At 53.2% G+C, this 56,270-nt stretch carries 58 protein-coding genes and 5 tRNA genes (2 of these 63 cut by a window edge); 22 read left to right on the forward strand and 41 right to left on the reverse strand.

From position 1 onward, the window contains the following. Together FQK12_RS04915 and FQK12_RS04920 are read right to left on the reverse strand one after the other, a co-directional pair. Positions 1–195, reverse strand: partial view of a glycoside hydrolase family 105 protein gene (locus FQK12_RS04915; protein WP_014229860.1) — the beginning only. The gene continues 945 nt to the left of window position 1, outside the view; only the first 195 of its 1,140 coding nucleotides appear in the window; it begins with the start codon at positions 193–195; its stop codon lies off the left edge, out of view. Positions 196–199: 4 nt separating this feature from the next. Then, a complete protein-coding gene (locus tag FQK12_RS04920) occupies positions 200–1,783 on the reverse strand; it encodes an MFS transporter (RefSeq protein ID WP_009652039.1) in 1,584 nt (527 codons plus the stop codon). Between the two features lie 76 nt (positions 1,784–1,859). Between FQK12_RS04920 and FQK12_RS27235 the strand changes: the two genes are divergently transcribed. Both FQK12_RS27235 and uspC read left to right on the forward strand, forming a co-directional pair. Beyond that, on the forward strand, positions 1,860–2,045 hold the full coding sequence (locus tag FQK12_RS27235) for a hypothetical protein (RefSeq protein ID WP_157870119.1): 186 nt from the start codon (positions 1,860–1,862) through the stop codon (positions 2,043–2,045). Positions 2,046–2,147: 102 nt separating this feature from the next. Next, a complete protein-coding gene (gene uspC, locus FQK12_RS04930; RefSeq protein ID WP_004852164.1) occupies positions 2,148–2,576 on the forward strand; it encodes a universal stress protein UspC in 429 nt (142 codons plus the stop codon). A gap of 26 nt (positions 2,577–2,602) precedes the next feature. Here uspC and otsA read toward each other — a convergent pair whose 3' ends face one another. From otsA to FQK12_RS04960, 6 genes are all read right to left on the reverse strand, one after another. Beyond that, the gene (otsA, locus tag FQK12_RS04935) at positions 2,603–4,027 is read right to left on the reverse strand and encodes an alpha,alpha-trehalose-phosphate synthase (protein ID WP_014229861.1); all 1,425 of its coding nucleotides are present in this window, start codon (positions 4,025–4,027) and stop codon (positions 2,603–2,605) included. Continuing rightward, positions 4,002–4,805: a trehalose-phosphatase gene (gene otsB / locus FQK12_RS04940; RefSeq protein ID WP_014229862.1), complete on the reverse strand. Its 804-nt coding sequence runs from the start codon at positions 4,803–4,805 to the stop codon at positions 4,002–4,004. The genes otsA and otsB overlap by 26 nt, the downstream gene beginning before the upstream one ends. A 158-nt stretch (positions 4,806–4,963) precedes the next feature. Continuing rightward, the gene (araH, locus tag FQK12_RS04945; protein WP_004852169.1) at positions 4,964–5,944 is read right to left on the reverse strand and encodes an L-arabinose ABC transporter permease AraH; all 981 of its coding nucleotides are present in this window, start codon (positions 5,942–5,944) and stop codon (positions 4,964–4,966) included. Between the two features lie 14 nt (positions 5,945–5,958). After that, positions 5,959–7,473 (reverse strand): L-arabinose ABC transporter ATP-binding protein AraG, encoded by a 1,515-nt coding sequence (gene araG / locus FQK12_RS04950; RefSeq protein WP_014229863.1) that lies wholly within the window; start codon positions 7,471–7,473, stop codon positions 5,959–5,961. 61 nt (positions 7,474–7,534) lie between these two features. Next, the gene (locus tag FQK12_RS04955; protein ID WP_014229864.1) at positions 7,535–8,515 is read right to left on the reverse strand and encodes an arabinose ABC transporter substrate-binding protein; all 981 of its coding nucleotides are present in this window, start codon (positions 8,513–8,515) and stop codon (positions 7,535–7,537) included. Between the two features lie 288 nt (positions 8,516–8,803). Continuing rightward, entirely contained in the window at positions 8,804–9,361 is a 558-nt protein-coding gene (locus tag FQK12_RS04960; RefSeq protein WP_014229865.1) for a DJ-1/PfpI family protein, read from the reverse strand. A gap of 500 nt (positions 9,362–9,861) precedes the next feature. Between FQK12_RS04960 and FQK12_RS04965 the strand changes: the two genes are divergently transcribed. Continuing rightward, positions 9,862–10,365 (forward strand): non-heme ferritin-like protein, encoded by a 504-nt coding sequence (locus FQK12_RS04965; RefSeq protein WP_014229866.1) that lies wholly within the window; start codon positions 9,862–9,864, stop codon positions 10,363–10,365. A 324-nt stretch (positions 10,366–10,689) separates the two neighbouring features. Then, positions 10,690–12,201, forward strand: a complete 1,512-nt coding sequence (locus FQK12_RS04970; protein WP_014229867.1) for an MFS transporter — start codon at positions 10,690–10,692, stop codon at positions 12,199–12,201. 46 nt (positions 12,202–12,247) lie between these two features. On the opposite strand, the gene FQK12_RS04975 is transcribed toward FQK12_RS04970, so the two are convergent. Both FQK12_RS04975 and azuC read right to left on the reverse strand, forming a co-directional pair. After that, positions 12,248–12,499: a DUF2766 family protein gene (locus tag FQK12_RS04975; protein ID WP_014229868.1), complete on the reverse strand. Its 252-nt coding sequence runs from the start codon at positions 12,497–12,499 to the stop codon at positions 12,248–12,250. Between the two features lie 79 nt (positions 12,500–12,578). Further along, positions 12,579–12,662, reverse strand: a complete 84-nt coding sequence (azuC, locus tag FQK12_RS04980) for a stress response protein AzuC (protein ID WP_014229869.1) — start codon at positions 12,660–12,662, stop codon at positions 12,579–12,581. Between the two features lie 207 nt (positions 12,663–12,869). Between azuC and FQK12_RS04985 the strand changes: the two genes are divergently transcribed. Further along, a complete protein-coding gene (locus tag FQK12_RS04985; RefSeq protein WP_014229870.1) occupies positions 12,870–14,291 on the forward strand; it encodes an MFS transporter in 1,422 nt (473 codons plus the stop codon). 52 nt (positions 14,292–14,343) lie between these two features. On the opposite strand, the gene FQK12_RS04990 is transcribed toward FQK12_RS04985, so the two are convergent. Next, on the reverse strand, positions 14,344–14,982 hold the full coding sequence (locus tag FQK12_RS04990; RefSeq protein ID WP_014229871.1) for an RpiB/LacA/LacB family sugar-phosphate isomerase: 639 nt from the start codon (positions 14,980–14,982) through the stop codon (positions 14,344–14,346). Positions 14,983–15,405: 423 nt separating this feature from the next. Here FQK12_RS04990 and ftnA point away from each other — a divergent pair, with 423 nt between their 5' ends. Beyond that, entirely contained in the window at positions 15,406–15,903 is a 498-nt protein-coding gene (gene ftnA / locus FQK12_RS04995) for a non-heme ferritin (protein WP_004852185.1), read from the forward strand. Positions 15,904–15,945: 42 nt separating this feature from the next. On the opposite strand, the gene FQK12_RS05000 is transcribed toward ftnA, so the two are convergent. Beyond that, a complete protein-coding gene (locus FQK12_RS05000; protein ID WP_004852186.1) occupies positions 15,946–16,185 on the reverse strand; it encodes a YecH family metal-binding protein in 240 nt (79 codons plus the stop codon). A gap of 194 nt (positions 16,186–16,379) precedes the next feature. On the opposite strand from FQK12_RS05000, the gene tyrP reads away from it, so the two are divergent. Next, positions 16,380–17,591, forward strand: coding sequence for a tyrosine transporter TyrP (gene tyrP / locus FQK12_RS05005; protein ID WP_032693587.1), 1,212 nt, complete (start codon positions 16,380–16,382; stop codon positions 17,589–17,591). A 29-nt stretch (positions 17,592–17,620) separates the two neighbouring features. Here tyrP and FQK12_RS05010 read toward each other — a convergent pair whose 3' ends face one another. The 8 genes from FQK12_RS05010 to uvrY all read right to left on the reverse strand — a co-directional run bounded on the left by FQK12_RS05010 (position 17,621) and on the right by uvrY (position 22,970). After that, positions 17,621–18,301, reverse strand: coding sequence for a YecA family protein (locus tag FQK12_RS05010; protein WP_014838846.1), 681 nt, complete (start codon positions 18,299–18,301; stop codon positions 17,621–17,623). A 54-nt stretch (positions 18,302–18,355) separates the two neighbouring features. Beyond that, entirely contained in the window at positions 18,356–19,243 is an 888-nt protein-coding gene (locus FQK12_RS05015) for a dihydrodipicolinate synthase family protein (RefSeq protein WP_014229874.1), read from the reverse strand. Between the two features lie 196 nt (positions 19,244–19,439). Then, a tRNA-Leu gene (locus FQK12_RS05020) sits at positions 19,440–19,526 on the reverse strand. Positions 19,527–19,539: 13 nt separating this feature from the next. Beyond that, a tRNA-Cys gene (locus FQK12_RS05025) sits at positions 19,540–19,613 on the reverse strand. Between the two features lie 38 nt (positions 19,614–19,651). Then, a tRNA-Gly gene (locus FQK12_RS05030) sits at positions 19,652–19,727 on the reverse strand. Positions 19,728–19,878: 151 nt separating this feature from the next. Beyond that, entirely contained in the window at positions 19,879–20,427 is a 549-nt protein-coding gene (gene pgsA, locus FQK12_RS05035) for a CDP-diacylglycerol--glycerol-3-phosphate 3-phosphatidyltransferase (RefSeq protein WP_004122100.1), read from the reverse strand. A gap of 57 nt (positions 20,428–20,484) precedes the next feature. Next, a complete protein-coding gene (uvrC, locus tag FQK12_RS05040) occupies positions 20,485–22,317 on the reverse strand; it encodes an excinuclease ABC subunit UvrC (protein WP_004852196.1) in 1,833 nt (610 codons plus the stop codon). Then, a complete protein-coding gene (gene uvrY, locus FQK12_RS05045) occupies positions 22,314–22,970 on the reverse strand; it encodes a UvrY/SirA/GacA family response regulator transcription factor (protein WP_004122102.1) in 657 nt (218 codons plus the stop codon). Before uvrY ends, uvrC begins: the two co-directional genes overlap by 4 nt. A gap of 463 nt (positions 22,971–23,433) precedes the next feature. Between uvrY and FQK12_RS05050 the strand changes: the two genes are divergently transcribed. Further along, complete coding sequence (locus FQK12_RS05050) at positions 23,434–23,658, forward strand: DUF2594 family protein (RefSeq protein ID WP_004122104.1); 225 nt, start codon at positions 23,434–23,436, stop codon at positions 23,656–23,658. A gap of 67 nt (positions 23,659–23,725) precedes the next feature. Here FQK12_RS05050 and sdiA read toward each other — a convergent pair whose 3' ends face one another. The 5 genes from sdiA to tcyJ form a co-directional block, all read right to left on the reverse strand. Beyond that, positions 23,726–24,448, reverse strand: a complete 723-nt coding sequence (gene sdiA, locus FQK12_RS05055) for a transcriptional regulator SdiA (protein ID WP_014229875.1) — start codon at positions 24,446–24,448, stop codon at positions 23,726–23,728. 299 nt (positions 24,449–24,747) lie between these two features. Beyond that, positions 24,748–25,500, reverse strand: a complete 753-nt coding sequence (tcyN, locus tag FQK12_RS05060) for an L-cystine ABC transporter ATP-binding protein TcyN (protein ID WP_004852203.1) — start codon at positions 25,498–25,500, stop codon at positions 24,748–24,750. Beyond that, complete coding sequence (tcyL, locus tag FQK12_RS05065; RefSeq protein WP_004103458.1) at positions 25,497–26,165, reverse strand: cystine ABC transporter permease; 669 nt, start codon at positions 26,163–26,165, stop codon at positions 25,497–25,499. Before tcyL ends, tcyN begins: the two co-directional genes overlap by 4 nt. Before the next feature lie 15 nt (positions 26,166–26,180). Next, positions 26,181–27,167, reverse strand: a complete 987-nt coding sequence (gene dcyD / locus FQK12_RS05070; protein ID WP_014229876.1) for a D-cysteine desulfhydrase — start codon at positions 27,165–27,167, stop codon at positions 26,181–26,183. A gap of 95 nt (positions 27,168–27,262) precedes the next feature. Continuing rightward, complete coding sequence (tcyJ, locus tag FQK12_RS05075) at positions 27,263–28,063, reverse strand: cystine ABC transporter substrate-binding protein (RefSeq protein WP_014229877.1); 801 nt, start codon at positions 28,061–28,063, stop codon at positions 27,263–27,265. 201 nt (positions 28,064–28,264) lie between these two features. Here tcyJ and amyA point away from each other — a divergent pair, with 201 nt between their 5' ends. Further along, complete coding sequence (amyA, locus tag FQK12_RS05080) at positions 28,265–29,752, forward strand: alpha-amylase (RefSeq protein ID WP_014229878.1); 1,488 nt, start codon at positions 28,265–28,267, stop codon at positions 29,750–29,752. Between the two features lie 49 nt (positions 29,753–29,801). On the opposite strand, the gene yedD is transcribed toward amyA, so the two are convergent. After that, the gene (yedD, locus tag FQK12_RS05085; protein ID WP_162097175.1) at positions 29,802–30,218 is read right to left on the reverse strand and encodes a lipoprotein YedD; all 417 of its coding nucleotides are present in this window, start codon (positions 30,216–30,218) and stop codon (positions 29,802–29,804) included. Positions 30,219–30,674: 456 nt separating this feature from the next. Between yedD and rcsA the strand changes: the two genes are divergently transcribed. After that, the gene (gene rcsA / locus FQK12_RS05090) at positions 30,675–31,298 is read left to right on the forward strand and encodes a transcriptional regulator RcsA (RefSeq protein ID WP_014229880.1); all 624 of its coding nucleotides are present in this window, start codon (positions 30,675–30,677) and stop codon (positions 31,296–31,298) included. Between the two features lie 41 nt (positions 31,299–31,339). On the opposite strand, the gene dsrB is transcribed toward rcsA, so the two are convergent. After that, on the reverse strand, positions 31,340–31,528 hold the full coding sequence (dsrB, locus tag FQK12_RS05095; RefSeq protein ID WP_004136599.1) for a protein DsrB: 189 nt from the start codon (positions 31,526–31,528) through the stop codon (positions 31,340–31,342). Positions 31,529–31,660: 132 nt separating this feature from the next. Between dsrB and yodD the strand changes: the two genes are divergently transcribed. Continuing rightward, positions 31,661–31,876 carry a YodD family peroxide/acid resistance protein gene (yodD, locus tag FQK12_RS05100; RefSeq protein ID WP_014229881.1) on the forward strand — a complete coding sequence of 72 codons (216 nt, stop codon included), beginning with the start codon at positions 31,661–31,663 and terminating at the stop codon, positions 31,874–31,876. A gap of 329 nt (positions 31,877–32,205) precedes the next feature. On the opposite strand, the gene dgcQ is transcribed toward yodD, so the two are convergent. The 3 genes from dgcQ to FQK12_RS05115 form a co-directional block, all read right to left on the reverse strand. After that, positions 32,206–33,873 carry a cellulose biosynthesis regulator diguanylate cyclase DgcQ gene (gene dgcQ / locus FQK12_RS05105; protein ID WP_014229882.1) on the reverse strand — a complete coding sequence of 556 codons (1,668 nt, stop codon included), beginning with the start codon at positions 33,871–33,873 and terminating at the stop codon, positions 32,206–32,208. A gap of 107 nt (positions 33,874–33,980) precedes the next feature. Continuing rightward, positions 33,981–34,160: a YodC family protein gene (locus tag FQK12_RS05110; protein WP_025106102.1), complete on the reverse strand. Its 180-nt coding sequence runs from the start codon at positions 34,158–34,160 to the stop codon at positions 33,981–33,983. A 75-nt stretch (positions 34,161–34,235) separates the two neighbouring features. Next, positions 34,236–35,147, reverse strand: a complete 912-nt coding sequence (locus FQK12_RS05115) for a DUF808 domain-containing protein (protein WP_014229884.1) — start codon at positions 35,145–35,147, stop codon at positions 34,236–34,238. 183 nt (positions 35,148–35,330) lie between these two features. Between FQK12_RS05115 and yedA the strand changes: the two genes are divergently transcribed. Continuing rightward, positions 35,331–36,242: a drug/metabolite exporter YedA gene (yedA, locus tag FQK12_RS05120; RefSeq protein WP_014229885.1), complete on the forward strand. Its 912-nt coding sequence runs from the start codon at positions 35,331–35,333 to the stop codon at positions 36,240–36,242. Here the strand turns inward: yedA and FQK12_RS05125 are convergent. Genes FQK12_RS05125 through drpB form a run of 4 tightly spaced genes read right to left on the reverse strand, consistent with a single transcriptional unit; the run spans position 36,217 to position 39,201 of the window. Further along, positions 36,217–36,711 (reverse strand): very short patch repair endonuclease, encoded by a 495-nt coding sequence (locus FQK12_RS05125; RefSeq protein WP_014229886.1) that lies wholly within the window; start codon positions 36,709–36,711, stop codon positions 36,217–36,219. The genes yedA and FQK12_RS05125 overlap by 26 nt on opposite strands. Further along, positions 36,692–38,125, reverse strand: a complete 1,434-nt coding sequence (locus FQK12_RS05130; protein ID WP_014229887.1) for a DNA cytosine methyltransferase — start codon at positions 38,123–38,125, stop codon at positions 36,692–36,694. The genes FQK12_RS05125 and FQK12_RS05130 overlap by 20 nt, the downstream gene beginning before the upstream one ends. Positions 38,126–38,181: 56 nt before the next feature. Beyond that, positions 38,182–38,877, reverse strand: a complete 696-nt coding sequence (locus tag FQK12_RS05135; protein ID WP_014229888.1) for a phosphohydrolase — start codon at positions 38,875–38,877, stop codon at positions 38,182–38,184. Positions 38,878–38,919: 42 nt separating this feature from the next. Beyond that, a complete protein-coding gene (gene drpB / locus FQK12_RS05140; RefSeq protein WP_004852229.1) occupies positions 38,920–39,201 on the reverse strand; it encodes a cell division protein DrpB in 282 nt (93 codons plus the stop codon). 627 nt (positions 39,202–39,828) lie between these two features. On the opposite strand from drpB, the gene FQK12_RS05145 reads away from it, so the two are divergent. The 4 genes from FQK12_RS05145 (at position 39,829) to FQK12_RS05160 (ending at position 44,376) form a co-directional block, all read left to right on the forward strand. Next, positions 39,829–40,899 carry a porin gene (locus FQK12_RS05145; protein ID WP_014229889.1) on the forward strand — a complete coding sequence of 357 codons (1,071 nt, stop codon included), beginning with the start codon at positions 39,829–39,831 and terminating at the stop codon, positions 40,897–40,899. A 644-nt stretch (positions 40,900–41,543) separates the two neighbouring features. Further along, positions 41,544–41,933 (forward strand): GtrA family protein, encoded by a 390-nt coding sequence (locus tag FQK12_RS05150; protein ID WP_014229890.1) that lies wholly within the window; start codon positions 41,544–41,546, stop codon positions 41,931–41,933. Beyond that, entirely contained in the window at positions 41,930–42,922 is a 993-nt protein-coding gene (locus FQK12_RS05155; protein WP_014229891.1) for a glycosyltransferase family 2 protein, read from the forward strand. The genes FQK12_RS05150 and FQK12_RS05155 overlap by 4 nt, the downstream gene beginning before the upstream one ends. Continuing rightward, a complete protein-coding gene (locus FQK12_RS05160; RefSeq protein ID WP_014229892.1) occupies positions 42,919–44,376 on the forward strand; it encodes a glucosyltransferase domain-containing protein in 1,458 nt (485 codons plus the stop codon). Before FQK12_RS05155 ends, FQK12_RS05160 begins: the two co-directional genes overlap by 4 nt. Before the next feature lie 441 nt (positions 44,377–44,817). Here FQK12_RS05160 and FQK12_RS05165 read toward each other — a convergent pair. Continuing rightward, positions 44,818–44,907 (reverse strand) — tRNA-Ser (locus tag FQK12_RS05165). 90 nt (positions 44,908–44,997) lie between these two features. On the opposite strand from FQK12_RS05165, the gene mtfA reads away from it, so the two are divergent. After that, positions 44,998–45,798 carry a DgsA anti-repressor MtfA gene (gene mtfA / locus FQK12_RS05170; RefSeq protein ID WP_161505340.1) on the forward strand — a complete coding sequence of 267 codons (801 nt, stop codon included), beginning with the start codon at positions 44,998–45,000 and terminating at the stop codon, positions 45,796–45,798. A gap of 100 nt (positions 45,799–45,898) precedes the next feature. Next, a tRNA-Asn gene (locus FQK12_RS05175) sits at positions 45,899–45,974 on the forward strand. A 200-nt stretch (positions 45,975–46,174) separates the two neighbouring features. On the opposite strand, the gene FQK12_RS05180 is transcribed toward FQK12_RS05175, so the two are convergent. Both FQK12_RS05180 and FQK12_RS05185 read right to left on the reverse strand, forming a co-directional pair. After that, complete coding sequence (locus FQK12_RS05180; RefSeq protein ID WP_014229894.1) at positions 46,175–47,134, reverse strand: zinc-binding alcohol dehydrogenase family protein; 960 nt, start codon at positions 47,132–47,134, stop codon at positions 46,175–46,177. A 42-nt stretch (positions 47,135–47,176) separates the two neighbouring features. Further along, positions 47,177–47,572, reverse strand: coding sequence for a RidA family protein (locus FQK12_RS05185; protein WP_014229895.1), 396 nt, complete (start codon positions 47,570–47,572; stop codon positions 47,177–47,179). A 141-nt stretch (positions 47,573–47,713) separates the two neighbouring features. Here FQK12_RS05185 and FQK12_RS05190 point away from each other — a divergent pair, with 141 nt between their 5' ends. Then, the gene (locus FQK12_RS05190) at positions 47,714–48,634 is read left to right on the forward strand and encodes a LysR family transcriptional regulator (protein WP_014229896.1); all 921 of its coding nucleotides are present in this window, start codon (positions 47,714–47,716) and stop codon (positions 48,632–48,634) included. A gap of 59 nt (positions 48,635–48,693) precedes the next feature. On the opposite strand, the gene FQK12_RS05195 is transcribed toward FQK12_RS05190, so the two are convergent. Continuing rightward, on the reverse strand, positions 48,694–49,596 hold the full coding sequence (locus tag FQK12_RS05195) for a LysR family transcriptional regulator (protein WP_014229897.1): 903 nt from the start codon (positions 49,594–49,596) through the stop codon (positions 48,694–48,696). Between the two features lie 127 nt (positions 49,597–49,723). Between FQK12_RS05195 and FQK12_RS05200 the strand changes: the two genes are divergently transcribed. Beyond that, positions 49,724–50,131 (forward strand): cupin domain-containing protein, encoded by a 408-nt coding sequence (locus tag FQK12_RS05200; RefSeq protein WP_014229898.1) that lies wholly within the window; start codon positions 49,724–49,726, stop codon positions 50,129–50,131. Between the two features lie 73 nt (positions 50,132–50,204). Here the strand turns inward: FQK12_RS05200 and FQK12_RS05205 are convergent, their stop codons facing one another. The 3 genes from FQK12_RS05205 to FQK12_RS05215 form a co-directional block, all read right to left on the reverse strand. Further along, positions 50,205–51,134, reverse strand: a complete 930-nt coding sequence (locus FQK12_RS05205; protein ID WP_014229899.1) for an alpha/beta hydrolase — start codon at positions 51,132–51,134, stop codon at positions 50,205–50,207. A 188-nt stretch (positions 51,135–51,322) separates the two neighbouring features. Beyond that, complete coding sequence (locus FQK12_RS05210) at positions 51,323–54,010, reverse strand: cation-transporting P-type ATPase (RefSeq protein WP_014229900.1); 2,688 nt, start codon at positions 54,008–54,010, stop codon at positions 51,323–51,325. A gap of 50 nt (positions 54,011–54,060) precedes the next feature. Then, on the reverse strand, positions 54,061–54,492 hold the full coding sequence (locus FQK12_RS05215; protein ID WP_014229901.1) for a universal stress protein: 432 nt from the start codon (positions 54,490–54,492) through the stop codon (positions 54,061–54,063). A gap of 533 nt (positions 54,493–55,025) precedes the next feature. Between FQK12_RS05215 and FQK12_RS05220 the strand changes: the two genes are divergently transcribed. Beyond that, positions 55,026–56,111, forward strand: a complete 1,086-nt coding sequence (locus tag FQK12_RS05220) for an efflux RND transporter periplasmic adaptor subunit (protein ID WP_014229902.1) — start codon at positions 55,026–55,028, stop codon at positions 56,109–56,111. Then, positions 56,111–56,270, forward strand: the beginning of a protein-coding gene (locus FQK12_RS05225) for an efflux RND transporter permease subunit (protein WP_146295660.1). Its footprint extends 2,903 nt past the window's final position; the window shows 160 of its 3,063 coding nt (coding positions 1–160); the start codon lies at positions 56,111–56,113; its stop codon lies beyond the right edge, outside the window. Before FQK12_RS05220 ends, FQK12_RS05225 begins: the two co-directional genes overlap by 1 nt.

Raw genomic sequence — 56,270 nt, forward strand, 5'->3', positions numbered from 1 at the left:
CCACTCCCAGCCGTTCCACCCTTTGGTGTCGATAACGCGTCCGTCGTCCAGCCGCAGTAAAAATTGCCCGCTTTCGTCCTTAATGTTGACCAGATTGTGCGTCACCTTCTGAATCAGCGCCTGCAGTTCATTGCGGGCGATAAAACGCTCCGGCTGGCGCAGTAGTGGGCTATGTTTGACAGGCCAAACTTTCATATCCTTAACCTCTGTTATATGTCGAATTCATGGCTGAACGCGGCTTCAGCGCTGGCGCGGCGGGTTTATTCCGATTCAGATAACCAATATTGTTGTTTCCCCACAGGGCGTCGTACGGCATCCCGGCCAGCATCTCCACCACCTCACGATCCCCGGCGCTGGCCAGTTCTGGCTGAGCGCGGCCGGATTCACGCATTTTCAGCGTTTCCGCGCGCAGGACGCTGTGGGTTTGCAGATTGAGCTTAAAGCGCAGGGAAACGAGGAAACCGCAGGCCAGCACCAGTAAGGTGCCCACGCTGAGGATCAGCAGAATGGTATGGCTCACTTCATAGGGCTGCGTTTTCTGTCCGGAGACAAAGCCCGACATCTGCATGATGATCCCCACCAGCATCACCGCTCCGGCCTGGGAAGCTTTACGCGTCAGGGTCATGATCCCGGCAAAGATGCCTTCGCGGCGCTGGCCGGTGATCACTTCGTCCACGTCGGCAATATAGGTGTAGGTGTTCCACGGAACGTAGTTGATGCCGCCGCGGCCCAGGCCCGCCACCGCGGATATCAGCAGCAGCAGCGAATAGACATCGCTGAGGCCAGCGTAGTACAGCACCGCGTAAGAGAGCGAACTCAGGCCGAACAGCACCACCACCATGCGGTACGATGGCGCCGGCCCGAAGCGAATACACAGCGGGATCATGGCGATAACCGCAATAAACTGGAAGATCGCCATGGTTCCGAGCAGGTTAGAAGCCATTGAGGCTTCCTGCATCAGGACAAACACCACATAGTAGGTAAAGACCGCATTGAAGACGTCCTGGGCGATATAGCCCCCCAGATACATACCCAGATGCTGACGGAAAATTTTAATGCGCAGGGTCGAACTTAACTCAATGAACAGGCGGTTAAGACTCTGCGACAGGCTCAGGTTCTGTTTCTCCTCTTCGGCGCGCAGCGCGGCCTCCGTCCACTCTTCACGCGGGCGTTCCCAGGTAAAGAACCAGACGAAGGTCAGCATCATGGCGCACAGCACCGAGAACACCAGGCTGGCATAGAAGAAAGAAACGGCGTTGTCCTTACCAAAGATAGTCAGCAGAACGCCCGGCAGGAAGGAAGCCAGAATCGCCGACATCTGCGCCATAGAAATACGCGCGCCGGAGAATTTGGTTTTCTGTTTAAAATCATCGGTCATTTCCGGTACCAGCGTTTCATACGGCACCAGAATCATGGTGTAGACAATATCAAAAAGAAGATAGGTCAGCAGGTAGTACCAGAACCCCATATCCCCTACCCACATGATGGAGTAGCTAAACACGCAGGGGATGCCGAGCAGGATGAAGAACTTACGCCTGCCAAAACGTTTCCCCAGCCAGGTTGAGCCAAAGTTATCCGTCAGAAAGCCCATCAGCGGACTGATTACCGCATCCAGAACCCTGGCGGTGGCAAAAATAAGCGTCGCCTCGATAGGGGAAAGGCCGCAAAAGGTGGTGTAGAAGTAGAGCAGCCATGCTGCTGTGAGTGCGGTCGTTCCCGCACCAAGGAAATCGCCCGATCCATAGGCAAGGTAGTTAACCAAACCGATTTTACGTGTTTTCATCGCCGTAAATCCTGTGTCTTTTTTTAGAGAACTCCGAACCGCGTTTTGGCCCATTCAGCCAAAAGGGGGTTGATACATGGCTACATTAAGAACATGGGAACGGCGTTACCTTTTCATTTTTGCCAGCCAAAAGCGTTCAATGGCAAAAACACAAAGAGTCGATGAACGCGCCTCACTGATTTATAAAACAGCGTTTCTTTTAATACAAAAGATCGGACCAAAAGTTGCGAAGCGACCACAAAAATGGCGCAGGGCGGAGTGAAATCTGGGCGCGTTATTTCGCTGCGGATAAACCTTGCGAAAGCTAAGGAATGGGAGTAAAGACAATAGAAAAGGGTTGTTTCGCGTATCTCAAGGAGGCTTGATGCCCTACTCACATCTGCTGGTCGCCGTGGCGCCAACCCCGGAAAGCCGGGTCCTCATTCAGAAAGCCGTCTCCATCGCCCGTCCGGTCAATGCGAAGGTCAGCCTGATTACCCTGGCAACGGACCCGGAGCTGTATAACCAGTTTGCGGCGCCAATGATGGAAAATTTACGCGAAGTGATGCAGGAGGAGACGCGCGGCTTTCTGGCCGAGCTCGCCCGCCACGCCGACTACCCGATAGAGAAAATGACTATCGCCAGCGGCGGGATTGCCCACCATGTGAAGGATTTTTGCCAGCGGCATCGCGTTGACCTGGTGATTTGCGGCAACCACAACCAGAGCCTGTTCTCTCGCGCCACCTGTTCGGCGAAAGATATCGTGGGCAGCAGCGGCGTTGACGTGCTGCTGGTGTGTCTGGAAAAAGGTTAGCGCCGAAAGCGCTAACCGCGATCGTCTCAGGCGAGCTTGGGGAAGGTCGCGACCTTGCGCGCTAAGTGGCTCTCCTCACTTCCTGGCTCAATCTCCTTTAGATCGGCAATAAACCGCTCCTGCCAGCGATGAATATCGTTATCTTTAATCACCGCCAGCATGGCCGAATGGCGGGCAATACGCTCGGCCAGCGGCATGGTTAACGCCTGGTCCAGCGCAGCCGCGACCTCGTCGCGATCGTAAGGATTGACGATTAAGGCCGTCGGCAGCTCGTTCGCCGCGCCGGCAAACTGCGACAGCACCAGCACGCCCGGATTTTGCGGGTCCTGCGCGGCCACATACTCTTTCGCTACCAGATTCATCCCATCGCGCAGCGGCGTAACCAGACCGACGTCCGAGTAGCGGAAGATTTTCATCAGCAGCTTGCGTTCAAAGTGCTGGTTCAGGTAATAAAGCGGCGTCCAGCCCAGCTGGCCATATCGGCCATTAATGCGGCCGGCCGCGGTTTCAAGCTGATGACGAATATCCTGGTAGGCCTGAACATCGCCGCGCGACGTCGGCGCAATCTGGGTATAGCGAATCTTGCCGTGATGCTGCGGATAGTTCTCCAGCAGCGCCTCGTAGGCCAGAAAACGCTCCGGCAGCCCCTTGGAATAGTCCAGCCGCTCAACGGAAAAGATATTCTGCACGCTTTTCAGTTCGCTCTTCAGCTGCGCCAGCTTCGGCGGCAGCGGCCCTTTTGCGCTCCGCGCAATCTCTTCCGGATCGATACCGATCGGATAGACTTCGGTGTGGAAAGGTTTCCCCCAGGCCACATGCTTTTTGCCGTCGCGCGTCGTCAGGCGAGTCTGCATCGATACGCAATCGAGAAACGCCAGGCGATCGCTCTCGGTCTGGAAACCCAGTAAATCGTAATCGCACAGCTGTTCAAGCAGCTCCGCGTGCGGCGGGAGCGCGTTAAAGACTTCCGGCGTCGGGAACGGAATATGTAAAAAGAAGCCGATGCGATTATTGACCCCGCGCTGGCGTAGTTCGCTGGCCAGCGGCAGCAGGTGGTAATCGTGGATCCAGACGATATCGTCAGGTTCGATCAGCGGCAGCAGTTTATCCGCCAGCGTTGCGTTGACGCGCTGATAGCCTTCCCAGGCTTCACGCTGAAAATCAACCAGATCGAGACGATAGTGGAAGGCGGGCCATAAAACGGCATTGGAAAAGCGGTTGTAATATTCGTCGTGATCCTGCTCGCTAAGGTTAAAGGAAGCCCAGGTGATATTCCCCTGCTTCACTTTTTTTAACGGCTGCTGGTCGTCACCGATTTCCCCACTCCAGCCGAACCACAGTCCTCCGGCTGCTTTTAATGCCCCCATAATCCCCACGGCAAGGCCACCGGCGCTGGCCTTTTTGTCATCCGGCGGGGCAATACGATTAGATACTACGACTAAGCGACTCATAGCCATCTCTCCTGTCGGTTAGCGCATCTGGTTGTTGCCCATGATTCGCGATGTTACTAATCCAAAGATGAACAGCGGCGACATCCGGCAGGCGCCAGTGCGCCTGGGTCTCACCGCCGCCCACTTTGACCGATACACCACTCAGTTGATTGACGACGCTAAAACCCGCTTCATCGGTTAAGTCATCACCGACAAACACCGGCCTGCGCCCGCTGAATGGAGCTTCCTGCATAAAAGCGGCTATCGCTTCACCTTTATTCACTCCGCGCGGTTTGATCTCCACCACGCACTTACCCGGCTGTAATGCCAGAATGGGATGGCGCTGCACGACGGCCTGCGCCAGCGCCAGCACTGCGTGCTGATGCTCCGGCGCCTGTCGGTAGTGCAGAGCAAAGGCCATCCCCTTACTTTCCAGTTCGCATCCCGGCAAGTCATCCAGCGCCGCGGTCAGTTCCGCAGAGAGCGCCTTCTGGAGAGAATCCGGTAAAGAGACAATATGCGTTTTACCATTGATATCACGGCGTTCAGCCCCGTGGACACCGGCAAGCGGCAGCCGGTAAGGACGGGTAAGCTCATCCAGCTCAACCATTGAGCGCCCTGAAATCAATGCCACCGCGCCGTTGTGCTGCTGCACGAGCTGGCGCAGCGACTGCAAAACATCGGCAGGAATGACCACCTGATCGGGATGGGGTTTGATACCGGCAAGGGTACCGTCGAGGTCAAAGAAAAAAGCGCAGTTTCCGGTTAACGCAGGCGGTACATAAATCTGGTCAGCCACCCTGTTTCCTCCTTATCATGGCCAGCAACATGCTGGGTGTTAAATAATTGTAGCCATGTAAGTATAGACAGTGTGACCAGCCTCGCCATTTTTGATAGTCATTGCCAGCGCAACGAGCGCTGGCAATGGATTAGGATTAAACTGAAAAGTTGGACGAATCAAACGGCTCGTTTCGCTTTCTGTTTGTAGCGGTCAAAGATCACCGCCGCCAGTAAAATCACGCCGCGTACGACATACTGCGAGAATGGCGAGATATTGAGCAGGTTCATCGCATTCTCTACCGTTCCCAGGATCAGGATCCCGGCCACCACGTAGGAGATCTTACCGATCCCGCCTTTCAACGATACGCCCCCCAGCACGCAGGCCGAGATGACAATCAGCTCATAGCCAATTGAGGTCATCGGCTGTCCGCTGGTCATTCGTGAAGCCAGGATAATGCCTGCCGCTGCGGAAACCAGGCCGGAAAGGACGAAAATGATGATCTTGGTCCGCACTACCGGCACGCCCGCCAGACGCGCCGCTTCTTCGTTACCGCCAATCGCCAGGGTATTGCGGCCAAAGGTGGTTTTATTCAACAACAGGCCGAAGACAATCAGGCAGGCAATGGTCAGCCAGATAGGCGCTGGCAGGCCAAACCAGTTGGCGTAGCCGAGGGTAAAGAAACGCTCGTCTTCAATCCCAACCGCTTTACCGTCAGAGATGATATAGGCCAGACCGCGGACGATCTGCATGGTGGCCAGGGTGGTGATCAGGGCGTTAATCTTCAGGCGGGCAATCACAAAACCATTGACCAGGCCACTCAGCGCGCCGAGCAGCAGACCGGCGCCGATCCCCACCCACATGCTCTCCGTCAGGTTAATCACCACCGCCGTGGTCACACCGGCACAGGCGATAACCGAGGCGACCGACAGATCGAAATCCCCCGATGCCAGGCAAAACAGCATTCCGCAGGCCACCATTCCGGACATAGAAATAGCCAGCCCCAGGCCTTTCATATTAATAAACGAGGCAAAATTAGGCACAAAAATCACGCAGCCAATAAACAGCACCGCGAAAACAACCAGCATGCCGAACTGATCCCAAATGCGGGAGAAGCTAAAAGCCGACCGGGTAGTACCTGAAGTGGTAACTGATGACATCATAGACTCCTTACTCAGGCGACCGCCTGGCTCACTTTTGGCATGGCAAGGCTCAATGCCTGCTGTTCATTCGCATGTTCATGCAGCAGCTCTCCGGCGATCTCCCCCTCGCGCATCACAACAATGCGATCGGCGACGCCGAGAACTTCCGGTAAATCGCTGGAGGCAAAGACCACCGCGACGCCCGATGCCGCTAATGCGTAGATAACGTTGTAGATTTCATGTTTAGCGCCCACGTCAATACCGCGCGTTGGCTCGTCAAGCAGGATGACTTTCATCTCTTCCGACAGCCAGCGGCCGAGGATCGCCTTCTGCTGATTGCCGCCGGAGAGGTTCATAATCAGCTGCTCGGCGCCGGGCGTTTTGATATTCAGCGATTTGATATGCTGGTCGGCGTTCTGCGCTTCCCAGGCATTGTTGATAACGCAGCCGGCGAGAATATGCTTGCGACGAGCGCTGATATTGATGTTGTCGCGCACCGAGTGGACCGGAATAATCCCCTCCGCTTTGCGGTCTTCCGGGCAGAGCATCATCCCGGCCTGAATCGCCTGAGCCGGCTTGCGAATATCAATGGCCTCCCCGTCGATATAAACCTGGCCGCCGGTTATTCTGCTGCCGCCGAATAAGCCTTTCATGAGCTCGCTGCGCCCGGCGCCAACCAGCCCAAACAGGCCGACGATTTCTCCGCTGCGCACCGAAAGGCTGACGGGCTGCCGCACGCCTGGCGCCTTCACCTGTTCAAGACGCAAACGCTCTTTGCCATATTCACGCGGCTGCCAGCCGTAGATATCGCCCAGCTCGCGCCCCACCATCGCCTGTACCAGCGCGTCGTGGTTAACCTCTTGCATATTGTCGAAGGTACGCACGTAGCGACCATCTTTGAACACCGTAATCGCGTCGCTTAACGCGAAGATCTCTTCCATGCGGTGGGAAACGTAAATAATGACCCGTCCTTCCTGGCGCAGCTCGCGGATAACCCGAAACAGGTTTTCGATTTCCCGCGCAGACAGGGAGCTGGTCGGCTCATCAAAGGCGATAATTTTTGCGTTACGCGCCAGCGCCTTGGCGATCTCCACCATCTGCCACTGGCCGATAGAGAGATACTTGAGCGGCGTTTCCGGATCGATATCCAGCCCCAGATGCTTCAGCTGCAGGCCGGCTTCATAATTCAGCAGCGACCGGTTCACAATCCCGCCTTTATGCGGCAGCTGCCCGAGGTAGATATTTTCCGCCACGGTCATTTCCGGGATCAGATGCAGCTCCTGATAGATAATGGCCACCCCGGCGTTCAGCGCCTCGGTGGTGTGGGTAAACGTCATCTGCTGGCCGCGGATTTGCAGGCTGCCGGCGGTGGGTATGTAGTTGCCGCTGAGAATTTTCAGCAGCGTGGATTTCCCGGCGCCGTTTTCTCCCATCAGGGCGTGCACCTGTCCGGCATAGCAGCCAAAGCTAATATCGGACAGCGCTTTAACGCCCGGGAATGTCATGGTGATGCCGTGGAATGAGAGATAAGGGGTAGACTGTTGCATAACGACTCCGCTTTTCTGTACAGAGCCTCTCGCGCAAGGCAAGAGGCCCGGTCAACTGGCCTTACAGCCCTTTTTTCGCCAGCTCTTCTTTAAAGTTGTCGCGGGTAATCAGCACCACGTCGGTTACCGCGGTGAATTTCGGCGGTTCAACGTCTTTTGTCACCCAGTTGTAAAGCATTTCGCTGGTTTTATAGCCGTGAATATCCGGGCTTGGCAGCAAAGAGCCATAGAAACCGGTGGCCTGCGCTTTAGAAAGTTCGTTCACCGCATCGACGCCGTTGATACCGATCCCGATAACGTCGGGCGCTTTAAAGCCCTGGCCTTCGGTGGCGCGCACGCCGCCCAGCACGGTGTTGTCGTTCATGCCGACGATCAGCCAGTGCTTAACATCAGGATGTTGAACCAGCATGGAGTTACCGGCGTCAAACGCGCCGGGGATGTCGTTAGATTTGGTTGGCACGCGATAGATTTGTTGCTCCGGGAAACCGGCGGCTTTCAGAGCGTCCATTGAGCCGGTAGTGCGGCGGCGGGCGGTATCCAGCTCGTCGGAAGTAATGGCCATAACCGCGGTATCCTTCACGTCCCAACCGCGTTTCTGCATCTCTTTATAGAGCTCCTGCCCCTGGCGCGCGCCGATTTCGCTGGCCGCCATCATCACCAGCGGTACGCTGTCCATCGGTTTGCCTTTGGCGTTGACGAACTGGTCATCAACGGTAATCACTTTCATATCATAGCCGCGCGCTTTGGCGACAATGGCCGCCCCGAGCTTCGGATCCGGGGTGCAAATGACGAAGCCTTTGGCTCCGCTGGCCGCCAGGCTATCTATCGCGTTCAGGGTTTTCTCGCCGTCGGGCACAGCAATTTTAATGACATCGAAACCTAAATCTTTACCGGCCTTATCGGCAAATTTCCACTCGGTTTGAAACCAAGGCTCTTCAGGCTGTTTCACCAGAAAACCCAGCTTAAGCGTCTCAGCCATAGCTGATTGTGACATAACCGCGGCAAGACCGATTGCCGCCAGCGCTTTAGTAAATTTGTGCATGGTAAACTCCAGCTTTAATTCGCTTTTATGTAGGGAATAATAAGTCTTAAATTTTTAATCGGACGAAAAACAAGGCATTAGAAAAATCTCAACGCTGAGTGCCGTTGTTTAAATAGTATTAACCGGAAATTATTTCTCCATACGAGAGCCCAATCACATCGCGGAATTACAGTAATTGCGTGCATATAAACAGCGAAAAATGACATAAAAAAAGCGCTAATTGTCAGACAATTAGCGCATGCCGTAGCAATATTCTCTATATCATCAGCAGAGTTATCCCTGTAGAGATTACCAGCGACAATAAATGTGCTCCGCATGATTGCGAACGGGCGCCTCATCCCCCAATAAACGGGCGGCTACGGTAAACGAAAAATCAAAAACGTGTCCCAGGCCTTTACCGCTAATCAAATTACCGTCCTCCACTACCGCCTGGTCCACGTACTCTCCGTCCGTAACGTGCTGCCATAACTCTCCCGAACAGACGTAGCGTCGCCCCTTGAGCAGCCCGTTGCCACCGAGCACTCTCGCTGCCGCCGAACAGATCGGACAGATCAGCTTTCCCGCGGTATCGTGGGCCGAAATAAACGCCACGACGTCCCGGCTGGCGGCAAGATTGACGCTTCCCTGCGGGCCGCCGGGCAGAACCACCGCGTCGTACAGTATCCCGACGCGCTCTGTTAGCGTGCTGTCCGCCACCATGGGGATATCGTGATAGCTCACCACCGCGCGCGAATCGGCGCAGGAGAGCAGTTCGACATCGAGGTGTAAGCGACGAAGAATATCAATCACCACAATCGCTTCACCTTCCTCAAAACCCGGTGCCAGCAGCACCGCAACTTTTTTCATTTCCGACTCCTTCAGATAGCCTGTTAGCAATAATGTGTTTACAAAAGCAGCATCTTTTTAAATTAACCTCATCATTTTCTCACTCGCAGGCTACCACAAAATAGAATTATTAATCATTATTTTTAAAACACAATTTCAACAAAATCATTAGAACTACTATCAATTAATGAAGCGCGGAAATAAAAACATTTAAAATCAGCAAAATAAGCTTATATGCGATCGTTAAACATCAGACTTTATTCTTACAAAAGCCCCTCTTTTCAAGATAAATACGGATGTTGTAACGAAATGTAAACATCACTCATTGAGAGTTTTCTTAATTCAAATATGGCGCTATTCTATATTTGTTGAGATAAGAAATTTAATTCAAACGGCTGTGCAGAAATCCTGAATACTATTACTCAGGACTCTCTCTGTGCACCGTAATTTCTAAGGCGACCCTGATGTAGATGCGTCAAGATATGACGCCCGCCCCCTCCAAAGTGAATAAGGATATTTGTATGGTCGTACCAGGAATGGTTCAAAAGCTGAATAACCAGATGAATCTTGAGTTCTATACCTCAAATTTGTATCTGCATTTGAGCGAATGGTGTACTCAGCAACGGTTGAACGGTACCGCCACTTTTCTCCGTAACCGAGCGCAAGCCAGTATCACGCAGATGATGCGGGTCTTTGATTTTATGAAAAAATCAGGCGCCTGGCCCGTTGTGAAAGCGGAAGGAACCTACGGCACTGAATGTTCGTCCCTGGAAGATCTCTTTAGCAAAACCGTCGAAGATTATCAGCAGCGCAGCACGATACTTTCCAGCCTGGCGGAAGAGGCGAAGGCGCAAAGCGATGAATCAACCCTGCGTTTTCTGACGCTGCTTGCTGAAGAGCAGGATCAGGATGGCATACTGCTGGAGACCATTCTTGAAGAAATCCGTCATGCGAAAAATGCCGGAACCAGCGTACAACAAACCGATAGCCACCTGCTGGATCTGGTCAGTCAACAGCGCGTATAACGCCATGCCGGCGGATGCTCGCCGGCGATAAATCATCAGAATTCTCCTGTTCGGGCCAGCGCTCTCTTTAATCGCAGGTTCCCTGTCCCCCTTCTTTTTCGGCGCTTCGGCGCCGTTTTTATTCCAGAAAAGCATTAAAAACTTTTAACCAGATCTCATTCCTGCTCCGCCGGAGGAATTAGCAGGGTATTGGTGATCTGGATCACGTTTAAAACTACGGGTTGATAATATAAAAACACTGTTTCAAAAATTTAAAACACGGAGTTTACTTTAATGGCAAGATATACGGCTTCAGCCCCACAGGGGCTGCAGGGAAGACCGATTTTGTTACGCCATCAGTTAGCCTACGGCGGCGGGAATTTACTGGGAAGCGGCGCACTGGCGATCAGCGGCGCATGGCTGCTCTATTTTTATACAACCTTCTGTGGGCTGACGCTGATCGAAGCCTCCTTTATTTTTTCCGTCGCCAGCATTATCGACGCAATTAGTAATCCGCTGATGGGCTATCTCACCGATAACTTTGGCAAAACGCGGCTGGGTAAACGCTTTGGTCGTCGCCGTTTCTTTTTGTTGATTGGCATTCCGCTGATGATGTTCTACCCGCTGCTGTGGGTAGAAGGCCTCGGCTTTTGGTACTACCTGTGCACCTACGTCGTCTTTGAAATCATTTATACCTCGATTATGGTCCCCTATGAAACATTGGCGACCGAAATGACCGACGATTTCTCACTGCGTTCGAAGCTTACCGGTTATAAAGCGATTTTCGGCAAACTGGCCAACTTTCTCGCGGCATTTATCCCCGGGCAGTTCATCCTGCTTTATGGTAAAGAATCCGCCACCCCGTTTTTTCTCACCGGGCTGACCTACGGCGTCATTCTTATCGTGGCCATCTCCTGCCTGTGGTACTGCAGCTGGGAGCGTCCCCGCGAAGAGGAGATAAGCAAGGGAGAGAAAAAGGGACTGTTCAATACTCTGCTCATGCTGGCGAAAGATATGCGCTCAACGTTTTACCTGCGCGTATTCCGCAAACACCTGGGTATGTATCTCTGCGGCTTCGGCGCCGAGTGGCTTTTTGCCTCGATCTTCACCTACTTTGTTATATTCGTGCTGCAGCACGATCCGGCGATGGTGGCCGGGCTTAACAGTCTGAACTCCATCCTCCAGCTGGTATCAACGGCCCTGTTTATTGGCCTGTGCGTGAAGAAAGGCTTCAGTAAGCCGTATATTCTGGCGCTGAGCGTGGTTATCTTTGCCGTGCTGCTCTACACCTCGCTGTGGTTCTTCCACCTGCCTTCAAGCCTGGCCACCGTCCTGATGTTTGGCATCACTGTGCTGTTCGGTCTCGGCACCGGCGGCGTGTACTATATTCCCTGGACCGTTTACACCTTTTTGGCGGATGTCGATGAAATCTATACCGGCCGTCGCCGCGAAGGGATCTATGCGGGAGCCATGACTTTCTCCGGTAAAATTTTGCGCTCGATTATCGTCTTTTCCATGGGGGCGATCCTCAGCTTCTACGGCTTTCAGTCGAAAGCGCATACGCAGCCAGAGAGCGCGGTCACCGCGATTGCGGTGGTGTTTTGTGCGGGCGTGATTCTGCTGGCGCTGGCAGCCATTGTGTTCAGTAAGCAGATGAAACTCGATCGCAAGGCGCATCTGGTAGTGCTGCAGGAAGTCGCGCGTATTAAAGCTGGCGGTAAGATCGCCGATATCGCACCGGACGTTCGCCTTGTCGTTGAAGATTTAGTCGGCCACCGGTACGAAGAGTGCTGGGGCAACAGCAGGCTGTTTAAAGATACGCAGGAAGGCGCCGTTCAAACCGCCGTCTCCCACTAACAGGTGATAACGCCCCGCTATCACAATGATGGCGGGGCTGACGCCGCTAGTGCGCTTCTTCCTGCGGGGTGAATTTCAGTTCAATCAGCGCGATGGCCTTTTGTACCGCCCTCAGGGTCACCGGGTCAGCCGATGCCGGGTGGCTGGCAAAATCGATGGCTTTCAGCTGGGTGGTCATTTTTTCGCGCACCTCGACGGGGGCGATGACGTCGATGACGTCAAGGATCTGTTTGATAACTAACTGGCAGGCAACCACGTCAGAGACCAGCTCGTCGTGCTCGGTAAGATGTTGAGACATTTTTCACTCCTTTTTTCAGGAGCGTAATAGTACCCTAAATCCCGGGATATAAAAAAACCTGCCGCAGCAGGTTTTTTTATCAGAACATAGCGCCAGGCGGTACGTCTTTGAAGGTTTTGCAGTAGTTTTCGAACATGCTCTTCAGGATTTTGCGCAGTTTCATGGTTGACTCCATTTTTGTTATGCAGGTGTTAATGCCTCGATGGTTATAATATGACTTACATCACAAAAATCAATCTAAACGTGCGCCAAATCACCTATTTTTTACCAAAATAATTTAATTTTTAAACAAAATGAGCAGGACCGGATAGTGAAGAGCCGAACGCTCCGGACCAATCTGCGCTCTCTTTGCTATGGCAGCGACACAATAATGAGTACACACACCTCTTCCAGGGACGACCGTTCTTTTTCAGCACCTGCGCTGCTGGTGGCTGGCGCCTTTTTTATGGAGTTTCTCGACGGCACGGTGATAGCCACCGCCCTGCCCGACATGGCGAAAGATTTTGGCGTGACGGCGGTCGACCTCAATATCGGGATTAGCGCTTATCTTATTACCCTTGCGGTTCTGATACCGGCCAGCGGCTGGATCGCCGATCGTTTTGGCGCGCGGAAAATCTTTACTCTCGCGCTGGCGATTTTTACCCTGGCGTCGGTATTTTGCGGGCTGTCGACCAACGTCGATGTGTTCGTCGCGATGCGTATTCTTCAGGGGATAGGCGGCGCGCTGATGGTGCCCGTTGGCCGGCTGGCGGTACTACGTACCACACCGAAGCACCAGTTGATTAAGGCGATTGCCACCCTGACCTGGCCGGCGCTGGTCGCGCCCATTATTGGCCCACCGCTGGGCGGATTTATCACCCGCTACGCCAGCTGGCACTGGATCTTCTTTATTAACGTGCCGCTCGGGCTTATCGCTATCGCCCTGTCGCTGCGTATCATTCCGAATATTCGCGAAGATGAGCAGCGCCCCTTCGACCTTTCCGGCTTTGTTGCCACCTCGGTGGCGATGGTTAGCCTGGTCGCCGCCATGGAGCTGCTCGGCGATCGCCAGCCTCTGGGCTGGCAGACGCTGGCGCTGCTGGCGTTGGGCCTGGGCTGCATGCTCTTCGCGCTGCGGCACTTCCGCCGCACCAGATGGCCGATGGTGCGCCTTGATGCGCTCAAGATCCCCACCTTCCGGGTCACCATGTACGGCGGTTCCCTGTTCCGCGCCTCCATTAGCGCCGTGCCGTTTCTGCTGCCGCTGCTTTTCCAGGTCGGATTTGGTATGGACCCCTTCCACTCGGGGCTGCTGGTGCTGGCCGTGTTCGTCGGCAACTTAACCATCAAGCCCCTCACAACGCCGCTGATCCGCTGGCTGGGCTTTCGCCGCCTGCTGCTGATTAACGGCGCATTAAACGTTTTGTCGCTGCTGGCCTGCGCTTTTTTAACGCCGCAAACGCCGGTTTGGCTGATCTTTGTGATTCTCTATCTCGGCGGGGTCTTCCGTTCTATCCAGTTTACCGGCATCAGCACGCTCGCGTTTGCCGATGTGCCTTCCGCGCAAATGAGCTACGCCAATACTCTGTTCAGCACCGCGTCACAGCTGGCCGTGGGGCTGGGCATCACGCTCGGCGCGATAGGTATTCGTCTTGGGGAAACGTTCAGCGAATGGTTTACGCTTTCTCACCTGCCGGGCATCAGCTTCCGCCTGTCGTTTATTTTTATCGCGCTGATTTGCCTGGTCGGCATGATTGATAGCCTGCATCTGGCCAAAGAGGCGGGTAGCAGCGTATCGAACAAAAAGAAGTAGCCAAAGAAAAGGCCAGCAGCGCTGGCCTTTAGCATCTCATCATGACGGGATATTAACCGACGATCTGGCGCACAAACGCTTCGATCTCTTTATCCTGGCAGTTCTCAAAGAAGCACTGCTGGAAACGAGGGCCAGAAACGGCGGTTTTCACCAGCTCCGGATCGATCGCGCGCAGCGTATCCAGATAGTTTTCCTTAACTACCGCCGCTTTTACCGCGTTCAGGATCCCGGCGTTACGCACCTGAGGCTCTTTACGCTCCGGCGGATAACCTTCACCGTTGCGGCCGGTAAAAGCTTTTTCAAAGATAAAGCGTACGTTCAGCTCTGCGCCCCAGCCAAAACCCTTCGCAAACGGCAGAGAAAGCGCGTTACCGTTGTTGATCTGCGCAAACAGGAAGGCATCCGCAGGGTCGATACAGTAGCCGCATACCACGCCAGGGTGAATATTCAGCGACATCAGCGCGCCCTGCCCGGTACCGCAGCCGGTCACCACAAAATCCACCGCTTTCGAATTCAGCAGGATGCTGGCCATGATCCCCAGATGAATATAGGTCAGATGATGATCGTTTTCATCGCTCATACCGACGTTGTAAACCGGGAAGCCTTTTTCTTCAGCAACGGCGTTTAACTCATTGAGGATGATGGCGTTTTTGTTCGCCTGGCTGTTTTCCATCATCAGTGCGATTTTCATGCTTTACTCTCCTGAATGCTCTGCGGGCACTCCCGCGATAGTTCGTTAGCGTTGCTATGAACAATACTACCTTACGAACATACTTTCAAATTTTATGAAAAGTTGTTTTATAAATTGCATCTCGCCTCACACTTTTGACTTCCGTCCCCGGCTGGTACGGCATCCCCCCACCCTTACCCACGTCAGGCTAATCCCGCCGCGGCCGCCGGGCGGGTCTATTTTCACCGCTAAATTAGGCGCAACGATTTTTCGCATGGAATATTAAATTAAAACCATTCTCATTATTTTTAAATCGCCAATGCGTGTTATTCCCATTTGCATTATTAATAAATGATTTTATTAATTTACTTTTTGCAAATAAATTAATAACAAATTATAGTGAGCGCACAATAATCCTTAATTCTATTTTCCCGGAGCAGCCTGATGCTAAAAACTGAAATGATCGACAAGCTGAATGCGCAGATGAATCTCGAACTTTATTCCTCTCTGCTTTATCAACAAATGAGCGCCTGGTGCAGCTACCACAGTTTTGAAGGCGCCGCCGCGTTTCTGCGTCGCCACGCGCAGGAAGAAATGACCCATATGCAGCGCCTGTTCGACTATCTGACCGATACCGGCAGCCTGCCCTGCATCACGGCTATCGCCTCACCTTTCGCCGAATATGCGTCCCTGGATGAGCTATTTCGCGTCACCTACGAACATGAACAGCTGATTACGCAGAAAATTAACGAACTGGCCCATGCGGCAATGACCAGCCAGGATTATCCGACATTTAATTTCCTGCAGTGGTACGTTGCTGAGCAGCACGAAGAAGAGAAACTGTTTAAATCCGTTATTGATAAATTGACCCTTGCCGGTAAAAGCGGTGAAGGCCTGTACTTTATTGATAAAGAGCTGGCAACGCTCGATACACAAAATTAATAATTACGGCAGCGACGCCCGGCGTTCGCTGCCGCATGAGTATCAATGGCGGCAAATTTTACTTTCGTGCGTATTAAATCCTTCCTCAGCAGCAATAAATTTGCCTTTTTTCTGCAAAAACGCCACCAGCTCCGCCGCGCTCAGATTTTCCGCCGAGCAGGTATGGAATCGAACCTCTTTCCCAAAACGGTCGATAATCGCCGCTTCCAGCGTAGCAACAGTGTAAGACTCGCCTGATGAAATCATCATTTGCAGCACTTCGTGACCATGAATCGATGGCATAACCCCTCCCGTAAAGGCCGAAGAATAAACCAGCCAGAGCGGCGGATTCTTGCGCCAGCGCAGCTTTCGCGCAAACCCCTGACATCGTAAAGTTAACATTACACTCCCTGTAACCCTCATTTGACGAACTCACTGATTTCACATACTCTGCGCGGCATAATTAATTGTGTATTCCGTGATGGATAGAGAAAAGCGTGAAGAACCGCACTCTGGGTAGTATTTTAATCGTTGCCGGCACCACAATCGGCGCAGGGATGTTAGCGATGCCGCTGGCCTCGGCGGGCGTGGGTTTCGGCGTAACGTTTGGTTTGCTGATAACGCTGTGGGCGCTGATGTGTTATACCGCCTTATTGCTGCTGGAAGTGTATCAGCACGTGCCGGCTGATATGGGACTGGGGTCGCTGGCCGCGCGCTATCTCGGCCGCTACGGGCAGTGGGCTACCGGTTTTTGCATGCTGTTTCTGCTGTACGCTCTCACCGCCGCCTATATTAGCGGCGCCGGCGAGCTGCTGGCCTCCAGCCTCAACCAGTGGCTGGACTGGCGACTGCCTCCTGCGGCAGGCGTCCTGATTTTTACCGGGATCGGCGGGACGGTAGTGTGTATCGGAACCTCGCTGGTCGATCTTTTTAACCGCTTTCTGTTCAGCGCAAAAATTATCTTTCTCGCCATTATGCTGGCTCTGCTGCTGCCGCATATTCACCAGGTAAATTTGTTGACGCTGCCGCTACAGCAGGGACTGGCTCTGTCAGCGATTCCAGTGATTTTTACTTCGTTTGGTTTTCACGGCAGCATACCCAGTATTGTGAGCTATCTGGGCGGGGATATTCGCAAGCTGCGTCGGGTATTTGTCATCGGGAGCTTTATTCCCCTGGTCGCCTATATTTTCTGGCAGCTGGCGACGCTCGGCAGCATTGACTCTCCCGTCTTTACCGCGCTGCTGGCAAAAAATGCCGGGCTTAACGGGCTGCTGGAAGCTATCCGCGAAGTGGTCGCCTCACCGCACGTTGAGCTGGCGGTGCATCTGTTTGCCGATCTGGCGCTGGCGACGTCATTTCTCGGCGTGGCGCTTGGGTTATTCGACTATCTGGCCGATCTGTTTCAACGCCAGAACAGCGCCGGTGGACGGATACAGAGCGGCCTGATTACCTTTTTGCCCCCGCTGGCGTTCGCGCTATTTTACCCGCGTGGCTTCGTGATGGCGTTAGGCTATGCGGGCGTCGCGCTGGCCGTGCTGGCGCTCATGCTGCCTGCGCTGCTGGTCATGAAGAGCCGCAAACAGCATCCTGATGCAGCATGGCGGGTCGCGGGAGGCTCAGCGGCGCTGTGGCTCGTCCTGCTCTGCGGGATCGGCATCGTCGCGATCCAGTTCGCGATTGCCGCAGGCTTGCTGCCCGCGGTGGGGTAAAAAGAAGGGGGCCATATTGGCCCCTTCTTTTATTTGGCTAAACAGCACTGCTTATATTTCTTACCGCTGCCGCACGGGCAAGGATCGTTGCGCCCCACCTTCGCCTCATTCCGGATGGGCTGCTGAACTTCCGCCGGTTGCGCGTGCTCAGTCCAGTAGTTATAAAGCGCCAGGGCGGCAGGACGAATTCGCTCAACGCTGGCGACAAACTCTTCCGCGGATAATTCATCAAGCGCCTCAAATCGCTCCTCGGTACCGTGCAGGGCAATCACGTCCAGCTCCGCCTGCAGCTCAGCCGGCAACGCGGACCAGTCGCTCAGTCCCACCCCGCGCATATAGCCGAAGCACCACTCTTCAACAATCGTGAGCTCCTGCCCTTCCTCTTCGCGGCTGCCGAACATCGGTTCGAACTGTTCGGGATAATCGCTCAAGCGCTCGGCGATATCGCTCATTTGCTGCAGCGTCAGGTTCACAAAACGATCCCGCTCGCGATCGTTGGCCCAGCGCGGCACGTTATCCGCTCCGCCCCAGATAGCAAGCAGCCACTGCGCGGGTTCAATCTCCGTCGGCCCGGAGAGAATGGCCGTCAGCAGCCCATCAAGCTCGGCAACGTCCATGATGGTGCCTTCTACCGCGTATTTCGACAGGATATCGTCCAGCCATTCAACTTCGCTTTCGTTCAGGGGTCCAGTTTTCATAAACAGGCTCATCGTCGTAAAAAATGGCGCTTACAGTAGCGGAAATAGCGAGAGAAAACCACCCGGCTACTCAAGGTTCAGGCTGCGCAGCGTCTCAGCAATCTCACGAAAGGCATCCGGCGAAAGCGGTAGCAGGGGACGCGGCAAACAATCCTCACCGCACAGACCGAGGATCGTCGCCGCTGCGGCAGTGACCCGCAGGCTTCCGCCATACTTCCTGTAGAGCGTCCACAGCGGCTCCAGCCTGGCGCTTATTGCCTCCGCCAGCTGAGCCTGCCCCCGCGTCGCGGCCGCCGTCAGCTCTTTGGCGACGTACGGGAACAGGCCGCCGCACACCGAATACCAGACTTCGCAGCCGGCGTTCAGGCCATCGGCCGCGCAGGCGTCTCCGCTAATCCCGATCGTCACCTCAGCCGGTAGCTGCCGCCGCAGGCTCTGAACGCGCCGTGCGACGTCATTTTTAGCGGGGCCCGGTATTTTAATTGAAGCGATTCCCGGTAGCGCAGCGATCGCGCCTTTAAGCGCATCCGAGGTCGTCACGTGCGTGGTCACGGGGTTATCGTAAACGCAGACGGGCACGGAGACTTCGCGGGTGACGGTCTGGTAAAAAGCAAAAATCTCCTCTTCCGTCAGGGGCTGATAGGCGATTGCCGGCAGGAGCAGCGCGTTGGCGCCAGCCCGCTGCGCATCCTCTGCCAGTCGAAGGACCCGATCGGTCCCCAACGCGCCGATCCCTGCCATAAGCGGCACCGCTCCGGCATGCGATTTGGCCTGTCGGATAACCTGTATTCTCTGCTCGCGGCTGAGCCAGGCATAGCTTCCCGTGGAACCGAGCACGCCGAGAGCATCGACGGCAGATTCGGCGAGGCGAGTGACAATCCGGGCAAAAGCCGTTTCATCAACGCCATGCTGATGTAACGGAGTCAGAGGAAAAGCGCAGAGGCCAGTAAACATTTCATCCCCACTTATTGAGATAATGATAGATTGCCGACACAGAGTAACAACAGATGCGGGTTTTGTCCTATGACAAAAATGAATGAGGTGGGGCTGAGGTTCAAAAGCGAGGTTATGGCAATACAAAAACAAAAAAACCACCCGTAGGTGGTTTCACGACACTGCTTATTGCTTTGATTATTCTGCTTTATCCCAATGGTACCCGGAGCGGGACTTGAACCCGCACAGCGCGAACGCCGAGGGATTTTAAATCCCTTGTGTCTACCGATTCCACCATCCGGGCTCGGGATAGAAATTGGAGGCGCGTTCCGGAGTCGAACCGGACTAGACGGATTTGCAATCCGCTACATAACCGCTTTGCTAACGCGCCTTAATGCTTGAACACCCGCTGATGCCGATGTTTTAAACTGGAGCGGGAAACGAGACTCGAACTCGCGACCCCGACCTTGGCAAGGTCGTGCTCTACCAACTGAGCTATTCCCGCATCATCAAGCTAATTTGCTAATTACTTGATTTTGTTATCGTCTGTCAGACAGTGCTGCCGTTCGATGCGTTGCATTCTACTTACCTGGCGCAATGAGTCAACGATATTTTTTAAAACCTTGTGTTGTTTGCTGAAAATTGCGCCGAAACGATCACTGATCAAGCAAATCGCCGCGCGCAGCGTTCAAATACTGCAGCATGGACCACAGCGTCAGCACCGCCGCCACGAGGAACAGACCAATCCCCGCCCATTCAACCCAGATATTTGGGCGCCACAGCATCCACACCAGCGCGGCCATTTGCGCCGTGGTTTTGACTTTGCCTATCCATGACACCGCCACGCTGCTGCGCTTGCCCAGTTCGGCCATCCACTCGCGCAGCGCGGAGATAATAATTTCACGCGCGATCATGGTAGCGGCCGGTAACGTCACCCACCAGGTATGGTAATGCTCGGCAACCAGTACCATCGCAATAGCCACCATGACTTTATCCGCGACCGGATCGAGGAAAGCGCCAAAACGCGTGCTCTGATTCCAGCGACGCGCCAGATAACCATCAAACCAGTCGGTCACCGCTGCGACGAAGAAAATTAGCGCACAGGCAAAAGGGGCCCAAGTAAACGGCAGATAAAACGCCAGTACAAAGAACGGGATAAGAATGACGCGAAACAGAGTAAGCAACGTAGGGATATTAAATTGCATAGTAACGGGTAACTATCTGTTGTAAGTAAAAATTAGCCCTATGTTGCTACAGAGCTCCTAATGTTTCAACGAGTAGAAGATCTTTTCTGCCAGACCGTGAGATATACCCGGTACTTGCGCAATTTCTTCGACGCTGGCTTTCTGCAACCCTTGCAGACCGCCCATATATTTAAGCAGCATCTGTCGGCGTTTGGGTCCGACTCCCTCAATGGTTTCCAGCGTGCTGGTGCTTTTTACTTTTGCCCGTTTCTTACGGTGGCCGGTAATGGCGTGATCGTGCGACTCGTCGCGAATATGCTGAATCACATGCAGCGCGGGGGAGTCCGGCGGCAGACTAAAGCCCTCGCCTTCCGGTTCAAAGAACAGCGTCTCCAGGCCCGCTTTACGATCGCTGCCTTTTGCCACGCCCAATAACAGAGGGTGACTTTTATCCCACGGCACGTCCAGCTCGGCAAAAACCGTCTTCGCCTGCCCAAGCTGGCCTTTACCGCCGTCGATCAGGATAACATCGGGAATTTTACTCTCTTCTATTGCCTTACCGTAGCGACGACGCAGGACCTGATTCATCGCCGCATAATCATCTCCCGGCGTGATGCCGGTAATATTGTAACGGCGATACTCTGCGCGCAGCGGTCCGTTGCTATCAAAAACCACGCACGACGCCACCGTCTGTTCGCCCATGGTATGGCTGATGTCAAAGCATTCCATCCGATTGACGGCCGGAAGCTTGAGTAATGTCGCCAGCGCCCGCAAACGTTGCGTAATCGTTGAATGCTGGGAAAGCTTGGTGGTCAGCGCCGTCGCGGCGTTCGTGCGCGCCAGCTTCAGGTAACGGGCGCGATCGCCGCGGGGTTTGGTCTGTACGTTAACCCGGCGCCCGGCCAGCTCTGAGAGCGAATCCGCCAGCAGGGTTTTGTCTCCCAGGTTAAAATCCAGCAGGATCTCGCCCGGCAGCGTCCGCATCTGGCTGCCCTGCAAATAAAACTGCCCGACAAAGGTTTCCACCACTTCACCGAGTTCGGTGCCATTCGGCACTTTGGGGAAATAGCTGCGGCTACCAAGGACTTTACCCTGGCGGATAAACAGCACGTGGACGCACGCCATGCCGGCATCAAACGAGACGCCGATAACATCCAGATCGTCACCGGTATTGGAGACGAACTGTTTCTCCGTTACCCGACGTACGGCCTGAATCTGGTCGCGGATCCGCGCTGCCTCTTCAAATTCCAGCGCCTGGCTGGCCTTTTCCATGCGGGCAATCAGCTGAGTCAGTACCTGATCGTCTTTGCCCGCCAGGAACAGGCGCACGTAGTCGACCTGCTGGGCATACTCTTCCTCGCTCACCAGTCCGGCGACGCACGGCCCCAGACAGCGGCCAATTTGATACTGCAGGCAAGGCCGCGAACGGTTGCGATAGACGCTGTTCTCACACTGGCGGATAGGGAAGATTTTTTGCAGCAGCGCTAACGTCTCGCGAACCGCGTAGCCGTTGGGGAACGGGCCAAAATATTCGCCTTTCGCATGCTTCGCCCCACGATGCGTCGCCAGGCGAGGATGCGTATCGCCGCTAAGGAAAATAAAGGGATAGGATTTATCATCGCGCAGCAGCACGTTGTAACGCGGCTGGTATAGTTTGATGTAGTTATGCTCAAGCAGCAGCGCTTCCGTTTCGGTGTGGGTCACGGTAACGTCAATCTGGGCGATAAGCGCCACCAGCGCTTCGGTTTTACGCGAAGCCAGGTTGCTGCGAAAATAGCTGCTCAGCCGCTTTTTCAGGTCTTTCGCTTTGCCTACATAGATAACAGTCCCGCCAGCGTCATACATGCGATAGACGCCCGGCTGGCTGGTTACTGTTTTCAGGAAAGCTTTTGCATCAAAAACATCACTCACTGACTTGCTAACGACTCCGCATTGCACAGGCCATGGCGAATTGCCAGGTGCGTCAGCTCCACATCGCCGTGTATGTTCAGTTTACTGAACATACGATAGCGGTAGCTGTTCACCGTCTTGGGACTCAGATTCAACTGCTCTGAGATCTCGTTGACCTTCTGACCTTTAGTAATCATTAGCATAATCTGCAATTCTCGCTCAGACAAACTGGCAAACGGCGACTCCGCCTTCTCCGGTTCAATCTGGCTTAGCGCCATCTGCTGGGCGATATCAGAGGCGATATAACGCTGACCCGATGCCACGCAGCGAATCGCATTCACAACCTCCTGCGGCGCGGCGCCTTTACTGAGGTAGCCAGCAGCGCCGGCCTGCATGACTTTCGCCGGCAGCGGGTTTTCCGTATGCACGGTCAGCATTATCACTTTGGCATCAGCAACGGAACGGGCAATTTTTCGCGTAGCCTCAAGGCCACCGATACCCGGCATGTTCATATCCATCAGGACTACATCAACGGGATTCGCGCGGCACCATTTCACGGCATCCTCACCGCAGCAGGCCTCGCCGGCAACTTTAATCCCTTTTATATCTTCCAGAATGCGTCGTATCCCTGCGCGCACCAGTTCGTGGTCATCAACAAGAAGGACGTTGATCAAAGGAATATTCTCCAGAATTAGGGATAACGCTACTGATAGCTTATCTCCCACATATTACCGGGTTTTAACCTAATTTTGAAAGCCAAAAAATGTGCTGGGAAAGATTTCTTACGCAATTATGGAAATTTGTCTGCACACCCGCTGGAAAGCCATACATAACATAGAGTTGTACAACAGTTATTTTTTAACATTCATCATACAGATTACGTAAAAACACAACACATTGCGTAGGCGATAAATATGTGCCTGAATATGTAACAATTATTAACACGAAAACGGGGCGTACGAAAAAATTAACACGCTTAGATCTCATGAATACGTATTATTCAGTCAATTAAATCATTCACCACTCGGATGAAAGAACAGAAATCAAGCACTCCTTTTTTTTCCTTTGCTTGTGGTATACTGCGCCGCCTTCACTTTTAGTCATGCGCAATTGCGCAGAAAGCAACCGAGGATATAGATGAGCACTCCAGATTTTTCCACTGCGGAAAATAACCAAGAACTGGCACAGGAAGTTTCGTGTCTGAAAGCAATGATAACGCTGATGCTGCAGGCCATGGGTCAGGCTGATGCAGGCCGCGTGATTATTAAAATGGAAAAGCAAATCGCGCAGATGGAAGATGAGGCTCAGGCTGCCGTATTCTCCAGCACCGTTAAGCAAATTAAGCAGGCATATCGTCAGTAATCAATTACCGGCTGAAGGTATTACTAACAGCCGGTCTTACGTCTGGCACGCAGAACAACACATGAGATCAAATTAAGCCCGTCGCTACGGCATAGCAGGCGATTTGGGTTTTGTTTGGCGCGTTGAATTTTCGCTGCATATTTTTCTGATGGAAATTGACGGTATTTTCTGAGATAGACAGAATCATTGCCACCTCAGCCGAGGTTTTCCCTTCCGCCGTCCATTTCAAAATCTCCAGTTCACGTCGACTAAATTTCATTTCCGGCGGCATAACCATCTCGTCCTCCAGGCGCAAAAGCGTCAGCAGGCTCAATTCGGTTAGCGTTCTTAAGCGCATCTCCAGCTCATCTTCCGCAAAGGGTCCCTGGCTATGGCTGGTTCCTGAAACGGATAAGAATCCCTGAGCATGGTTCGGTAGCGTCAGGCACTGCGTGACGCCCTTGCGTAATCCATGGTCGCGCGCGCCGTCCCATAATTCCGGTGTATCATGGAATAGCTTGTCGTTCCATGGCAGATGCCCACGAAGGAAATTCTCCTTGCGCAGCACCGGGTCGATCGCCAGATAATTCTCGGCTTGATAATGCGCCATCCAGGCCTGAGGATAGGTCGATTGCAGCGTCACCCTGGGCCGAGTAAAAGGCACGGGATGCCGTACGCAGAGTGCGAAGTAGTCATATTCCAGCCCTTTTGCTTCCTGCTGGAGAAGATGATAAACCCCCTCTCCTGCAGAAACGGACTGAAATTGTTGCAGCATTTCCCGCCGCCAGCTGAAAAAATCATTGTCCCTCATAACTAACCAAATAACTCCTGAGTGATAATCATTATTATAAATACATAAAACTAACACATAAACCCTGCTTATATGTATAAAAAATGGCAGCTACCGCATTTATTAGACTACGTCCGGCGAAAGTACCGGATACGTTAAAAAATTATGCCAATTGACGTGGCACAAAACCTTGACAGATGTATCGTCGTTGCTTATGACCACCATCCGGACATACTTTTTTTGCTGATAAACCGGTTATTCAGCGCTGCCCGGCCGCATCCGTCAGACAAGCCTGAGCGAATGCGGCCGGCGCGGGGCGATTACTGCATCAGGAATTTTTCGAGGAACTGGCGGGTACGCGCGTGCTGAGGATTGGCAAACAGCGCTTTTGCTTCACCCTGTTCAACGATACGCCCCTGATCCATAAAAATAGCGCGGTCCGCCACGTCGCGGGCAAAGCTCATCTCATGGGTCACGATCACCATCGTGCGCCTCTCCTGCGCCAGCTGGCGAATGGTATTGAGTACCTCCCCTACCAGCTCAGGATCTAATGCCGACGTTGGCTCATCAAACAGAATGACATCCGGACGCATCGCCAGCGCGCGAGCAATCGCCACGCGCTGCTGCTGCCCGCCGGACAAACGACGCGGGTAGCTATTTTCTTTACCGGTAAGCCCAACTTTCGTCAGCAGTTCACGCGCCCGGGCGATGGACTCATTTTTATCCTCCCCTTTAACGATGACCGGCCCTTCGATAATGTTTTCCATCACCGTACGATGGGGGAAAAGATTAAAATTCTGAAACACAAAGCCCACGTGCTGACGCAGGCGGCGAATGGCCGTTTTTTGCTGGTTGATGCTGCGCCCGGCATCGATCGTCACGTCGCCTACGCGAATCGTGCCGCTTTCCGGCTGCTCCAGGAGATTAATACTGCGCAGCAGCGTCGTTTTCCCCGAACCGCTGGGACCGATAATCGCCACCACTTCCCCTTGTTGAACCTCAAGGTCGATACCATGAAGCACCGTCTGGCCATGGAATTTTTTCACCAGGTTTTTGACTTCAATCGCACTCATTTTGGATCTCGCTCCTGGCGGTTCAGCTGATTTTCAAAATAGTTTTGCAGCGTGGAAAGCACCGTTGCCATTACCCAGTAGATAAGCGAAGCGGCCAGGTACATGGTGAATACCTCCAGCGTCCGGGAGGTGATCAGCTGAGCCTGACGGAACAGTTCTGGCACCTGGATAGTTGCCGCCAGCGAGGTATCTTTCACCAGGCTGATAAAACTGTTGGAAAGCGGCGGTAACGCCACGCGCGCGGCCTGAGGAAGAATCGCGCGGCGCATAGCCTGCCAGCGCGTCATACCAATACTCGCCGCGGCCTCCCACTGTCCTTTATCAATGGATGCAATCGCTGCGCGCAGCGTTTCCGCCGCGTAGGCCGCCGTGTTTAAAGACAGGCCGATCATCGCCGCGGGAATAGGATCCAGCTCAATGCCGAACTGCGGCAAGCCGTAATAGATCATAAACAGCTGCGCAATCAGCGGCGTTCCGCGAAAGATGGAGATGTACATCCGCGCCAGCCATTTAATCGGCCAGACGGGCGACATGCGCATCAGCGCCAGAATAAACCCCAGCACGAGGCCAAAAAACATGCCGCCGATGCTGAGCTGTAGCGTAAATACCGCGCCCTTCAGCAGAAAAGGCGCGGAATCAATAACCAGTTGGATACTCTCTTGCATTCTATGTGTTCTGCATTAGATATGAGGATGATAGGCGAACAGCGCAGGCGCGCCGCCGGTGTGAACAAACAGTATTGGGCCTTCATCCTTAAAGCGCTTCTGGCTGATACCATCAATCAATCCGGCCATCGCCTTCCCGGTATACACCGGATCCAGCAGGATACCTTCCAGCTGCGCCAGCAGCTTCACCGCCGCCATCTCTTCGTCGTTCGGTATTCCGTAACCCGGCGCAAAGTACTCATCCCACAGCTGAATACCGGCCTTTGCCTCCAGTTCCAGACTATTTGCCACCGCCTGCTGCAGCGCAGCCACTTTTGGCAGCTGGTCAGCCACGCTGCGCGATACGGTCACGCCGATAAGCTCGGCATTGGGCATCAGCTGCTCCAGTCCCACGGCGAGGCCGGCATGCGTACCGGCGCTGCCGGAGGCGACGACCACGGAGGAGAGCTCGACCGCCCCTTCGCACTGCTGGGCAATTTCCAGCGCGCTCTCCACATAGCCCAGCGCGCCCAGCGCGTTCGAACCGCCAACCGGAATCACGTACGGACGATAGCCCTGAGCTTCAATGCGGGTCGCCAGCGCTTCCAGCTGAGCATTAGGATCGGTCAGCGCGTCGCACATTTCGACCTGAGTATTAAACAGGTCAAGCAGCAGGCGGTTACCGTTGGTCAGGTAGTTCTCAGCCCGGGTACCCATTGGATTCTCCAGTAGCGCCACGCAGTGCAGGCCCAGCTTAGCCGCCACCGCCGCCGTCTGGCGCACATGGTTGGACTGGATAGCTCCGGCGGTAATCAGGGTATCCGCCCCTTCTCGCAGCGCTTCGGCAGCCAGAAATTCAAGCTTACGTAGCTTGTTGCCCCCCATCGCAAGCGGGGTCACATCATCGCGCTTGATAAAAATTTCGCGGCCAAGGTAATCGGACAAGCGCGGCAGATATTCCAGCGGCGTCGGCGCGCCAATCAGTTCCAGACGCGGGAATAGGGTTAAATTTTGCAGTGACATAAGACCTCCTGACTGAATTATCCTTGATTATGCACGCTGTGACGCGCGAAATAAAAAAAGGCGCTATCAGGAGCGCCTTTTTTCACCGCTGGCCGTTACTTCGTGACGTCAGCGCCAAACCATTTTTCCGACAGCGCCTTCAGGCTGCCGTCTTTTTGCATATCCGCAATGGCGCCATCAACCGCTTTCAGCAGGTCTTCATTACCTTTGCGCAGCGCAACGCCGGATTCCTGGCGAGAGAAGGCTTCACCGGTGACGGCAAGGGTGTTACCGGTTTTCTTCACCAGATCCAGCGCTGCCAGACGGTCAACCAGGATGGCGTCAATTCGCCCTACGCGCAGATCCTGGTATTTCGTCGGGTCATCATCATAAGTCCGAATGTCGACGCCCTGTACGTTCTGGCGCAGCCACTCTTCGTAGTTGGTCCCCAGGCCGACGCCAACTTTCTTACCTTTCAGGTCGGCTGCGGTTTTAATCACGCCTTCGTTACCTTTTTTCACCAGCGCCTGGATCCCGGAAACGGTGTACGGCGTCGAGAAGTCATATTTTTGCTTACGCTGATCGGAAATAGTGACCTGGTTTATCACCACATCGATACGTTTAGAGTCCAGCGAAGCCAGCATGCCGTCCCATTTCGTGGGTTTAAGGTCAGCCTTCACGCCCAGATGTTTCGCCAGTTCATTAGCAAAATCCACCTCGAAGCCGGTCAGCTTACCGTCATCTCCCTGATAGCTGAATGGCGGATATGTCCCTTCCAGACCCACGCGTAGCGTGCCGCGTTCTTTAACCTGATTAAGCAGATTTTCAGCAGCAAAAGTTTTTACGCTGACGCCGGTCATTAATACGACGGCCATTGCGCCCATCAGCGCCTGACGACCCAGAAGTGCTAATTTCATAGATACCCCTAACAGAGTGATATTTTGCTGTAGTGTAAGGCGTTTAACCTTAGTCACCAACATCGATACGCTACATCTTATTCCAAATTATTATATATGATGCCTTTTAGGGCATAGTGAAAACGTATCGAAAACATCTCCATTTTGCTGGATATCTCTCATACTTCAATGGTCAGCTTGATGACGTATGGAGCATGGAAGATGAAAAACCCCACGTTACTGCAGTGCTTTCACTGGTACTACCCCACCGGCGGCGAATTATGGCGTGAAGTCGAAGCCCTGGCGCCAAACCTCAACGAAATCGGCATTAACATGATTTGGTTGCCTCCTGCCTACAAAGGCGCCTCCGGCGGCTACTCTGTCGGTTATGATTGCTACGATCTGTTTGACCTCGGCGAATTCGACCAGAAGGGGTCTGTCGCCACGAAATATGGCGATAAAACCCAGCTACTGGCCGCCATATCCGCCCTGCGCCAGCACGATATCGCCGTACTCCTTGACGTCGTGGTCAACCATAAAATGGGCGCGGATGAAAAAGAGCCGGTACGTATTCAGCGTGTTGATCAAAACGACCGCACGCAAATCGCCGAGGAGATTGTGGAATGTGAAGCCTGGACGCGCTACACCTTCCCGGTACGCGCCGGCAAATACTCTGAATTCATCTGGGATTATAAGTGCTTTAGCGGCATCGACCATATTGAGAATCCTGATGAAGATGGCGTGTTTAAAATCGTCAACGACTATACCGGCGAAGGATGGAACGATCAGGTTGATGATGAAATGGGTAACTTCGACTACCTGATGGGTGAAAATATCGATTTTCGCAATCGAGCGGTGACAGAGGAGATTAAGTACTGGGCCCGCTGGGTGATGGAACAAACCGGCTGCGATGGCTTCCGCCTCGATGCGGTTAAACATATCCCCGCCTGGTTTTATAAAGAGTGGATCGACCACGTCCAGGAGGTGGCGACAAAGCCGCTGTTTATTGTGGCGGAATACTGGTCGCATGAAGTCGATAAGCTCCAGCAGTATATCGACATGGTTGACGGTAAGACGATGCTCTTTGACGCGCCGCTGCAGATGAAATTCCATGAAGCCTCGCGGCAGGGACGCGACTATGACATGAGCCAGATTTTTAGCGGTACGCTGGTGGAAGCCGACCCGTTCCACGCCGTAACCCTGGTGACCAACCATGATACCCAACCGCTGCAGGCGCTGGAGGCGCCGGTTGAGGCCTGGTTCAAACCGCTGGCTTATGCGCTCATTTTGTTACGTGAAAACGGCGTTCCGTCCGTCTTTTATGCCGACCTGTTCGGCGCCAGCTACGAAGATACCGGCGACGACGGCGAGACCTACGCCGTTGAGATGCCGGTTATCGAGCAGTTACACGAACTGATCGATGCCCGTCAGCGTTTTGCTCACGGCGTACAAACGCTGTGGTTCGATCATCCGAACTGTATCGCTTTCAGCCGCAGCGGCACCGAGGAGGATCCGGGCTGCGTGGTGGTGCTTTCCAACGGTGACGACGGAGAAAAAACGCTTCCTCTGGGGGAAAACTACCGTAATAAACGCTGGCGCGATTTTCTCGGCAACCGCGAGGAAGTGATTGAAACTGACGATGAAGGAAACGGGGTTTTTACCTGTAACGGCGGCAGCGTCAGCGTCTGGGTTATCGAAGAGGTGCTATAAAATACAGAGAAACGCCGCGGGCTGAGAAGGGTTTCAGCCCGCAAAAAGCTTATTGCCCGCTTTTATCAGCCGAGGCCTTTTTCCATGCCTGTTCACACTCCGGGGTAAGACGATCCACCCGCTTGAGCGTCATCCGGTCGTAGCTCAGGGTATCGCCTTCGCGCTCAATCGGATAAACATCCAACGCGGAGGTGACGTTATAAACCGCATCATCACGCTTCATTATTTTACCCGGCAGGACGATAACCCGCTGCCACTGGCGACAGTCAAGGGTATTGCCCTCTTTGGTGACGATCAGGCTCGCAATCGCATCCGGGCTCATCATTTCACTCTGCGGGCCGGCCGATTGCCAGTATCCTTCCAGCCCAGCCGGCGCTGGCGCTTTAACCACCTCGCTGTAGCTATCAACCTGAACACACCCGGCCAGAGCCAGCAGAGCGCCAGCAAACACTATCTTTTTCATCATCCATCCCACAAACCGATAAAAAAACATTGTGGCATTAAAGCGTTAAGCTCGCCACCCTTCGCGATTCGGCAACAGCGCAGCAGGGCGAACGTCGGGCTCACCCAATATGGTAAAAAATAGCCTTCGAATGTTAAGTTATTCTAACCCATCGAATAAAACCCATAAATCAGCAGATGTTATTTTAACCATTCAATATAAGGATAATCCTATTTTAAAAAGCCGCTAAAATGGCAAACTTATATATGACGGGTATTTATTGTTTTTATTTCCTCCACATAGCGATTTGTAGCCTTTACTTTGAGAATATTCCTGGCAAATTATGGGGCTTATTACGGAATAGTTCAGGCTGCCTAATGGTTCCGCGGCAGCAGTCGTTTTTTATTGCTAACAAAATGGACTTCATCGCGCTTGTCAGCGAGGAATAAATTATCGTTACGTGTTGATTGAGGATGGGTCATGTCAACGATTATCATGGATTTGTGCAGCTTCACCCGGCTGGGATTAACCGGGTACCTGACGGGCAGAGGGGTAAGGAAGCGCGATATCACTGAAGTACACAGTGCGCAGAGCCTGAAGGCTCTCTGCGAGACTAGCCGCCCGACGGTGGTATTTATCAACGAAGACTGCTTTATTCATCATGAAGAGAGCAACCAGCTTATCCGGCAAATCATTAGCCAGTATCCTGCGACGCTATTTGTTATCTTTATGTCGCTGGCGAATATACATTTCGATCACTACCTGCTGGTGCGCAAAAACTTACTTATCTGCTCTAAATCACTAACCGAAAAAGACCTGGACGACATCCTTGCCATCCGCCTGAAATATGAGAACTATCGTCCCACCCGGATTAATATCCCCACGCTGTCCTTAAGCCAGACCGAATCAAATATGCTGCAGATGTGGATGGCCGGGCACGGAACCTCGCACATATCAGCGCAGATGAACATTAAGGCCAAAACCGTCTCATCGCATAAGGGCAATATTAAAAAGAAAATTCATACCCACAACAAACAGGTGATTTATCATATCGTACGACTGGCTGAAAACATCACCTCCGGAATTCACGTCAACCTGCGTTGAAAGACGCTGGCGGCCGCTGCCGCCAGTTCACTTGAGGCAAATCACTCGTCCCGCTCAACGAAAATACCGTCGGGATGACCGTTCTCATTAAAAAACCAGATCCCGAGCGGGTAATCTTCCAGCGAAACCAGATACATTACGCCTTCGCTAAACGACTCTATCGCCAGTACAACACCCGATCGACGTGGGCCACCATCGGTCTTCACCGTGACACGATCGTTTACCTGCATAACTCATCTCCTCTATTTTTGAGCCAGTGTAGAACAAAACTGCCGATCGCGCAGTGTCCTGCCCGGTAACTGCTGTTTTTGTAGACCGACTATACTTAAATAGCCCTGTCTGAGTTAAGCGAGGTACCCGCAATGAAAACCGCCAAAGAAAATCAAGGCGCAGGAAGCGTAGACGTTGACGCCCTGCTGGCGGCGATTAATGAAATCAGCGAAAGTGAAGTTCAGCGTACGCAAGACGATCCCCACCACGTCAGTATTGATGGCCGGGGTTACCACACCTGGCGCGAGCTGGCTGAGGCCTTTGAGCTCGATATCCATGATTTCAGCATCACGGAAGCCAACCGCTGAATTCTGAGCGAAAAAAATCCCGACTCGCAGGAGTCGGGATGAAGCTTGCTAATGCAAGAAGCACTTGAAAATTCGTTACACCAGGATATCCGATGCGCTACAAACATTACCCTCAATTATTTTGCATGACAACAAACATTCATGAAGCAAATTATTGAAAAACGTGGCTTAGCTTCCCCTTCACGCTGGCAACGCTCGCCAGGCAAGGACTGCGGACATTTGTTCTTCCACGAACGTCCGATCGCCGCCAAACGTTTTTTAAGAATAATCTCACTAAAATAACCGTAGTGAATGATTTCAATTCAATTTATTTACATCAGGAATTAATTTTACCCTTCGGCGCAGACCCGATCGCGTCCGTTTTGCTTGGCCAGATACAGGCGATGATCGGCAACAGACTGCAAATTTTCAAAGTTATACTCACCCGAATCCTCGCTACAGCTCACCCCAAACGAAGCGGTAATACGCAAAGACATGCTGTTACCCAGCAAAATTTCGCGGCTATTGATCCGGATACGGATCCGTTCAGCAATCGCCTTCGCTTCTTTTAACGCGGTATTCGGCAGCACAATACAAAACTCCTCCCCGCCAACTCTCCCCGCAAGATCGCCTTGCCGAATATGGCTGGCGATAGTACTGGCCACCAGCGACAGCACGCGATCGCCCGCGTGATGGCCGTACAGGTCGTTAACGCTTTTGAAATAATCCAGATCGAGCTGAATCACCGCAACGGGCCGCTTTAAACGCTCGCTCAGGCGAGTTTCTGCAGTGGCGCGTTCAAACAGCGCGCCGCGGTTTAATAGGCGGGTTAACGCATCGTGCCAGGCCTGCCACTCCAGGGAGGTCTGCAGCACGCTCATATTGCGCACCATTCGGCGGATCACCAGCCAGGAGATCATCAACATCAGCGTGAACATGAGCCACATCAGCATTAAAGCAATGGTGATGCTGCCAAAGTCACCGCGGACGCCTTCCCGGATCGTATGGATACGGATCAGTACCCCATCAAAATTACGTAAGTTTTCCCAGCTGATATAACGCGTGACCAGGCGAATCCCCCCCTGATTCTCATGAGAAGACGCGCGGCTCAGCATCTCCTGTTCCCGCGGCGACAGCAGCGTCAGTACGTTGCCCGGCGCGGAAGAGGCAATCAAATTGAGCTGATTATCGTAAAGCTGGTACTCGCCCTCTTCGCCCGTTTTAATCGCATTGACCAGAAACGTTTTCATCTCTTGTACCGAGAAATCCATTGCCAGTACGCCGAGCCAATAGCGCTGGAAATCAAGCGGAATAGACGCCGTCACCACCTGCATTTCGCGCTGCGACGCCTCATCGGGAAAGGTTTGCCACACGATGCCGCGAGCAGGATTATTCCTCTGCGTTTGCCGGGTAAACCAGGGGGCGCTTGTCGCCCGCGAATACAGCGCCAGCGCCTGTGTCGCATTCTTCAGCGGCTCGGTGGTGGTAAAAAAGCCATTGCGCGACACGTACAGCATGCGTTTCGCAAAACCACGGTTGTTATTAGCCAGACGCAGCATATAGCCCAGCTCAAGGGTGGCCATGAGCTCATTGCCGGAAAAGGAATTATCGCGAGAGAGAAGCGCGTCGCCGTCGACAAATGCATCGGCAACGCCATAGACCGGCAGCGTCCGCCGGTTATGAATCTCAACGGACCAGAGGGGATCATGCCGCTTTTTTAAATAATCCTCTTCCGCCTTGCGCAATACGACAAAATCCAGCGGCGTTCCCAGCGCCGATTGCATCCCGTTACGAAAAAAAATCATTCTGTCGATATTAAACTGCAGCAGGCTGTCGAACTCATGGGAAACGTTTTCAAGATTATTGCGCTGGTTTGCGACGTAGGCTTCTTCCAGGACCTTGATCTCACGCCATATCAACAACGTGGAAAAGCAGAAGACGATAAAAAAACAGAGGTTAACCACATATCCGGGGCTTAAAATCTGGCGCAATTTTTTCACCCACATCAGCTTATCCATCGTTTTCTCGCAGCACGGTTAAAGAAGCAAACGTCATCCACGCTCCCTGTTCGTAAAACAACCATTAATATGAAAGCGCCCGACGAATGCCGGGCGCTGATAACGGGTCAGGAGCGGTTCAGCTTCCCTCCCCCTCCGCGAATAAGTTCATCTTCACGAAACGCCTCGCGCTTAACGCCGTAACCGTCATACCAGCGACATTCAACCATGCCGTTGGCGAACCCGGTAACGACCATTCGGGGGCCACCGCTTTTACGCCTGACTTCATCACTGACCAACAAGACCATTTTTGCCTCCGGTATCAGGAAGAAACAGATTTAACATAGACGAAGCTGAACCACTTTGCATGACCAGGAGCACATTTACTTTGCCGGACGACGCAGAGCGGCAATCGCTTTCACTCCAGCCAGCACGATGGCGCCAATGATGAATCCCAGCACCAGGTTGGCGCCCGTGGGCAGCAGCGAGGCAATGACCCCGTTCTGCCCATGGGCCAGATTTTCAATAGTGTGGTGCAGTGGCGCAATACCGTGGACTACAATACCGCCGCCCACCAGGAACATCGCCAGAGTGCCAACAATGGACAACACTTTCATCAGACGGGGCGCGATCGCCAACAACGCCTTGCCTGTCCACTGCGCCAGCGAGCTGGTTTTCTCCACCAGCCAGTAGCCCATATCATCCAGCTTGACGATGATCCCCACCAGACCGTAGACCCCCACCGTCACCAGAAGCGCGATGCCGGATAAAATCAGGATCTGATTCAACAACGGCGCTTCCGCCACAATCCCAAGCGTGATGGCGACAATTTCAGCCGACAAAATAAAATCGGTGCGTATCGCCCCTTTCACTTTATCCCGTTCAAAAGCCATAGGGTCCTGGTTCGCCAGGGCCTCAAGCCGCCGCTGGCGAACCTGCGGATCCTCCTTGTGTTTGCGCGCCTGCAGGCTGTGCAGCACCTTCTCGACGCCTTCAAAGCACAGAAACGCGCCCCCCAGCATCAGCAGCGGCGTAATCGCCCACGGAATAAAAGCGCTGATCAACAACGCCAGCGGCACCAGGATGACTTTATTGATCAATGAGCCTTTGGCTACGCCCCAGACTACCGGCAGTTCGCGGTTGGCCCGCACGCCGGTGACCTGTTGAGCATTAAGCGAGAGATCGTCTCCCAATACGCCTGCCGTTTTTTTTGCTGCCAGTTTCCCCATGACCGAAATATCATCGAGTAACGTGGCAATATCATCCAATAAGGTTAATAGACTACTTCCCGCCAAAATTGCATTCCTTCATTTATGATTGTTCCTCCTGAAGTATGAAGCAAAAGCGCTTTTTCGCCCACCGGTGTCCATAGTCAACAAAAATTTAACCATAGCAGGCGAATTAAAGCGCTCGCCAGCACGATAGTTTTCACGTTTACTATACGTCCCCTTTCTATCTCTGCACCGTCGTGAGGAAGTATGTCTACCCGTCAGCTGTTACCGCTCATCGGGGCGCTGTTTGCGCTGTATATCATCTGGGGTTCCACCTATTTCGCTATCGCCGTCGGCGTCGCCAGCTGGCCTCCGCTGATGATGGCTGGCGTGCGTTTTCTTTCCGCGGGCGCGGTGCTGACCGCCTGGCTGCTGGCAACCGGTCATAAGCTGCCTGCGCGAAAGCCGCTGCTTAACGCGGCGCTGATTGGTGTGCTGCTGCTGGCGGTAGGTAATGGCTTTGTGACGCTCGCCGAACATCAGCACGTGCCTTCAGGCATTGCGGCGGTCATGGTCGCGACGGTGCCGCTGTTCACCCTGTGTTTTAGCCGCTTTTTTGGTATTGCGACCCGTAAGCTTGAGTGGTTAGGTATCGCTATTGGCCTCGCGGGGATCGTACTGCTCAACAGCGGCGGCAACCTGAACGGTAATCCCTGGGGCGCGCTGCTGATACTTATCGGTTCAATGAGCTGGGCTTTTGGTTCCGTCTACGGCTCGCGAATCGAGCTTCCAACGGGGATGATGGCGGGCGCCATTGAGATGCTGGCGGCTGGCGTCGTGCTGATGATTGCCTCCACGCTAACCGGAGAAAAATTAACCCAGATGCCGTCGTGGTCCGGTATTTTTGCCGTCGCCTATCTGGCTATCTTCGGTTCGCTTATCGCCATTAACGCGTATATGTATTTGATTCGTAACGTAACACCGGCGGTAGCGACCAGCTATGCCTACGTAAACCCGGTGGTCGCCGTACTGCTGGGAACCGGTTTTGCCGGAGAAAGCTTATCTGCCGTAGAGTGGCTGGCGCTCGGGATCATCATCTTCGCGGTCGTTCTGGTGACGCTCGGCAAATACCTGCTCCCGGCGCGTCGTGAAATTACATCCTGTAGGGCGGAGAAGTAACGTCCAGCAAACCTATGCCCTGAGTATCGATCTGCGCGCACTGACCGCCGCCGCAGATCCACTCTTCCAGCCGTTCGCCCAGCGCGTCGTCATTGAGTTTCTTTCGCCCGCGCAGCGCGCACTCCCAGACTACCAGCACCCGCCATCCCTGCTCCGCCAGTCGCCCGATATCCCGGCGATCGCGCGCCACGTTTTTGGCTATTTTATCCAGCCAGAACGCGGTTCTTGTGGCGGGAACCTTGAACAGATAGCAATCATGATGATGCCAGAAGCAGCCGTGGGTAAAGATAACGCACTGATAGTCCGCCACGACAAAATCCGGGCGGCCGGGCAGCGCGGCATCCTGTACGGTAAAAGAGAATCCGGCCCCCGCCAGTAGCCCAGCCAGCCGTTTCTCTATTGCCGTATCGCGGGTGCCTATCGCGCGCATGTTTTTACTGCGGGTGGCTTTATCGTGAACGTCGGCCATGGTTAATCTCTTGCTCACGCCTGGCAACCGCTTGTGCAATACGCGGCGCCAGCAGCTTCGCCACCGCCGCAAATACCGGCACGACGACGGAATTGCCAAACTGGCGATAGGCCTGGGTATCCGAGACCGGAATACGGAAGCGATATCCCTGCGGCGTCTCAAACCCCATAAGCCTCGCGCACTCGCGGGGCGTCAGCCTGCGCGGACGACGAAGCTGGTTTTCAGGGTCATCAAAATGCTTTTCGCCCAGAGGCCGATCCCAGCCCCGGTCAATGAGGATTTCCGCGCCATCTTTGTAATAGCGGGCAGAGAGCGTTCGCGCCACGCTGTGCGGATTCGTTGGGTCGACGAGCCCGTAGCCAAAACCGTTCCCCCGCTCCTGGTGCTTACGCGCGTAGCGATAGAGATACTTCCACAGCACCCTGGTGAGAATAAATTTGTCGTCAACCGCGGGCTCCAGCAGCTCGCCAAAGGTCGGCCGACGAGTGGGATAAAGAGTGGCGATATCGCGCAGGGTAAATCCCTCATGCAGCTGGAGATCGCGCCGGAAACCCACCAGCACAATACGCTCCCGGTGCTGGGGTAAAAAATAACGCCCGTCGATGACTTTAGGGTCATCCGCCCCGGTATGCGCCGCGTCGGCAACCTCGTACCCCAGCTCATCCAGCGTCTGCATAATGATACGAAACGTCCGCCCCCGATCGTGACTCTTCAGGTTTTTGACGTTCTCCAGAACAAAAATCGGCGGCTGACGGGCGGCGATAATCCTGACCACGTCAAAAAACAGCGTTCCCTGCGTTTCGCAGGCAAAGCCGTGAGCGCGACCAAGGGCATTCTTCTTCGACACGCCGGCGAGAGAAAACGGCTGGCAGGGGAAGCCGGCCAGTAAAACGTCATGCTGCGGGATAGTCTGGCGTATATGCTGCGCGGCTTCTTCCTCGCTCACCTCAGGGAGATGGCTCAAAGTCACATCGCGGATATCTTCATTGAAACGATGCTGCTCAGGATCGCAGTACCAGTTGGCTTTATAGGTGCGCACCGCATGTTTATTCCATTCGCTGGTAAACACGCATTGCCCGCCAATCGCTTCAAAACCGTGGCGAATACCGCCGATACCGGCAAACAGATCGACGAAGCGGAACCCATAATGCGGATGATGCACCGGCGGCTCCGGCAGGAGCGTGCGCAGGTGGGCCTGCTCCTGGCGGGTGATACGACCTGCCGCGCGCGCTACCGTCGCAACGCGCTTGAGGATAGCCGGGCTCCAGTGCTGCTCGCCGACGGCAATTAACTGCGCGACCACCGTTTTGACATCGTATATCGCCATTAGCTGACGCAATAGCGCCTGCGCGTCTTCTCCGGTATGTTCAACCTTCAAAGACGGGGGATTTTCCTTGGATAAATTTTGCGCCATAACCTCAACCAGCCCGACTATTTTTGCAGAGGTTACCATAAATAGCGCGGCCAGTTTTATGCTAGTGGATCAAAGCGCTGCAAAACCTCAGCATCAAGCGCCATCGGCTCTCCGCGAAGCTCTGCGCTCAGCTTGGCCATAAACTGCACCAGAAAACGCGCATTGTGCACCGCCATTGCCCTGCCCTTTTCTGTCTGCATCGTTTTCGGTAAACGCAGCAGCTTGCACTGGAAGTGATCCAGCGCATACGTTTTGTCATCCAATTCCCGCCGGTCAGCAAAGGGATCGCGGGCATCAAACAAGCTATTGTTCAGCGCGCCGGACACCGCAAATACGCGCGCCAGCCCTATAGCCCCCAGCGCCTCAAGGCGATCGGCATCCTGGACGATTTTCGCTTCTTCGCTTTGCGGAGCAATCGCCGCGCTAAAACTGTGGGCTTCAATCGCGTGTAAAACCGCCGCGTAGCGTTCCGGGGGGAAATCAGGAAAAGCGGACTGAAGGATAGCCAGCGTTTTTTCCGCCGCCATCGCAGAAGAACGGCTTCGCTCAGGATGGTTTTTCGCCAGGCTGACAATGTCATGAAAGTAGCAGGCAGTGAGGATCACCAGGCGGTCGGCAGCGGTCTCTTCGGCCAACTGCTGCGCGGTAGCCCATACCCGGCGGAAGTGTGAAATATCGTGAGCAGCATCCTCTTGCCCGTGATGTTGGCTTAGCCAGGCTTCAAATCGTTGCTGCCAGTGATAAAGGTCCATGCGCGTTCCTTTGATATAAGGCCAGCAACGAGCATAGCAATTTTAATCGTGATGTTCATACATCTGCGGATTAGGACGCGTGTACCAGGCGATCGCCCCGAGAAGGGTCCCGACAATACCCAACACAAGGAAACCCAGCAGCGCGCCAATCCATTTTCCTGCCGTTGAGCCGAGCTCGCCGTCAATCGTGGCGCCGGGCACGCTTTCAATCTTCCCCACAACCCACCAGTAACGCGCCATCGCCCACAGGAAATAGCCGCAAAAGGCGTAAAATGCCCACAGCGCCAGTTTCCCGCCAGGACTTCTTTTCGCTTTATCTTCCATTCATTTGTTCTCCATCTACTTCACAACCCCTATCACCCACCGGTAAAAATGTGATATCGGTCACATTATATAGCGAAAACGCCTGCAAAACAGCAGATCCCTCTCTCACGGGTTCGATTTTGCGCCCTGGTCGGGAGCACGACCCTATCGCCCGCTACATATAGTCAATGAATTCATTTCGTTTTTAAATAATACAAATTAATGAATATAACTGAATTTCTGAGACTATATTTACCCCCACCCTCCCTGCCTCAAATATCATATTTGCTTGCTCGCTCTTCGCTTTATCCTTACAAAAAAGCGGCGGCAATCAGATATTGAGAAATAAACATATAATATATAAATACAATCTAACAATACATAGAGCACATGAAGCTTATGGACAACAAAAATCATACAAAACCAATCATAACTCAATGTTATTAAAAGACATAAATACAATAAATAAATTTTCAAACATCAATACAATTTAAATATAATGAATAGAACGGAAACATTTTGTAATATTAGATATAATTTACTTACATTTTTAATTTAAAGAAAAATGAACTTCGTCGTTAGTATTTAATAGTCACCCCGGAAGGAATGACACAATTCATATTAATTATAATCAAAAGGGAATGTATAATGAAAAGAAAAGTACTGGCAATTCTGGTTCCAGCTTTATTAGTTGCTGGCGCGGCTAATGCAGCAGAAATCTATAATAAGAACGGCAACAAACTGGATTTCTACGGCAAAATGGTTGGCGAACACATCATGACCCATGATGGCGGCAACAACAACTCTGACGATACCTCCTATGCGCGTTTCGGCGTCAAAGGCGAGACCCAGATTAGCACTGAACTGACCGGCTATGGCCAGTTTGAATACAACATCAAAGCGGACAAACCGGAAGGTCAGCAGGGCAGCGCTACTCGTTTAGCATTCGCCGGTCTGAAATTCAGCGACTACGGTTCATTCGATTATGGTCGTAACTACGGCGTGGTTTATGACGCGGCGGGTTACACTGATATGCTCGTTGAGTGGGGTGGTGACGGTCTGGTTTACACCGATAACTTCATGACCGGCCGTACCAACGGCGTAGCAACCTACCGTAACACCGACTTCTTCGGCATGGTGGATGGCCTGAACTTTGCTCTGCAGTATCAGGGTAAAAACAACGATACCACCGCGAAAAAATCAAACGGCGACGGTTTTGGTTTCTCCGTTAACTACAACTTTGACGGCTTCGGTTTCGTTGGCGCCTACAGCAACTCTGACCGTACTGATGAACAAGCTGCGGACCGCAGAGGCGAAAAAGCTGAAGTCTGGAACCTGGCGGCTAAATACGATGCAAATAGTCTGTATGCATCAGTCATGTACGGTGAATCCCGTAACATGACTCCGCTGGAGAAAACGACTTTTGGCAGCTTTGCCAATCACACCCAGAACATCGAAGCCGTTGTTCAGTATCAGTTTGATTTTGGCCTGCGTCCATCCCTGGGCTATGTCTACGCGAAAGGTAAAGACCTGGGCGCCAAAGAAGACACTAATGCGGATATCATGAACTACGTTGAATTGGGTGCATGGTACTATTTCAACAAAAACTTCAACGTTTACACCGCATACAAATTCAATCTGATCGATGATGAAGACGCGGCGGTAAGTGGCGCAGCCACCGACGATCAGTTCGCCGTGGGTATCACCTACCAGTTCTAAGACTGCCTGGTTAATCTAAAGCCCGCCTCGTGCGGGTTTTTTCGTTTTTACCAACGGCTCCTCGTCCTGCATCGCGAATATCGCTACACGGCAGAAAGATGAGGCGTTGCGATCTATTAACGATTGCTCCGCAGTAAATCAGGAAGATGATAATTGTAGCCCCTTCGAGGCGTGATATCCTTTTTGACGGGAGACGTTGGAAGAAAATTACGTCATCATGCAAATGATATAATTAACAATAAAAAACAAAAAACTCACAATATTTTCACTCCCCGCCCTCAGCCCTATCCGGGAGATTTAAACTGTTTTTTCTTCTTGAGCGCAGCAACGTCCGCGCATAAATACCGTAACAGTAGACAAGTTAATACCGCAGCTCTGCCTGGTATGACCGCACCAGAGCTCACGCCTCCGATTGCTTTCCGGCTTTTATATCGCCGCCATTCGGCATTATCATATCCATACAAGCTCGGCCAGAGAAACGTAAAACAATACCCGCCGAGGAATATGTCTACGGTAATAAAAACCCGGGTTGACACCGACCACGAGTTGGCGTCAAATACTTATATTTCAGGGGCTCATTGCTTATATCGACCGTGCATTCAGTCTCTTAACCGCCCCTTTACAAAATTGATGTAAATCAACAAATGATTAATTACACCTTGAAAAAAAATATATCCAGAGAAGCGGTCAGGTACATTATCGTTGGCCTGGCAAATACAGCCATTACGGCAGTTGTTATATTTGGCCTGATGCATGTCGGCGTGGGAGTCTACCCTTCAAATGCAACAGGTTATGTCGCTGGCATTATTTTCAGTTTTGTTATGAATGCGAAGTTCACTTTCTCAACGACATTGAGTCCCCTGAGATTTATCAAATTCGTATCCACATGCGCTTTTTGTTACATTTTAAATTTAATAGCAATGAAAGTTTTTTTCATTGTCATACCTAATGCTATTTATACAGCGCAAGTTGTAGGCATGGTGATTTACACAACAGCTGGTTTTATTCTAAACAAATACTGGTCAATGAAATGAAAGAAATTAATATAAACCACACGAGGAGCAAAATACCTTCGTTAGCAATCGTTGTTCCTTGTTATAATGAAAAAGAGGCCTTTCCATACTGCCTGGAGGGGCTTACCACGGTATTACAAAACCTCCTTGCAAAAGAAAAAATCGCTCGAAATAGTTATATCCTCTTTGTCGATGATGGCAGTAAAGACAACACCTGGGAACAAATTAAATCCACATCACAGGAAAAGTCATTCGTCCGCGGTCTGAAATTATCAAGGAACCGGGGCCATCAGATCGCCCTGCTGGCGGGGTTGGCAAACGCGGATACGGACGTTACCGTAAGTATTGATGCAGACTTACAGGATGATATAGGTTGCATTGAGAAAATGATCGACAAATATCATGAGGGGTTTGAGATTGTTTATGGCGTACGCGACAACAGGAGTAGTGACTCAGTATTCAAAAGGGCAACAGCCAATAAATTTTATTCTCTGATGTCAGGGCTGGGTGTCAATCAGGTTCCTAACCATGCGGACTTCCGGCTTCTTAGCCGTACAGCGTTGACAGCATTAAAAGATTTTAAAGAACAAAATTTATATTTAAGGGGGCTAATTCCGCTGTTGGGTTATAAGTCCAGCAGCGTTTATTATAGCAGAGATGAAAGGGTTGCAGGCGAATCAAAATACCCCTTAAAAAAGATGGTAGCACTGGCGTTAGAAGGAATAACGTCTCTGACAATTACCCCATTACGTATGATCGCCGCCGCTGGGGTTGCCACATGCCTTCTATCTTCACTAGCTGCAATCTATGCCTTCATTGAGAAGCTCCTGGGAAATACCGTTGCGGGTTGGACATCTGTAATGATTGCGATTTTCTTCCTTGGCGGTGTCCAGATGCTTTCTTTGGGGATAATTGGCGAATACGTTGGGAAAATATATATGGAATCCAAAAATCGGCCCAAATATTTTATCGAAGAGGTAGCAAAACACGAAATGAGAGGCGAGCAATGAACACTGAGGACGAACGGATGACGTCTTACACTAAAAAAATTATTGCAATGCTTTACCTCGCGGCAATTTTCTTAGTTTATAGCCCAACGATTATATTTAGTTACGCATTTTCAGATGACTGGTCGACACTTTCCGATGTTTTTTCAGGGAAGGGTTCTCCGTTTCAATGGGATATGCAATCCGGCAGACCCTTGTATGCCGTTGCCAGACGACTTGCCTTTACGCTAGTTCACAATCTCGATGACCTTGCCTATCTTAGATTTTTTACCGTAATATCGGCATTTGTTTTTTGCTTTTTCCTTTTTTCATTTATAGAAAAAAGAAACATATTCGAGCGTAAGATAACAACAATCGCATTCCCTTTACTAATATGCCTGACGCCCGCAGTACAGGTTTATAATTCCTGGGCGACATGTTTCCCTTTTGTACTCTCCATACTCCTTGCCGGAATAAGTTATGCGACATTAAAACCCATCAATAAGAAAACGACAATTATAAGATTTGCAGCATCCGTCATTATTTTATGGTTTGCCTTTGCCATATATCAACCAACGGCGATGGCATTTTTATTTTTCGTCATGCTTGATAACTGTCTGAAAAAAGACAAACCATTTTCCATCAACATTGTTCTAATCAGTGGCGCAGTTTTATTTATCGGCATGCTTGGTAGCCTGCTGTTTTCAAAATTTGTACCTGTATGGTTATATGGCAGCTCAATTGCACGTGCCGAGTTAACTAATAATACACTTGAGAAATTACGATGGTTTATAAAAGAACCGTTGATTAACGCTATCAACAACTTTAATATAACTCCAGGCACCTTTTTCACAACGCTCTCATTAATAATTTGCGCAATAGGTTTACTTTCAATAATAAAAGGCAAATCAGGCCCGATTAAGGTTCTCATGTTTATTATCATGGGGATTGGCGCCTACTCTCCAAACTTATTAGTCAAGGAAAACTGGGCTGCATATAGGTCACTGATAGCACTGGAATTCTTCACATGCGCTCTTATTATTATTGGGTTAGATGCCTTGACAAGCAAACTCAACATAGCAAAAAAAGCGCTACCCATATTGACGGTATTCGCGATGATCGCTGCATCATACAATATCTTTAATGGTTTCATTATCCCACAAAAATCGGAGTTAAACGCATTAGCCAGCGCGCTTTCCTACAAGGTGGGGAAAACATTTACAGGGGATGTTCTTTTTGACATTCAAGATCCTGCCTATAACGCCTTTACTAAAACACAACGTTATGACGAGTTTGGCAATATTTCCCTTGCGGCTCCCTGGGCTATCAAGGGGATGGCGGAGCAAATCTTAATTAGCAAGTCAATGCATTTCAGGCTTCCCGATAATGTTATTCTGACGGCAAAGGAGCAATGCGCCACTGATTGCATCATTATAAAAACGGGCGATGCGATGAGGAGTTCAACCTCCAACTACTGAAACTTTTCGCCACCACGCATACCTGTATATGATCCCGCGCCAGATCCGCGCGGGATAGTTTTTATCCCGGCAGCTCGGGCCTGGGTCATAAGTCTCTCTATCACCTCACAGCGCTCGACAGTCAACCATGCTTCCAGTGCTTTTCTGAGTTCGCTTCTTTTCATCCATCATCCCTTCTCTTGAGGATATCCTTACAGAATCCGAGTGTAGCAAGGGCAGTTAACTGCTTTGTTATCTGTGATACAAGACGGGCTAAGCTATTGTAAAGAGTGTGAGCTTGTGAACTAAAGAGGATAAAAGTGGATGCCCCGCAAGAGGCAACATGGTAAAAAAGACAGCGTTAGAGGCGAGAAAACAGAGCGATAGAAAGAAATTTTAATGCAGGGATTCGTGCAGGGCAAAATCAAAAGCGCTTTGCGACTGACTGATTTTGTTGAATAGTGGCGGAGAGAGGGGGATTTGAACCCCCGGTAGAGTTGCCCCTACTCCGGTTTTCGAGACCGGTCCGTTCAGCCGCTCCGGCATCTCTCCGCTGTTGAGGTTGCTATAATGCCAGGTTCTTTGGCATTTTAATAGTTCCTGTCTCTTTAATTCAGTTCAAGTGACGACTTTGCGAGCAATATGATGTTTAAATGGCCCTGGAAAGTAGATGAAGAGTCCGGCAACGCGGAAATCCCCTGGGAAAAGGCGCTTGCCATCCCTGTATTAGCCAACCTCTCCGACCATGAGCAGCAGCAGCTGGCGCAAATGGCATCCCGCTTTTTGCAACAGAAGCGTCTGGTTGCATTACAGGGGCTGGAGCTCACTCCCCTACAGAGCGCTCGTATCGCGCTCCTGTTTTGCCTGCCGGTTCTCGAACTGGGCATCGAGTGGTTAGATGGTTTTCACGAAGTGCTTATCTACCCTGCCCCCTTCGTTGTCGACGACGAATGGGAAGATGATATCGGCCTGGTGCATAGCCAGCGAATCGTGCAATCAGGGCAAAGCTGGCAGCAAGGGCCCATTGTTCTAAACTGGCTGGACATTCAGGACTCCTTCGACGCTTCCGGTTTCAATCTGATTATTCATGAAGTGGCGCATAAGCTGGATACCCGCAATGGCGATCGCGCGAGCGGCGTGCCGTTTATCCCCCTGCGCGAGGTGGCTGGCTGGGAACACGATCTCCATGCTGCCATGAACAATATTCAGGATGAGATTGATCTGGTCGGTGAAAGCGCCGCCAGTATTGACGCCTACGCGGCCACCGATCCTGGCGAATGTTTCGCCGTACTCTCTGAGTACTTCTTTAGCGCGCCAGAGCTGTTCGCCCCGCGTTTTCCCGCGCTTTGGCAGCGTTTTTGCCTGTTCTATCGCCAGGATCCGCTGGAGAGATTACGTGAGAATACCCCACCGGATGACGGCAATAGCCCGGCAGTACACTAAAACAACGACCTGCACTAAATTTAGCCATTTGAATCAGCAAGTTAAATTTAATGTTGACACAAAAATCCGAGACCAGTAGTATTCGCCCCGTTCACACAATTCCTCTGTAGTTCAGTCGGTAGAACGGCGGACTGTTAATCCGTATGTCACTGGTTCGAGTCCAGTCAGAGGAGCCAAATTTGAAAAGCCTGCTTTTGAAGCGGGCTTTTTTATTTTCATTTTCTCCTCCACATCGGAAGAATTTTGAGGTCAAGCGGATTCGAGGACGGCGTGCCCCCAATGTCCCTTAACGCCTCAAAATCAGAAAGTTAGTACCATCCGAAAAACGCTTCTAATAGCATCCTGCCGCCACGCACTTATCCTGGTCAAACGCGCGTCATGGCTTCATCACGATCCGGCCAAGCGGTTTCGCTGTCTCCGCAAATTCGTGGGCCGCGGCAGCGTTAGCCAGGGGGAAGATGCGATCAATGACAACCGTGACGCGCCCTGCTGCTACAGCCTGCAGCATCTCGTCCACGCTTGTTCGAACTCCATGTCTTGCAAAAAGAGGTCCCATGAATACCCCCATGAGCGTCTGGTTAGACTGCATTGCCGGCCATAAGTCGACAGTCAGACTGCCGCCACCGGCATTACCGACGAAGACCAGACGTCCTTCCGGAGCGAGTGCAGAAAGCGAAACAGGCAACGTCGTTCCCACCGGATCGATGACGAGATCAACACCGGTGCCATGGGTGTACTGTCGGACACTGTCCACGATGTTATCCTTTGTACGATCCACAACATGATCGGCACCAAGTTCACGCAACCGACCTCGTCGCTGCGTTCCGCTTACCACGGCGATGACCGTTGCGCCTGCTTGTGAGGCAAGCTGAACGGCCGCGAGCCCCACGCCACCTGCTGCGGCCTGAATAAGAACGGTTTCTCCCTGCCGGAGCATGCCTCGCGTGAAAAGGCAATGATGCGCGGTACCAAATGAAATCGGCAATGCCGCCGCTTCTGCCATTCCCACCCCATCGGGTATAAGCCAGGTGCGTTCCGCGGGCACGGCCCAACGTTCCGCATGCGATCCCTGCATGTGAAAAGCAGCGACTCTGTCCCCAACCGTACGGCTTCGGACTTTCGATCCGACGGCAACAACTGTGCCCGCGGCCGCGTAGCCACCGATCCATAAAGGAAGCGGCGGCGGCGTTGAACGGCGGTTAATCAGATCGCCACCCTCAATCGAGATAGCCTCGACAGAAATCAGGATGTCGTCGGGCCCTGTGACCGGCTCCGGGACATCGACATATTTCAGGACGCCGGGAGCGCCTTCCACGTCATAGACCGCTGCTTTCATAAATTTTCCTCTGTCTTATCTTTCGACTGGCGGAAAAACCCGTCACGCGCAGGGCAGCCTGGCAATCACCTTAATCTCAAACTGGAATCCGTAAAGCCACGTCACGCCGATCCCGGTCAACGTAGGGTAAGGCGCTTCCCCCCAATATTCTGGCAGGATACTCCAGATAGCGTCGAGATTTGACTCGGGGTCGACAACAAAGAGGGTCACGTCAACCACGTCACCGAACGTGCAGCCCGCAGCCGCGAGGACAGCATTAAGGTTATCGAAGGCCAACCTGACCTGCGCTTTCAGTTCGGGCTCTGGCGAACCATCCTCGCGGCTACCAACCTGCCCGGAAGCGAACAGAAAACCGTTGGATTTGATGGCCGGTGAATAGCGATTGCGCTCATAGAGCGCCTGCCGACCGGTGGGGAAAACTGCATCGCGTGCCGTCATGTTTGTACCTCTGCAATGGGGCGAAATCAGCCCGGTGAACATAAGGACACTTTACAAGTGCAGGATCGGGCGGATAAACAAGCGACTTTGTCCATCATTGTTTGTAATATCCAAACAATCGGCGAAAAGGGAGGATTAGGAATGGATCGTTTCGATGCGATGCGCGCCTTTGCTCGCGTGGTGGAAGCAGGGAGCTTCACAAAGGCTGCCCAAACGCTTCATATGAGTAAAACCACGGTGACGCAGCTCATTCAGCAGCTGGAAGCGCGCCTGCGCGTCAAGTTGCTCCATCGCACCACCCGCAGGCTCGGCGTGACTGCCGATGGCGCGGTCTACTACGAGCGCGTCATCCGCCTGCTGGCGGACATGGAGGATGCTGAAAACAGCCTGTCCAGTGCGGCGATGACGCCCAGGGGACGGCTACGGGTGGATGTGCCCAGTCCGCTGGCCCGCCTCGTCCTGATACCGGCGCTACCGGCTTTCCACGCGCGCTACCCTGACATCCAGTTCGACATGGGCGTCAGCGACCGGGTGGTGGACCTGATCGGCGACAACGTGGATTGCGTCCTGCGCGGTGGCGACATTAACGACCAGTCCCTGATCGCGCGCCATGTCGGCGATTTGCAAATCGGCGTCTACGCCGCCCCTGGCTATGCGGAACGCCTTGGCGCCCCTGCGCACCCGCGAGAGCTGGAAAACACCGACCATCGCATAGTGGGATTCTTGTCCTCACGCACCGGTAAGATTGATCCTCTGGTCCTGCACAGTGGGAGTGAACATATTGAAATCACAGGCCGCTATGTACTTGCCGTGGATGATGGCAACGCTTACCTCGAAGCGGGGCTCGCTGGCTTAGGCGTGATTGCGCTGCCAACCTATATGGCGGCAAAACATCGGGCCAGTGGCGCTTTAATTCCGTTATTTGAACAATGGCGTATCAGTCCAATGCCATTGTACCTGGCGTTTCCGCCGAACCGCCATGTCAACGCCAAACTGCGTGTTTTTATTGATTGGATCGTTGAATTGATGCAGCAGCATGTTCCCAATTCCAACAATAAGTAACGCCATCCCGGTCTGAGGATCCCTGTTTAAGAAACCCGGCAGCCATCGCGCAGCCGGGATCACCCCCTGCGGTGCCAGCGCAGCGCGTCGACCACCAGCGTAAACGCCGCCGGAAGATGCTGTCGGCCCGGGTAGTAAAGATAGTATCCCGGGAAATGAGGGCACCAGTCGGCAAGTAGCGGTACCAGTTCCCCCGTAGCGATATATTTCGCCGCTAAGTCATGAGGAACATAGGCAATCCCTGCTCCGTCCAGCGCGGCCTGAATCATCAGAAAGGTATTGTTGAAAACGGTTTGCCCGTCAACGCGAACGCTGGTCTTTTGACTTCCCTTTTCAAACTCCCAGGCGTAAAGCGCGCCGTGGGTGGGCAAACGCAAATTAACGCAGTTATGCGCCATCAGATCCTCAGGACGTCTTACTGCCGCCCTGCCGGCAAGATAAGCGGGGGCGGCAACCACCGCCATCTGCACATCGGGCGTGATGCGCACCGCAATCATGTCCTTATCCACCTGATCGCCCATCCGTACGCCTGCATCAAAACGCTGGGCGGCAATGTCGGTCAGCTCGTATCCGACGCTGAACTCAATATGAATATCCGGGTATTGCGTTAATAAAGGCCGCAGACGCGGCCACAGGACGGTGACGATGGCATGATCGTTGGCGGTAATGCGTACCGTTCCGGCGGGTTTATCTCGTGAAGCGCGCAGAGAAGCCAGTTCAGCTTCGATTTCATTCAGCCGCGGCGCCAGAACGGCCAGCAGACGGTTCCCGGCATCGGTTGGCGAGACGCTGCGCGTGGTGCGGATTAACAGCCTTACCCCGAGACGCGCTTCCAGAGCCAGCAGCGTATGGCTCAGCGCTGACCGGGAAACACCCAGAATCGCGGCCGCCCGGGTAAAGCTGCGCTCGTGAGCCACCGTGGCAAAAGCCTGCAGGTCGTTGAGTTTTTCTTTGCTCATCATTGGTGAATTTTGTGCACCAGTGTATTCATATTTGCGCATCTTATCATTTAATCAAACCTTCTCTACACTTTGTTCAACGAGTCGTAAGGGGCCGCTTAAAAGCCCAAAACTGAAATGTGGAGACATCATGAACCAACAATTTGACGGTAACGGTATCTTCCCTAAGGGGGAGAAAAACGAGGCCTATGCGCAGTATTTTCAGGGTACCAGCTACCTGAATATGCTCTCCACGGAAGGGGTCACTATCGGCAACGTGGTCTTCGAGCCCGGCTGCCGTAACCACTGGCATATCCACCATAAAGGCGGGCAAATTTTACTGGTGACCGGCGGTCGCGGCTGGTATCAGGAGTGGAATCAACCGGCGCGCGAGCTTACCGCTGGGGACGTCGTGAATATTCCCGCAGGCGTCAAGCACTGGCACGGCGCGGCCGCCGATAGCTGGTTTGCCCATATCGCCGTTGCCGTCCCTGCCGAAGGTGCGTCTAACGAATGGCTGGAGCCGGTCGCCGACGACGCCTATCGTCAGCTGCCTTAAACATCGAAACAGCAGGGCTCGCCAGTTAATGCGCCCTGCTCTCATTCGGCGGTATGCGAAAATGCATCTTCGACTAATTGCCCGAGCCCCGGGGAAAACCGCTCATCGCCAGCAGCGCGCTTTGCAGCGAGGCGCTAAACATCTCCCCGTGAGACAGTCCGGGATAGGGCCACCAGTTGACCGCCACGCCATTTTTCTTGAGCAGGGAAACCGTCTGCAGAACGTTGCTCCGGATCTCTTCTGCCCCTGCGAAAGAGGCCCGCTGGGTCGCAACCGCCCCCTCCATCAGGTACAGGGACTTCCGGTTAAACGCATCCGCCTTCGCCGCGGCCATTTTTGCTAACAGCGAGGCGTTGCCCCGTCCCAGAGAAGGACTGGCAGAAAAATAGATTTGGAAGCGGGATGACGCCAGCCAGGCGTCAATGATAAATAATCCGCCATAGGAGTGCCCCCAGATAGCCCGCTGCTGAGGGTTGATAGCGATCCCGCGCTCAACTTTTGCCACGATGGTATTTTCTAATAGCTGGCGAAATGCCTCGCTGCCGCCGCTCTTCCGTCGGTCCCATCCGGCGTCGGCAGGATTCTCCTCTACTTTCGGCCGGTAGTCATAGGCTCGGGCAGGCTGATCGAAGGGCAAATTCGTTTGATAGCCGATGGCCACAATAACGGGCGGCGTTTTTTGCGTAAACGTCTCAAGCAGCGAGTCGGACAACCGGTCCATCACCGCGTTGCCGTCCAGGGCGTACAGAATCGGATACCCCTGCGCGGGCGGCGCCGCGTTCGGTATCGCCGTCCAGACCTTATAATGCCGTTCGCCATCAAGGGAGTCGAAATAAGCAACGTTGAAGTGATAATACGCGGAACCGCGGTCGGCGATATTCGGCCCCAGCGGGCGCATATCCGGCCTGGCGTAAGCGTTAATGCCATAAAGCGTGGAGACCAGCGCGGCGATAAAAATCCGCCCTTTCGGCGGAGAAGCAAAACAAAACTTGCGAAGCGACATCGGTTGATTGTTTCCAGCACACCCTCGGTAGTGATAATGATTGCTAATATCAATCTCAATTGCAAGCAACGAGGTTATCCCGGGAGCGGCGCGTTGCGCCTGCCCGGGGAACCCATCATCACATCACGGGTAGCCCGGTTCGCGCTGCGCTTAGCCGGGCTACCGGGAATGCCGCGTTATGCTCAATATCAGGCCGTACGCCATCTCCGGGTCAGCGGCTTCTCGACTTCCACAATCAGGAACATCACAAAACCGATAATAAAGGTGATAACCCAGTAGCGGAACGGCAGCGCTTCGGTACCAAACAGCATCTGCATAAACGGCGCGTAGATAATCAGCAGCTGCAGCACCAGCAGCACCCCGCTGACAATCCAGATCCCCCGGTTCGCCAGCAGCCCTTTACTCAGCGAGAAGCCGTCCGCCACCCGGCAGTTGAGCATATAGAACCACTGGGCGGTAACCAGCGTCTGCAGCAGCACCGTGCGGATAAACTCAGGCGAATAGCCGCGCGGCTGTAGCCAGGCTTCAAGCACAAAGGCGCTGACGGCAATCATCGAACCGACAAAAATCACCCGCCAGATAGCAAAGCCGTCCATTACGTGCAGTTTGGGATCGCGCGGCGGACGCCGCATGATGTTCTTCTCGCCCGCTTCGAACGCCAGGCCGAACGACAGCGTGGCGGAGGTCGCCATGTTCATCCACAGGATCAGCACCGGCGTCAGCGGAATTAAATTCCCCGCCAGCAGCGCAATAATGATCAACAGCCCCTGCGCCAGGTTGGTCGGCATAATGAAGAGAATGGTTTTCTTCAGGTTGTCGTATACCCGACGCCCTTCCCTGACGGCGCTGGCGATGGTGGCGAAATTATCGTCGGTCAGCACCATATCCGCGGCCTCTTTGGTCACTTCGGTGCCCTTAATCCCCATCGCGATACCGACATCGGCCTGCTTCAGCGCCGGGGCGTCGTTCACGCCGTCGCCGGTCATCCCGACCACCTCTTTCCTGCTTTGCAGCGCCTGCACCAGGCGGAATTTATCTTCCGGGCTGGTACGCGCGAAAATATCGAATTTCTGCGCCGCTTCGCTGAGCTGGGTATCGTCCATCACCTCCAGTTCTCTGCCGGTGATGGCGTTTTCCGCATTGCCGATCCCCAGCATCTTGCCGATGCTCATCGCGGTTTGCGGGTGGTCGCCGGTGATCATCTTCACGCGGATCCCGGCCTGCAGGCAGTCGCCGATCGCCGTAATCGCCTCCGGTCGCGGCGGATCCATCATCCCGGCAACCCCCAGCAGAATGACGCCCTGCTGCAAATCCTCATGGCTAAGCTCCGTTTGCCCGTCGGCTGCCGGTTTCCACGCCGCCGCCACCATCCGCAGCCCTTCCCGCGCGTACTCTTCGATTTTCGCTTCCCAGTAAGGCTGATCGAGCGGCGCCAGGCCATGGTCGGTTTGCTGATGCTGACACAGACGGAACAGGACATCGGGCGCGCCGGTAATCAAAATCATCTCTTCATCGCCGATGCGGTACAGCGTCGACATATATTTATACTGTGAATCGAAGGGGATTTTGCTGCGCAGCTCGGTGTTGACCGTCGGGAGCGGGACTTTCGCCGCCAGCACCTTCAGCGCCCCTTCGGTCGGGCCGCCGGTAATTTTCCACAGCCCGCTTTCGTCTTTTATAAGCTGACTGTCGTTACACAGATCGATGGTGCGCAGATAGCGTTCCAGCAGCGTGCCGGGGACAACGGTTATCGGATCGGGCTCATCGATCGGATGAATATTCCCTACCGGTTCGTAGCTGTCGCCCTCCACCCGATAAACGTTATCGGCGGTAATAACGGCCTTCACCGTCATCTCGTTCATGGTCAGCGTTCCGGTTTTATCCGAGCAGATCACCGTCATCGCCCCGAGGGTTTCCACTGTGGGCAGCTTGCGGATAATCGCCTTCTGACGGGCCATGGTTTGCACGCCGAGCGAGAGGATTATCGAGATAATCGCCGGTAAACCTTCCGGCACCGACGCCACCGCGAGGCTAATCAACGACAGCATCAGCTCAGAAACCGGCATATCGCGGAACAGCAGGCTGAAGACAAACAGCGCGGCCATCATCACCAGAATGATGATAAAAATGGCTTTGCCGAGCTTATCCATTTGCACCAGCAGCGGCGTACGGTGTTTTTCGATATCCGACATCATCTGGTTAATATGGCCCAGCTCGGTATCGCCGCCGGTGGCGACCACCAGGCCTTTTCCGCCGCCCGAACTCACCGTGGTGCCGGAAAACAGCAGATTGGTACGATCGCCTAGCGGCAGTTCGCCGCTGAGCGCCTCAGTGCTTTTCTCCACCACCGTCGATTCGCCGGTCAGAATCGCCTCTTCCACCCGCAGGTTATGCGCTTCGATCACCCGCAGGTCGGCGGGAATGCGATCGCCTGCGCGGATGACGACGATATCGCCGGGGACCAGAGCGGTTGTCGGGATCGTTTCATGGTTGCCCTGACGAATAACCACCGCCTCGCTGGAGAGCATGTTGCGAATGCTCTGAAGCGATTTTTCCGCATTGCTCTCCTGGATATGGCCGATCAGGGCGTTAATCACCGCCACGCCGAGGATCACCAGGGTATCCACCCAGTGCCCCATGACCGCCGTCAGCAGCGCCGCCGCCAGCAGCACATAGATAAGCACATCGTTAAAATGCGCCAGAAAGCGCAGCCACGCCGGCTTTCCCGCCTTTTGCGGCAGCGCATTTTCGCCATACTGCTGCAAACGCGTCGCCGCCTCGGCGCCGCTGATGCCCTCCGGAGTGCTGTTGGTGCTGGTCAGGGTTTCTTCTACGGAGAGCTGATAGAACGGGCCGCCCGGTTTTTCTGTATTCATAGTTATCTCCTCACTCCTGTAACGGAAATCAGAACAGCCTCAGGCCGCCCTTAACGCACCACAAAAACCGGAACATGGGCATAGCGAACGATTCCTGCCGCCTCCGACCCCAGCAGATGCGTCTGAATATTCGGGTTACGCGAACCGATGATCACCACATCCGCTTTCAGTTCATCGGCCAGTTTGGTCACTTCATCGCGAATGTTGCCGCTGCGAATGTGAATCTGAATATCCTTTTCCGTCAGCGCGAGTTTCTTGATCAGCTCTGCCAGCTTTTCCTTAGCAGTATTAATCAGATAGTCTTCCATTTTTCGTGCATCGGAAATAAAACCGCGCGTCAGCACCGGAGAAAAAGAGGGAATGATGTGTACCAGATGAATCTGTCCCGAAGAGCTTTGCGCAAGGAATTGGGCGTGGGACAAGGCCTTGTCCGCCAGACCGATTTCAAACACATCAACCGGCACGAGGATATTTTTATACATAGAGACAATCCTTTTATTACCTATAAAAAAAGGTGGTGAAAACAGCCCGGGCAATGGCGCTGAGGAAAAGATCTCAAGAACAAAATCTGCAAGACGTGTAGGTATAATTAAACGTAGCACACCACGATAAACATTATTAAGTCGCCAATTAATATATTGAAAAATATCACAGAGTCAGGCGCAGCCAGACAATTCGACTACAAACCCGGTAAAATCGTCGCCATTGCCGTAATTTTTGCTCTTTTTAACATTTCCGTTTTACTACGACTATCCTCATTATCAGTGGCTTGTTCGCTTTCTGTCGCCCCACAATAATTATTACGATAAGAATTTACTTAGCTAAGCGTTAGCGCTAAAGGAGGAACGATGTTCGGTTACAGTCTGTTTCGCCTGAGCCTGTTTATTGCCCTGGCAATAATCGCCTGTACGGCTACCGGGTTAATTACCTATTTCGTTGTCTCGGCCCTCGCTGAATAAATACAGCGATTGTGAATAATATGTAAAACATAGCCTTTTACTTCGAGGGGAATACAGTGAACCGTTATTTTTCTCTCATTCCGCTTGTTATTTTAATAACAACGGCTTGCGATCGGAAAGCGCCTGAAATTACGCCGTTACCGCGGATGGTCAAAGTTGCCGAGGTGGTGGCTATCGGTGATGCGCAGCAGCGCGTATTTCCCGCCCGCATTGAGTCCGGGGACTCCACCGATTTGTCTTTCAAACGCGGCGGGCAGATTGAATCGCTTGATGTGCGTCAGGGAGCCGCTATTACTCAGGGGCAAACCCTTGCCCGCCTCAGCGCGCGGGAAGCGCAGCAGCGGGTGAATGAGCGGCAAACCGCTGCCACCCTCGCCCAGCGGCAGTTCGATCGCTTCCAGACGCTGGCCGGGCGTCAGGCGATTTCAAAGGCGGAAATGGATATCCAGCGGGCCAACCGCGACGCCGCTAACGCCGCGCTGAAAATCGCCCGCGAAGAGCTGTCGCAAATGACGTTGACCGCCCCGTTCAGCGGCGTTGCCGCTTACGTCCCGGTACGTAACCATCAGGTTGTCGCCGCCGGACAGCCCATTGTGACCCTGACGCGAACCGATCTGCTCGACGTGGTGTTTAGCGTTCCGGAAAACCTCTTTACCGCGCTGGATATTCGCAACGCGCAGTATCGTCCTGTCGTCAAAATTAACGCCATGCCGGATCGCCAGTTTACCGCCGACTACAAAGAACACACCGGCAGCAGCGACAGCAGCACGCTCACCTGGCAAATCATACTGACTATGCCGAGGCCGGCCGACTTCCCCGCGGTGGGCGGCGTTAGCGGAACGGTGACAATCAACCTGGCGAACCTGCCCGCCAGCGCCGGTCAAAACGCGGTGGTGGTGCCGGTTGAAGCGGTGTTTAACCCGGATAATCGCCCGCGCAATGAGCCCCACGTCTGGGTGGTACAGGGAAGCGGCGACCAGCTCAAGCTGGAAGAGAGAAAAGTCGGCGTGGGCCCGGTGACCTCTCAGGGCGTGGTGATTACCGAAGGGCTCAGCGTCGGCGAGCGCGTAGTGGCGGCAGGCGTCAGCGAATTACATGCGCAACAGCCGGTTCGTATCTGGACGCGTGAACGAGGTTTGTAATGGATATTTCCCGCCAGTTTATTAACAACCCGGTCCGCGTCTGGCTGACCATTTTGCTGCTGGGCATCGGCGGGATCTTCGCTCTGCTGAATATTGGCCGCCTGGAAGATCCGGCGTTTACCATCAAAACCGCGGTGGTGGTCACCCACTATCCCGGCG

The organism is Klebsiella sp. ME-303 (assembly GCF_007910085.1).
Classification (GTDB): Bacteria; Pseudomonadota; Gammaproteobacteria; order Enterobacterales; family Enterobacteriaceae; genus Klebsiella; species Klebsiella michiganensis.

Bases quoted from the DNA above. Each gene is read 5' to 3' on its own strand.
- FQK12_RS04920 (WP_009652039.1), bottom strand. From the start codon at position 1,783: ATGAAAACACGTAAAATCGGTTTGGTTAACTACCTTGCCTATGGATCG.
- FQK12_RS27235 (WP_157870119.1), top strand. From the start codon at position 1,860: ATGGCTACATTAAGAACATGGGAACGGCGTTACCTTTTCATTTTTGCC.
- uspC (WP_004852164.1), top strand. From the start codon at position 2,148: ATGCCCTACTCACATCTGCTGGTCGCCGTGGCGCCAACCCCGGAAAGC.
- otsA (WP_014229861.1), bottom strand. From the start codon at position 4,027: ATGAGTCGCTTAGTCGTAGTATCTAATCGTATTGCCCCGCCGGATGAC.
- araH (WP_004852169.1), bottom strand. From the start codon at position 5,944: ATGTCATCAGTTACCACTTCAGGTACTACCCGGTCGGCTTTTAGCTTC.
- araG (WP_014229863.1), bottom strand. From the start codon at position 7,473: ATGCAACAGTCTACCCCTTATCTCTCATTCCACGGCATCACCATGACA.
- FQK12_RS04955 (WP_014229864.1), bottom strand. From the start codon at position 8,515: ATGCACAAATTTACTAAAGCGCTGGCGGCAATCGGTCTTGCCGCGGTT.
- FQK12_RS04960 (WP_014229865.1), bottom strand. From the start codon at position 9,361: ATGAAAAAAGTTGCGGTGCTGCTGGCACCGGGTTTTGAGGAAGGTGAA.
- FQK12_RS04965 (WP_014229866.1), top strand. From the start codon at position 9,862: ATGGTCGTACCAGGAATGGTTCAAAAGCTGAATAACCAGATGAATCTT.
- FQK12_RS04975 (WP_014229868.1), bottom strand. From the start codon at position 12,499: ATGTCTCAACATCTTACCGAGCACGACGAGCTGGTCTCTGACGTGGTT.
- azuC (WP_014229869.1), bottom strand. From the start codon at position 12,662: ATGAAACTGCGCAAAATCCTGAAGAGCATGTTCGAAAACTACTGCAAA.
- FQK12_RS04985 (WP_014229870.1), top strand. From the start codon at position 12,870: ATGAGTACACACACCTCTTCCAGGGACGACCGTTCTTTTTCAGCACCT.
- FQK12_RS04990 (WP_014229871.1), bottom strand. From the start codon at position 14,982: ATGAAAATCGCACTGATGATGGAAAACAGCCAGGCGAACAAAAACGCC.
- ftnA (WP_004852185.1), top strand. From the start codon at position 15,406: ATGCTAAAAACTGAAATGATCGACAAGCTGAATGCGCAGATGAATCTC.
- FQK12_RS05000 (WP_004852186.1), bottom strand. From the start codon at position 16,185: ATGCCATCGATTCATGGTCACGAAGTGCTGCAAATGATGATTTCATCA.
- FQK12_RS05010 (WP_014838846.1), bottom strand. From the start codon at position 18,301: ATGAGCCTGTTTATGAAAACTGGACCCCTGAACGAAAGCGAAGTTGAA.
- FQK12_RS05015 (WP_014229874.1), bottom strand. From the start codon at position 19,243: ATGTTTACTGGCCTCTGCGCTTTTCCTCTGACTCCGTTACATCAGCAT.
- pgsA (WP_004122100.1), bottom strand. From the start codon at position 20,427: ATGCAATTTAATATCCCTACGTTGCTTACTCTGTTTCGCGTCATTCTT.
- FQK12_RS05050 (WP_004122104.1), top strand. From the start codon at position 23,434: ATGAGCACTCCAGATTTTTCCACTGCGGAAAATAACCAAGAACTGGCA.
- sdiA (WP_014229875.1), bottom strand. From the start codon at position 24,448: ATGAGGGACAATGATTTTTTCAGCTGGCGGCGGGAAATGCTGCAACAA.
- tcyN (WP_004852203.1), bottom strand. From the start codon at position 25,500: ATGAGTGCGATTGAAGTCAAAAACCTGGTGAAAAAATTCCATGGCCAG.
- tcyL (WP_004103458.1), bottom strand. From the start codon at position 26,165: ATGCAAGAGAGTATCCAACTGGTTATTGATTCCGCGCCTTTTCTGCTG.
- dcyD (WP_014229876.1), bottom strand. From the start codon at position 27,167: ATGTCACTGCAAAATTTAACCCTATTCCCGCGTCTGGAACTGATTGGC.
- tcyJ (WP_014229877.1), bottom strand. From the start codon at position 28,063: ATGAAATTAGCACTTCTGGGTCGTCAGGCGCTGATGGGCGCAATGGCC.
- amyA (WP_014229878.1), top strand. From the start codon at position 28,265: ATGAAAAACCCCACGTTACTGCAGTGCTTTCACTGGTACTACCCCACC.
- yedD (WP_162097175.1), bottom strand. From the start codon at position 30,218: ATGATGAAAAAGATAGTGTTTGCTGGCGCTCTGCTGGCTCTGGCCGGG.
- rcsA (WP_014229880.1), top strand. From the start codon at position 30,675: ATGTCAACGATTATCATGGATTTGTGCAGCTTCACCCGGCTGGGATTA.
- dsrB (WP_004136599.1), bottom strand. From the start codon at position 31,528: ATGCAGGTAAACGATCGTGTCACGGTGAAGACCGATGGTGGCCCACGT.
- yodD (WP_014229881.1), top strand. From the start codon at position 31,661: ATGAAAACCGCCAAAGAAAATCAAGGCGCAGGAAGCGTAGACGTTGAC.
- dgcQ (WP_014229882.1), bottom strand. From the start codon at position 33,873: ATGGATAAGCTGATGTGGGTGAAAAAATTGCGCCAGATTTTAAGCCCC.
- FQK12_RS05110 (WP_025106102.1), bottom strand. From the start codon at position 34,160: ATGGTCTTGTTGGTCAGTGATGAAGTCAGGCGTAAAAGCGGTGGCCCC.
- yedA (WP_014229885.1), top strand. From the start codon at position 35,331: ATGTCTACCCGTCAGCTGTTACCGCTCATCGGGGCGCTGTTTGCGCTG.
- FQK12_RS05125 (WP_014229886.1), bottom strand. From the start codon at position 36,711: ATGGCCGACGTTCACGATAAAGCCACCCGCAGTAAAAACATGCGCGCG.
- FQK12_RS05130 (WP_014229887.1), bottom strand. From the start codon at position 38,125: ATGGCGCAAAATTTATCCAAGGAAAATCCCCCGTCTTTGAAGGTTGAA.
- FQK12_RS05135 (WP_014229888.1), bottom strand. From the start codon at position 38,877: ATGGACCTTTATCACTGGCAGCAACGATTTGAAGCCTGGCTAAGCCAA.
- drpB (WP_004852229.1), bottom strand. From the start codon at position 39,201: ATGGAAGATAAAGCGAAAAGAAGTCCTGGCGGGAAACTGGCGCTGTGG.
- FQK12_RS05145 (WP_014229889.1), top strand. From the start codon at position 39,829: ATGAAAAGAAAAGTACTGGCAATTCTGGTTCCAGCTTTATTAGTTGCT.
- FQK12_RS05150 (WP_014229890.1), top strand. From the start codon at position 41,544: ATGATTAATTACACCTTGAAAAAAAATATATCCAGAGAAGCGGTCAGG.
- FQK12_RS05155 (WP_014229891.1), top strand. From the start codon at position 41,930: ATGAAAGAAATTAATATAAACCACACGAGGAGCAAAATACCTTCGTTA.
- FQK12_RS05160 (WP_014229892.1), top strand. From the start codon at position 42,919: ATGAACACTGAGGACGAACGGATGACGTCTTACACTAAAAAAATTATT.
- mtfA (WP_161505340.1), top strand. From the start codon at position 44,998: ATGATGTTTAAATGGCCCTGGAAAGTAGATGAAGAGTCCGGCAACGCG.
- FQK12_RS05180 (WP_014229894.1), bottom strand. From the start codon at position 47,134: ATGAAAGCAGCGGTCTATGACGTGGAAGGCGCTCCCGGCGTCCTGAAA.
- FQK12_RS05185 (WP_014229895.1), bottom strand. From the start codon at position 47,572: ATGACGGCACGCGATGCAGTTTTCCCCACCGGTCGGCAGGCGCTCTAT.
- FQK12_RS05190 (WP_014229896.1), top strand. From the start codon at position 47,714: ATGGATCGTTTCGATGCGATGCGCGCCTTTGCTCGCGTGGTGGAAGCA.
- FQK12_RS05195 (WP_014229897.1), bottom strand. From the start codon at position 49,596: ATGATGAGCAAAGAAAAACTCAACGACCTGCAGGCTTTTGCCACGGTG.
- FQK12_RS05200 (WP_014229898.1), top strand. From the start codon at position 49,724: ATGAACCAACAATTTGACGGTAACGGTATCTTCCCTAAGGGGGAGAAA.
- FQK12_RS05205 (WP_014229899.1), bottom strand. From the start codon at position 51,134: ATGTCGCTTCGCAAGTTTTGTTTTGCTTCTCCGCCGAAAGGGCGGATT.
- FQK12_RS05210 (WP_014229900.1), bottom strand. From the start codon at position 54,010: ATGAATACAGAAAAACCGGGCGGCCCGTTCTATCAGCTCTCCGTAGAA.
- FQK12_RS05215 (WP_014229901.1), bottom strand. From the start codon at position 54,492: ATGTATAAAAATATCCTCGTGCCGGTTGATGTGTTTGAAATCGGTCTG.